The organism is Streptomyces sp. NPDC002588, from assembly GCF_040295925.1.
GTDB lineage: Bacteria > Actinomycetota > Actinomycetes > Streptomycetales > Streptomycetaceae > Streptomyces.
This window is the reverse complement of sequence record NZ_JBEOWF010000001.1, coordinates 454,693-512,363: the sequence shown is the minus strand read 5'-3', so window position 1 is coordinate 512,363 and position 57,671 is coordinate 454,693. Positions and strand designations below refer to the sequence as shown.

Annotated in this window: 46 protein-coding genes (2 of these 46 only partly in view); 30 read left to right on the top strand and 16 right to left on the bottom strand. The window is 71.9% G+C overall.

Features of this window, described 5'->3' with window-relative positions; all coding sequences use genetic code 11:
• A protein-coding gene (locus tag ABT057_RS02315) for a cation:dicarboxylate symporter family transporter (protein WP_352340500.1) crosses the window boundary here: on the top strand, positions 1-971 show its 3' portion. It extends 415 nt beyond the left edge of the window; 971 of the gene's 1,386 nt are visible here — the last part of the coding sequence; its start codon lies off the left edge, out of view; it ends in the stop codon at positions 969-971.
• Between the two features lie 103 nt (positions 972-1,074).
• Here the strand turns inward: ABT057_RS02315 and ABT057_RS02310 are convergent, their stop codons facing one another.
• Positions 1,075-1,542: a MarR family winged helix-turn-helix transcriptional regulator gene (locus ABT057_RS02310; protein WP_352340499.1), complete on the bottom strand. Its 468-nt coding sequence runs from the start codon at positions 1,540-1,542 to the stop codon at positions 1,075-1,077.
• Between the two features lie 94 nt (positions 1,543-1,636).
• On the opposite strand from ABT057_RS02310, the gene ABT057_RS02305 reads away from it, so the two are divergent.
• Together ABT057_RS02305 and mltG are read left to right on the top strand one after the other, a co-directional pair.
• Positions 1,637-3,442: an ABC transporter ATP-binding protein gene (locus ABT057_RS02305; protein WP_352340498.1), complete on the top strand. Its 1,806-nt coding sequence runs from the start codon at positions 1,637-1,639 to the stop codon at positions 3,440-3,442.
• A 53-nt stretch (positions 3,443-3,495) separates the two neighbouring features.
• Positions 3,496-4,365, top strand: a complete 870-nt coding sequence (mltG, locus tag ABT057_RS02300; protein WP_352340497.1) for an endolytic transglycosylase MltG — start codon at positions 3,496-3,498, stop codon at positions 4,363-4,365.
• A gap of 18 nt (positions 4,366-4,383) precedes the next feature.
• Here the strand turns inward: mltG and ABT057_RS02295 are convergent, their stop codons facing one another.
• The 5 genes from ABT057_RS02295 to ABT057_RS02275 form a co-directional block, all read right to left on the bottom strand.
• Positions 4,384-5,472 (bottom strand): NAD(P)-binding domain-containing protein, encoded by a 1,089-nt coding sequence (locus ABT057_RS02295; protein ID WP_352340496.1) that lies wholly within the window; start codon positions 5,470-5,472, stop codon positions 4,384-4,386.
• Between the two features lie 42 nt (positions 5,473-5,514).
• Entirely contained in the window at positions 5,515-6,540 is a 1,026-nt protein-coding gene (locus ABT057_RS02290) for an ABC transporter substrate-binding protein (RefSeq protein ID WP_352340495.1), read from the bottom strand.
• Between the two features lie 42 nt (positions 6,541-6,582).
• Entirely contained in the window at positions 6,583-7,308 is a 726-nt protein-coding gene (locus tag ABT057_RS02285) for an ABC transporter ATP-binding protein (RefSeq protein WP_352340494.1), read from the bottom strand.
• Complete coding sequence (locus ABT057_RS02280) at positions 7,281-8,153, bottom strand: ABC transporter permease (RefSeq protein ID WP_352340493.1); 873 nt, start codon at positions 8,151-8,153, stop codon at positions 7,281-7,283. Before ABT057_RS02280 ends, ABT057_RS02285 begins: the two co-directional genes overlap by 28 nt.
• A 152-nt stretch (positions 8,154-8,305) precedes the next feature.
• Positions 8,306-8,389 (bottom strand): putative leader peptide, encoded by an 84-nt coding sequence (locus ABT057_RS02275; RefSeq protein ID WP_352340592.1) that lies wholly within the window; start codon positions 8,387-8,389, stop codon positions 8,306-8,308.
• A gap of 122 nt (positions 8,390-8,511) precedes the next feature.
• Between ABT057_RS02275 and ABT057_RS02270 the strand changes: the two genes are divergently transcribed.
• The 5 genes from ABT057_RS02270 (at position 8,512) to ABT057_RS02250 (ending at position 16,090) form a co-directional block, all read left to right on the top strand.
• Entirely contained in the window at positions 8,512-8,934 is a 423-nt protein-coding gene (locus tag ABT057_RS02270) for a secondary thiamine-phosphate synthase enzyme YjbQ (RefSeq protein ID WP_352340492.1), read from the top strand.
• Between the two features lie 263 nt (positions 8,935-9,197).
• Complete coding sequence (locus ABT057_RS02265; RefSeq protein WP_352340491.1) at positions 9,198-12,053, top strand: SpoIIE family protein phosphatase; 2,856 nt, start codon at positions 9,198-9,200, stop codon at positions 12,051-12,053.
• 143 nt (positions 12,054-12,196) lie between these two features.
• On the top strand, positions 12,197-13,744 hold the full coding sequence (locus tag ABT057_RS02260) for a sugar ABC transporter ATP-binding protein (RefSeq protein WP_502973752.1): 1,548 nt from the start codon (positions 12,197-12,199) through the stop codon (positions 13,742-13,744).
• Positions 13,741-14,850: an ABC transporter permease gene (locus ABT057_RS02255; protein ID WP_352340489.1), complete on the top strand. Its 1,110-nt coding sequence runs from the start codon at positions 13,741-13,743 to the stop codon at positions 14,848-14,850. The genes ABT057_RS02260 and ABT057_RS02255 overlap by 4 nt, the downstream gene beginning before the upstream one ends.
• A 70-nt stretch (positions 14,851-14,920) precedes the next feature.
• Positions 14,921-16,090 (top strand): substrate-binding domain-containing protein, encoded by a 1,170-nt coding sequence (locus ABT057_RS02250; RefSeq protein WP_352340488.1) that lies wholly within the window; start codon positions 14,921-14,923, stop codon positions 16,088-16,090.
• A 161-nt stretch (positions 16,091-16,251) separates the two neighbouring features.
• Here the strand turns inward: ABT057_RS02250 and ABT057_RS02245 are convergent, their stop codons facing one another.
• Positions 16,252-18,888: an alpha-L-rhamnosidase-related protein gene (locus ABT057_RS02245; RefSeq protein WP_352340487.1), complete on the bottom strand. Its 2,637-nt coding sequence runs from the start codon at positions 18,886-18,888 to the stop codon at positions 16,252-16,254.
• A 270-nt stretch (positions 18,889-19,158) separates the two neighbouring features.
• On the bottom strand, positions 19,159-21,501 hold the full coding sequence (locus ABT057_RS02240; protein WP_352340486.1) for a GH92 family glycosyl hydrolase: 2,343 nt from the start codon (positions 21,499-21,501) through the stop codon (positions 19,159-19,161).
• Between the two features lie 367 nt (positions 21,502-21,868).
• On the opposite strand from ABT057_RS02240, the gene ABT057_RS02235 reads away from it, so the two are divergent.
• Positions 21,869-22,642, top strand: a complete 774-nt coding sequence (locus tag ABT057_RS02235; protein WP_352340485.1) for an AfsR/SARP family transcriptional regulator — start codon at positions 21,869-21,871, stop codon at positions 22,640-22,642.
• An 84-nt stretch (positions 22,643-22,726) separates the two neighbouring features.
• On the opposite strand, the gene ABT057_RS02230 is transcribed toward ABT057_RS02235, so the two are convergent.
• From ABT057_RS02230 to ABT057_RS02220, 3 genes are all read right to left on the bottom strand, one after another.
• Positions 22,727-22,966, bottom strand: a complete 240-nt coding sequence (locus ABT057_RS02230; RefSeq protein ID WP_352340484.1) for a hypothetical protein — start codon at positions 22,964-22,966, stop codon at positions 22,727-22,729.
• Between the two features lie 17 nt (positions 22,967-22,983).
• A complete protein-coding gene (locus tag ABT057_RS02225) occupies positions 22,984-23,961 on the bottom strand; it encodes a glycoside hydrolase family 25 protein (RefSeq protein ID WP_352340483.1) in 978 nt (325 codons plus the stop codon).
• Between the two features lie 118 nt (positions 23,962-24,079).
• Entirely contained in the window at positions 24,080-27,268 is a 3,189-nt protein-coding gene (locus tag ABT057_RS02220; RefSeq protein ID WP_352340482.1) for a hypothetical protein, read from the bottom strand.
• A 178-nt stretch (positions 27,269-27,446) separates the two neighbouring features.
• Here ABT057_RS02220 and ABT057_RS02215 point away from each other — a divergent pair, with 178 nt between their 5' ends.
• From ABT057_RS02215 to ABT057_RS02125, 19 genes are read left to right on the top strand one after another with little or no spacing between them, the layout of a single operon-like run.
• Entirely contained in the window at positions 27,447-28,025 is a 579-nt protein-coding gene (locus tag ABT057_RS02215) for a Pvc16 family protein (protein ID WP_352340481.1), read from the top strand.
• Complete coding sequence (locus ABT057_RS02210; protein ID WP_352340480.1) at positions 28,022-28,834, top strand: hypothetical protein; 813 nt, start codon at positions 28,022-28,024, stop codon at positions 28,832-28,834. The genes ABT057_RS02215 and ABT057_RS02210 overlap by 4 nt, the downstream gene beginning before the upstream one ends.
• A 55-nt stretch (positions 28,835-28,889) precedes the next feature.
• Positions 28,890-30,776, top strand: a complete 1,887-nt coding sequence (locus ABT057_RS02205; protein ID WP_352340479.1) for a phage tail sheath subtilisin-like domain-containing protein — start codon at positions 28,890-28,892, stop codon at positions 30,774-30,776.
• 27 nt (positions 30,777-30,803) lie between these two features.
• Positions 30,804-31,259 (top strand): phage tail protein, encoded by a 456-nt coding sequence (locus ABT057_RS02200; protein ID WP_352340478.1) that lies wholly within the window; start codon positions 30,804-30,806, stop codon positions 31,257-31,259.
• A 6-nt stretch (positions 31,260-31,265) separates the two neighbouring features.
• On the top strand, positions 31,266-33,389 hold the full coding sequence (locus ABT057_RS02195; RefSeq protein WP_352340477.1) for a phage tail sheath C-terminal domain-containing protein: 2,124 nt from the start codon (positions 31,266-31,268) through the stop codon (positions 33,387-33,389).
• A 2-nt stretch (positions 33,390-33,391) separates the two neighbouring features.
• Positions 33,392-33,925, top strand: a complete 534-nt coding sequence (locus ABT057_RS02190) for a phage tail protein (protein WP_352340476.1) — start codon at positions 33,392-33,394, stop codon at positions 33,923-33,925.
• On the top strand, positions 33,922-34,665 hold the full coding sequence (locus ABT057_RS02185) for a CIS tube protein (RefSeq protein ID WP_352340475.1): 744 nt from the start codon (positions 33,922-33,924) through the stop codon (positions 34,663-34,665). The genes ABT057_RS02190 and ABT057_RS02185 overlap by 4 nt, the downstream gene beginning before the upstream one ends.
• 22 nt (positions 34,666-34,687) lie before the next feature.
• Positions 34,688-34,873, top strand: a complete 186-nt coding sequence (locus ABT057_RS02180) for a hypothetical protein (RefSeq protein ID WP_352340474.1) — start codon at positions 34,688-34,690, stop codon at positions 34,871-34,873.
• Between the two features lie 3 nt (positions 34,874-34,876).
• A complete protein-coding gene (locus tag ABT057_RS02175) occupies positions 34,877-35,959 on the top strand; it encodes a phage late control D family protein (RefSeq protein ID WP_352340473.1) in 1,083 nt (360 codons plus the stop codon).
• On the top strand, positions 35,956-36,636 hold the full coding sequence (locus ABT057_RS02170; RefSeq protein ID WP_352340472.1) for a phage baseplate assembly protein V: 681 nt from the start codon (positions 35,956-35,958) through the stop codon (positions 36,634-36,636). Before ABT057_RS02175 ends, ABT057_RS02170 begins: the two co-directional genes overlap by 4 nt.
• Complete coding sequence (locus ABT057_RS02165; protein ID WP_352340471.1) at positions 36,633-37,403, top strand: hypothetical protein; 771 nt, start codon at positions 36,633-36,635, stop codon at positions 37,401-37,403. The genes ABT057_RS02170 and ABT057_RS02165 overlap by 4 nt, the downstream gene beginning before the upstream one ends.
• Complete coding sequence (locus ABT057_RS02160; RefSeq protein WP_352340470.1) at positions 37,400-37,807, top strand: GPW/gp25 family protein; 408 nt, start codon at positions 37,400-37,402, stop codon at positions 37,805-37,807. The genes ABT057_RS02165 and ABT057_RS02160 overlap by 4 nt, the downstream gene beginning before the upstream one ends.
• Positions 37,804-40,188: a putative baseplate assembly protein gene (locus tag ABT057_RS02155; protein WP_352340469.1), complete on the top strand. Its 2,385-nt coding sequence runs from the start codon at positions 37,804-37,806 to the stop codon at positions 40,186-40,188. Before ABT057_RS02160 ends, ABT057_RS02155 begins: the two co-directional genes overlap by 4 nt.
• Positions 40,189-40,202: 14 nt before the next feature.
• Complete coding sequence (locus ABT057_RS02150; protein WP_352340468.1) at positions 40,203-42,557, top strand: phage tail protein; 2,355 nt, start codon at positions 40,203-40,205, stop codon at positions 42,555-42,557.
• Positions 42,558-42,610: 53 nt separating this feature from the next.
• Entirely contained in the window at positions 42,611-44,521 is a 1,911-nt protein-coding gene (locus tag ABT057_RS02145; protein ID WP_352340467.1) for a hypothetical protein, read from the top strand.
• Positions 44,518-45,813, top strand: a complete 1,296-nt coding sequence (locus ABT057_RS02140) for a hypothetical protein (protein ID WP_352340466.1) — start codon at positions 44,518-44,520, stop codon at positions 45,811-45,813. Before ABT057_RS02145 ends, ABT057_RS02140 begins: the two co-directional genes overlap by 4 nt.
• The gene (locus ABT057_RS02135) at positions 45,810-47,381 is read left to right on the top strand and encodes a hypothetical protein (protein WP_352340465.1); all 1,572 of its coding nucleotides are present in this window, start codon (positions 45,810-45,812) and stop codon (positions 47,379-47,381) included. Before ABT057_RS02140 ends, ABT057_RS02135 begins: the two co-directional genes overlap by 4 nt.
• A gap of 1 nt (position 47,382) precedes the next feature.
• A complete protein-coding gene (locus tag ABT057_RS02130; protein WP_352340464.1) occupies positions 47,383-49,338 on the top strand; it encodes an ATP-binding protein in 1,956 nt (651 codons plus the stop codon).
• 29 nt (positions 49,339-49,367) lie between these two features.
• Entirely contained in the window at positions 49,368-50,063 is a 696-nt protein-coding gene (locus ABT057_RS02125; RefSeq protein ID WP_352340463.1) for a glycosyltransferase family 2 protein, read from the top strand.
• On the opposite strand, the gene ABT057_RS02120 is transcribed toward ABT057_RS02125, so the two are convergent.
• The gene (locus tag ABT057_RS02120) at positions 50,038-50,823 is read right to left on the bottom strand and encodes an IclR family transcriptional regulator (RefSeq protein ID WP_352340462.1); all 786 of its coding nucleotides are present in this window, start codon (positions 50,821-50,823) and stop codon (positions 50,038-50,040) included. The two genes, ABT057_RS02125 and ABT057_RS02120, sit on opposite strands and share 26 nt — an antisense overlap.
• 188 nt (positions 50,824-51,011) lie before the next feature.
• The gene (locus tag ABT057_RS02115; RefSeq protein WP_352340461.1) at positions 51,012-52,028 is read right to left on the bottom strand and encodes an NAD(P)H-dependent flavin oxidoreductase; all 1,017 of its coding nucleotides are present in this window, start codon (positions 52,026-52,028) and stop codon (positions 51,012-51,014) included.
• Between the two features lie 9 nt (positions 52,029-52,037).
• Here ABT057_RS02115 and ABT057_RS02110 point away from each other — a divergent pair, with 9 nt between their 5' ends.
• The gene (locus ABT057_RS02110; RefSeq protein ID WP_352340460.1) at positions 52,038-53,105 is read left to right on the top strand and encodes an AraC-like ligand-binding domain-containing protein; all 1,068 of its coding nucleotides are present in this window, start codon (positions 52,038-52,040) and stop codon (positions 53,103-53,105) included.
• 117 nt (positions 53,106-53,222) lie between these two features.
• Here ABT057_RS02110 and ABT057_RS02105 read toward each other — a convergent pair whose 3' ends face one another.
• Entirely contained in the window at positions 53,223-53,438 is a 216-nt protein-coding gene (locus tag ABT057_RS02105; protein ID WP_352340459.1) for a DUF4177 domain-containing protein, read from the bottom strand.
• Positions 53,439-53,537: 99 nt separating this feature from the next.
• Positions 53,538-54,185 carry a helix-turn-helix transcriptional regulator gene (locus ABT057_RS02100; RefSeq protein WP_352340458.1) on the bottom strand — a complete coding sequence of 216 codons (648 nt, stop codon included), beginning with the start codon at positions 54,183-54,185 and terminating at the stop codon, positions 53,538-53,540.
• 436 nt (positions 54,186-54,621) lie between these two features.
• Between ABT057_RS02100 and ABT057_RS02095 the strand changes: the two genes are divergently transcribed.
• Positions 54,622-55,569, top strand: a complete 948-nt coding sequence (locus ABT057_RS02095; RefSeq protein ID WP_352340457.1) for a hypothetical protein — start codon at positions 54,622-54,624, stop codon at positions 55,567-55,569.
• Positions 55,570-55,603: 34 nt separating this feature from the next.
• Here ABT057_RS02095 and ABT057_RS02090 read toward each other — a convergent pair whose 3' ends face one another.
• Positions 55,604-57,671: the 3' portion of a helix-turn-helix transcriptional regulator gene (locus tag ABT057_RS02090; protein WP_352340456.1), read on the bottom strand. It continues 890 nt past the right edge of the window; only the last 2,068 of its 2,958 coding nucleotides appear in the window; its start codon lies off the right edge, out of view; the stop codon is at positions 55,604-55,606.

Below are 57,671 nucleotides of genomic sequence, written 5' to 3'. Positions count from 1 at the left end.
CGACGACCGAGTTCGTCCTGAACGCGCTGCCCACCAGTTTCATCGGCGCCTTCGCCGAGAACTCCCTGCTCCAGGTGCTCATCCTGGCCTGCCTGGTGGGCGCCGCGCTGCTGCACCTCGGCCGCACCAGGGTGCCGCAGGTCCTGCCCGCGATCGAGCAGGCCCAGGAGATCATCTTCGCGATCGTCGGCTTCGTCATGCGCCTCGCCCCGATCGCGGTGTTCGGCGCGATGGCCGTCCTCATCGGCAACTACGGGCTCGGGGTCATCAAGACCTACGCCAAGCTGATCATCCTGTGCTACGTGGCCGCCGCCCTCTTCGTCGCGCTCCTCGCCGTCGCCCTGCGCCTGGTCACCGGGCTCAGCCTGTGGAAGTTCCTGCGCTACATCCGCGAGGAGATGCTGCTGGCGCTCGGCACCGCCTCCACCGAGGCCGTCATGCCGCGCGTGATGCAGAAGCTGCGCAAGGCCGGTGCGCGTGACGACGCCGTGGGCCTGGTGCTGCCCACGGGCTACTCCTTCAATCTCGACGGCGCCTCGCTGTACCTGTCCATCGGCACGCTGTTCATCGCTCAGGCGGTGGGTGTGGACCTCAGCCTGAGTCAGCAGGTCACCGTGATCCTGGTGCTGATGCTGACCAGCAAGGGCATGGCGGGCATCCCCGGTTCGGCTTTCCTCGCCCTGTCCGCGACCGCGTCCTCCCTGGGAGCCATCCCGGCCGGCGCCGTCGCCCTGCTGCTCGGTGTCGACCGCATCATGGACTCGATGCGCGTCGTCACCAACCTCCTCGGCAACTGTGTCGCGGTCTTCGCGGTCTCCCGGTGGGAGGGTGCGCTGGATCTGGACCGGGCGAAGATGGCGCTGGACGGCGACCCCGAGCCGGTGACGGCGGAGCCGGGCGGGACGGCGGCCGACGTGATGGTCGCGGTGCCCGCGCGGACGACCAAGGAGACCGCCCCCGAGGCCGGCTGACGTCTCCTCGGTATTGGGCCGCGGCCGCCACTCCGGCAGGTACGGAGCGGCGGCCGCGGCCCGTTTCCGGGTGCTCTGGCGCAAGACCGGCCGCAAGCACGCTTCAGCAGCCGTGTCCGCGCTTCGGTGCCGCCTCCAGCCCGCCCTCCACCAGCGTGTCCAGGAGTCCGCCGAGCACCTGGCGCTGTGCGTCCGTCAGCGGTGCGAGGATCTCCTCCGCGGCGGATCTGCGCGCCCCGCGCAGTTCGCCCAGAGCCTTCCGGCCGTCGTCCGTGAGCTCGATCCGGATCACCCGGCGGTTCGTCGGATCGGGGACCCGGCGCACCTTGCCGCTGGCCTCCAGCCCGTCGACCAGCGTCGTCACCGCCCGGGGGACCACCTCCAGGCGCTCGGCGAGATCGGCCATGCGCGGCGGCGAGTTGTAGCACGTCAGCGTACGCAGCAGACGGGACTGGGCCGGGGTGACGCCGAGCCCGCACTGCTCGATGTGCCGCTTCTGGATCCGGTGCACCCGGCGGGTGAACCGGAGCAGCTGCTCGGCGAGCACGCTGTCGGAATCGGGGGTGGTCATGCGGGAACAATATCAGGATGCCGTTCATTGTGAGTATAGGTAACAATGAGCTATGCTCCGCCAGTCTTCACCCTCTCACCTCCCGTAGGAGCCCATGCACCCCGACAAACCAGATTCCTGGACCCCGTCCGCCGAAGCCGAGGGAGAGCAGCCGCGGCAGGTGCGCCGCATCGTCAGGCTGTTCAAGCCCTACCGCAGCCGCCTCGCGGTCGTCGGCCTGCTCGTGGCCGCCTCCTCCCTGGTCTCGGTCGCCACGCCCTTCCTGCTGAAGGAAACGCTCGACGTCGCCATCCCGGAGGGCCGCACCGGCCTGCTGAGCCTGCTCGCCCTCGGCATGATCCTCAGCGCGGTGCTCAGCAGCGTCTTCGGCGTCCTGCAGACCCTGATCTCCACGACGGTCGGCCAGCGCGTCATGCACGACCTGCGCACCGCCGTCTACGGCCGTCTGCAGAGCATGTCGCTCGCGTTCTTCACGCGCACGCGCACCGGCGAGGTGCAGTCCCGCATCGCCAACGACATCGGCGGAATGCAGGCCACCGTCACCTCCACGGCCACCTCCCTGGTCTCCAACTTCACCAGCGTGGTCGCGACCATCATCGCGATGATCGCCCTCGACTGGCGCCTGACGGTCGTGTCCCTGCTCCTCCTGCCGGTCTTCGTCTGGATCAGCCGCCGCGTCGGCAACGAACGCAAGAAGATCACCACCCAGCGCCAGAAGCAGATGGCCGCCATGGCCGCCACGGTCACCGAGTCGCTCTCGGTCAGCGGCATCCTGCTCGGCCGCACCATGGGCCGCGCCGACTCGCTCACCCGGGCCTTCGCCGAGGAGTCCGAGAGCCTGGTCGGCCTGGAGGTGAAGTCGAACATGGCCGGCCGCTGGCGCATGGCCGTGATCACCATCGTGATGGCCGCGATGCCGGCGGTCATCTACTGGACGGCGGGCATGGCCCTCCAGCTCGGCGGCCCGGAGGTCTCGCTCGGTACGATCGTCGCCTTCGTCTCGCTCCAGCAGGGACTGTTCCGGCCCGCGGTCAGCCTGCTGGCGACAGGGGTGCAGATCCAGACCTCGCTGGCGCTCTTCCAGCGCATCTTCGAGTACCTCGACCTGCCGATCGACATCACCGAGCGCACCGACCCGGTCCACCTCGACGAGGTCAAGGGCGAGGTCCGCTTCGAGGGCGTCACCTTCGGCTACGACGACAAGGGCGGACCCGTCCTCGACGGGATCGACGTCACGGTCCCGGCCGGCGGCTCTCTCGCGATCGTCGGCCCGACCGGCGCCGGCAAGTCCACGCTGGGCTACCTGGTCCCGCGGCTGTACGACGTCACCGGCGGCCGTGTCACCCTCGACGGCGTCGATGTCCGCGACCTCGACTTCGACACCCTCGCGCGCGCGGTCGGCGTCGTCTCGCAGGAGACGTATCTCTTCCATGCGACGGTCGCCGAAAACCTGCGCTTCGCCAAGCCGGACGCCACCGACGAGGAACTGCGCGCGGCCGCGCGGGCGGCGCAGATCCACGACCACATCGCGGGCCTGCCCGACGGCTACGACACGGTCGTCGGCGAGCGCGGCCACCGCTTCTCCGGTGGCGAGAAGCAGCGCCTGGCGATCGCCCGCACCATCCTGCGCGACCCGCCGGTGCTGATCCTCGACGAGGCGACCAGCGCTCTGGACACCCGCACCGAGCACGCCGTGCAGGAGGCCATCGACGCGCTCTCGGCCAACCGCACCACCCTCACCATCGCCCACCGGCTGTCCACCATTCGCAGTGCGGACCAGATCGTGGTCCTGGAGGCGGGCCGGCTGGCCGAACGGGGGACGCACGAGGAGCTGTTGGAGCAGGGCGGGCGGTACGCGGCCCTGGTGCGGAGGGACGCCAGTCTGGCGCCGACAAGATGACAGTATGCCGAGCGATGCCGGTTTTATGACGATATGAGGGTTACCGTGCCCGCATGCAGATGAACACTCCGCCACGGAGCACGATTCGACTGACGCGCCGGGGCCGTCTCGCCCTCATCGCGACCGGAGCCGTCGTGGCCGGTACCGCCGTGGCGGTGCCGCTGCTGAGCCAGGAGCCTCAGAAGGAGGAACCGAAGAAACCGACCGCTCTGGTCATCCCGGAGGGCCGGCGCGCGAGCCAGATCTACGAGGCCGTCGACAAGGCGCTCGCCCTGCCCCCGGGCACCACCGGAAAGGCGCTACCCAAGGCCGGCCTGAAGCTGCCCCCTGACGCCGAGGGCAACCCGGAGGGGTACCTCTTCCCGGCGACGTATCCGCTGGACAGGAAGTGGACGCCGGAGGCGCTGCTGTCGTACATGGTCGACACGGCGAACAAGAAGTTCAGCGGGGCGCCGATCGCGGCGGGCGCCCAGCGCAACGCGATGAACGTCTATCAGGCGGTCACCATCGCCAGTCTCGTCCAGGCCGAGGCCGCCACCAAGGCGGACATGGGGAAGGTGGCCAGGGTCGTGTACAACCGGCTGGAGCGCGGTATGCCGCTCCAGATGGACTCCACCATCAACTACGCCCTGAACCGCCACACCGTGCTGACCACGGAGAAAGACACCCGCATCGCGAGCCCCTACAACTCCTACCAGCGCATGGGGCTGCCCCCGACACCGATCGGCAATCCCGGCGAGGAGGCGATGCGCGCGGCCGTCGGTCCCGCCCCGGGCGACTGGCTGTACTTCGTCACGGTCAAGCCGGGAGACACCCGCTTCACCGCGAGTTTCGCGGAGCACCAGCGCAACGTGGCCGAGTTCAACCGGAACCAGCGGCGGGCCCCTGGGGGGAGGACCGCGGGGAGGACCGCGGTCCGGTGAGGTGACGGGGACCGTCCGTCAGACGGCGAGACGCTCCGCGGCGGGCTCTTCGTCCAGCAGCCGCCTGATGTCCCGGACGGCCGCCCGGCCCGCCCGGTTGGCGCCGATGGTGCTGGCCGACGGCCCGTAGCCGGACAGATGGATCCGCGGATCGGCGACCGCGCGGGTGCCCTCCACCCGGATCCCGCCGCCCGGCTCGCGCAGCCGCAGCGGGGCGAGATGGTCGATGGCGGCCCGGAAACCGGTCGCCCAGAGGATGACATCGGCGGCGGCCCGCCGCCCGTCGTCCCACTCCACGCCCTCCGGAACGATCCGGTCGAACATCGGCAGCCGGTCGAGGACGCCGTCCGCGAGCCCCTGCCGGATCGCGTCGTTGAGCGGCAGCCCGGTCACGGACACCACGCTCTTCGGCGGCAGCCCCTGCCGTACCCGTTCCTCCACCAGCGCGACCGCCCCGCGGCCCGCCTCCTCGTCGAAGGGGCCCTCGCGGAACACGGGCGGCCGCCGGGTCACCCAGGTCGTGGCGGCGGCGTACGGCGCGAGCTCCAGCAGATGCTGCGTACCGGACGCACCGCCGCCCACCACGACCACCCGCTGCCCGGCGAACGTCTCGGGCCCGGGGTACTGCGCGGTGTGCAACTGCCGTCCGCGGAAGGTTTCCTGGCCGGGATAGCGGGGCCAGAAGGGCCGGTCCCAGGTACCGGTCGCGTTGATCAGCGCGCGCGTGGACCACGTACCGTCGGAGGTCTCGACGAGCAGCCGCCCGTCCGGCCCCTCGCGCACGGCGCGCACGTCCACCGGCCGCCGTACCCGCAGACCGAAGGCGCGCTCATAGGCGTCGAAGTACTCGGAGATCACCTCCGAGGAGGGCCGCTCCGGATCGGCCCCCGTGAGTTCCATGCCCGGCAGCGCGTGCATCGCGTGCACCTTGCCGTACGTCAGTGAGGGCCACCGGAACTGCCAGGCGCCGCCCGGACCCGGGGCGTGGTCCAGCACCACGAAGTCCCGTTCCGGCTCGAAACCGGAACGGCGCAGGTGATAGGCGCCGGCCAGTCCTGCCTGACCGGCGCCTATGACGACCACCTCGACCTCACGCAATTCGTTCACGCCTCTGCCAACAGCGAGGGCCGAGCGGATCTTCCCGCACCCCTACGACGTGCGCGGGGCAGTCGTCGAGGCGGGCAGGTCGCCGTTGTAGCGCGGATCCACGAAGCCGGCGAAGTCGACCTTGCGCGGGATCAGCTTCAGCCCGGTGAACGTGTCGGCGATCTGCTGCTCCGAGGCGATCAGCGGCTTGTCGACCGCGACCGAGACCCGGGAGGCGTTCGACCGCCTCACCGACGCAAGCGCCACCTCGTACGGGAGCCCGGTCTCCTTCGACCACACCCTGGCCCAGTCCTCCTGGTGGCCGTACACCCAGGCGGTGGCGCGCCGCAGCCGCCCCAGGTAGTCCTTGATCGCGGCCGCCTTCTTCGTGTCCTTCAGCGCGGCGGGGGCGGCCACCTGGAAGGTGAGACCGTTGGTGATGCCCTCCCCGGTGGTCAGCACCCGCCCCTGCTTCGCCTGGAGCACCTGGGAGGTGTACGGGTCCCACACCGCCCATGCGTCGACCTTGCCGGAGGTGAACGCGGCGAGCGCGTCGGCCGGCTGGAGGTACTTCACCTTGACGTCGCTCAGGCTCAGCCCGGCCGCCTCGAGAGAGGCCACCAGCTGGTAGTGCGCCGAGGAGCCCTGCGCCACGGCGACCGACCTGCCCTTGAGCTGCGCGGGCTTCGTCAGCTTCGAGCCGTTCGGTACGAGGACGGCGTCGCCCCTGGAGGTGCCGTGGAAGGCGGCCACCACCGTGATCTTCGAACCCGCGCCGGCCGCGAAGACGGGCGGGGTGTTGCCGACGCCGCCGATGTCGACGGCCTTGGCATTGACGGCCTCCAGCAGTGGGGGACCGGAGGTGAAGGTGGACCACTTGATCTTGTAGTCCAGGTTCTTCAGCTCTCCTGCGGCGCGCAGGATGGCCTCGGAACCACCCTTCTGGTCACCGACGTTCAGAGTGAGAGAACCCTTGCCGTCGGTGTCGTCGCCGCCGAGGCCCGTGCCGGCGGAGGCGTTTTGGCTGCAGGCGGTGAGCAGGAGGGCGAGGGGGAGGAGGAGAGCGGCGGGGGCGAGACGTCGTCGCATGGGAGATCCGTTTCGGGGTGGCGGTCGTGGGATGGCGGTGGGTCAGGCGGCTTCGACGCCGAGACGGTGGAGCAGTCCGGCGCGGAGTTCGGCGAAGCGGGGGTCGGCGATGTCCCGTGGGCGGTCGAGGCCGATGTGCTGCTCGTGGGCGATGACCCCGTCGTCCATGACGAGGACCCGGTCGGCGAGCAGTACGGACTCCTCGACGTCGTGCGTGACGAGCAGGACGGCACAGCCGCGCCGCTGCCACAACTCGCCGACCAGCCGCTGGGCTTTGATCCGGGTCAGCGCGTCGAGCGCGCCGAACGGCTCGTCGAGCAGCAGCAGATCGGGCTCGCGGACCAGGGCGCGGGCCAGCGAGGCGCGCTGGGCCTCGCCGCCGGAGAGGGTCTTGGGCCAGGCGTCGGAGCGGTGGCCGAGGCCGACCTCCTCCAGCGCGTCGTCGGCGACGGCGCGCCCCGGCTTGCCCGGCAGGCCGAGCAGGACGTTGCGCCACACCTTCTTCCACGGCATCAGCCGCGGCGCCTGGAAGGCGACGGCCTTGCGGCGCGGCACCAGCACGGTGCCCTGGATGTCCCGGTCGAGGCCCGCCAGGATGCGCAGCAGAGTGGACTTCCCGCAGCCGCTGCGGCCGAGCAGGGCGACGAACTCGCCCGGACGGACGTCCAGTCGGAGGTTCTCGATGACGGCGCGCCCGTCGAAGGAGCGGGTGAGCCCTACCACGTGCACCGCCTGCCGGGTCACCGGCCGGTGAACGTCGGTCGCCATTGCAGCAGCAGCCTTTCGAGGGAGCGGACGATGAAATCGGCGAGGAGGCCGAGGAAGGCGTAGACGATGAGGCAGACCACGATCACGTCGGTGCGCAGGAAGTCCCGCGCCTGCACCATCAGGAAGCCGATACCGGAGTCGGCGTTGATCTGCTCGGCGAAGACCAGCGCCAGCCAGGCGATACCGAGCGAGTAGCGCAGCCCCGTCAGCGCCCCGGGCAGCGCGCCCGGCAGTACGACGTGTCGCACGAGCCCCCGCCTGGACAGCCCGAGGGACTCCCCGGCCTCGATCAGCTGGGCGTCGACGCCCCGGATGCCGGCGTAGACATTGAGGTACAGGGGGAAGGTCACGCCGAGCGTGATGATGGCGATCTTCGGGGCCTCGCCGATGCCGAACCAGATGATGAACAGCGGGATGAGACCGACGAACGGCACGGTCCGCAACATCTGCACGGGAGCGTCGACCAGGTCCTCGCCGATCCGGAACAGCCCGGACACCAGGGCGAGTCCGGTGCCGAGGACGGTTCCGAGGAGCAGCCCGAGGGCCACCCGCCGGAGCGAGGTGGCCATCGCCGAGGGCAGGGAACCGTCGGCGACCAGGTCCGTGGCGACCTGCGCGATCCGGCCCGGGGCGGCGAGCACGTCTGCGGTCAGCACGCCTGTGCTGCTGAGGAGTTGCCACAGCAGGAGGAGCAGGACCGGTCCGGTGGTGCGGCGCAGCCAGCGGGGGACACGGGTGCGGCGCGTGGAGCGGGGGACGAGGGCCTCGAGGCCGGGTCCTGCGGTGGCGGATATAGGTGAAATATCGGGTGTCGGAGAGTCGGGTGGGGCGTGGCTGATGCTCATGCGGAACTCCACGGAGGGGGCGGCGGCCGGTGAGGACGGTCGAGGCACACCTCGGTCCCCCGCGCGTGTCAGGGCGTGTTCAGCTCACACCGCACGCGCGGACAGGGGAAGGGAGGGCCGAGGTGGAGAGGGGGAGAGAGCGTGAAAAGGCGTCAGCGGCCGCGGCGACACGCGGCGGAGGCCACCCGCAGCAGGTCGATGTGACCGCGCGTGGTGAGCAGGACTGAACGCAACATGGGGTGAACGTAGCCAGGCGGCATGCGCATGGTCAACGGTCGTCTCGCGGTTCGGACCGGCCGTATCAGGCGCCGGGCGGCCGGTCGCGTGTGGGACCAGGCGTATGGGTCAGGATGGGGGTATGTCAGTTGCGTTCACCACCCGAGTTCTGCACATCGCTTCCGGTTCCCGGGAGCGGATCGTCGACCTCACCCAGGACTGCGAGGCCTTCCTGCGGGAAACCGCGTCCGGCGGTGACGGCCTGCTGAACGTGTTCGTGCCGCATGCGACGGCCGGCATCGCCTTGATCGAGACGGGGGCCGGAAGCGACGACGACCTGCTCGCCGCTCTGCACACCCTGCTCCCTGCCGACGACCGCTGGCAGCACCGTCACGGCAGTCCCGGCCACGGCCGCGACCACGTCCTGCCGGCCTTCGTCCCGCCGCACGCGACCCTGCCGGTTGTGGGCGGGAGGCTGGAACTCGGGACGTGGCAGTCCGTGTGCCTGGTGGACACCAACAAGGACAATGCCAACCGTCAGGTCCGGCTGAGCTTCCTCGGGTGACGCGTCTGGCGAAACCCTGCCCGCGCGGAGTGCCGGCCGCCCTCGACTAGGGCGTGTTTCGAAAGTCCCGCCCGCTGTTCCGGGCGCGGCCGTACGACTGCGGTCGCCGGGCCGGGCAATCTCCACCCGGACGCCCTCTCCGCCGCGATCGCCGAGGCCGGGCGGTACATGCAAATCGTGACTAGCACCCTTGATGCCCGTATCCTCGAAAATATCGGGTTTGTCGGAAAAGTGGACTATCTCTGGTGGGAGTGAGGCGAAGCGTGGTTCGGTCCGGCGCGGAGCCGATGTCAACGGGGCGTGAGACAGGTGGCACCGGGCCCGCGCGTTTCCGTGAGCGGTTCCTGCAGGGTGAGCCGGTACAGGGGGGCGTACGATCGCCCATCCTGGACTCATGGCAACGCTGTCGATCCCTGGGCCTCTCGCCGGACCAGTCCGACCTTCCCTTCCGGGACGACTTCGATCCGGAAGGCCGGCTCGTCCGCGCGGCCGTGCCGGTGCTCGACCGGCTGCAGTCCACGTTCTCCGGCAGCGAGATCAACATTTCCGTCGCCGACTCGAGCGGGACGGTCGTCCTGCGCCGTTTCGGCGAGGCGTCGCTGGCCAGAAGTCTCCCGGACATCCAGAGAGTCCCGGGTTTCATGTTCACCGAGCGGTTCGCCGGTACCAACGGCATCGGTCTCGCCCTGGCGGAGCGGCGACTCATCAAGGTCTACGGTGCCGAGCACTTCGCGGAGCGCTCCCAGGGAAACGCCTGTGTGGCGCTCCCCGTCCGCGACCCGCTCAGCGGGCGCATCGAGGGCGTCCTGTGCTTCGGCTATCCGCGCAGCTTCGAGACCCCGGCGCTGGCCGCCGTGATACGCAGAGCGGCGCAGGCCATGGAGCGGCGGCTGCTGGGGCAGACGTCCACACGCGAGCGCGCTCTGCTCCAGGCGTACCTGGCCACCAGAGCGGAAACCGCCGGCGGCCTTCGTCACGGCATGGCGCTGGACGAACTGGCCGACGGGCTGAGCCCCCTCGACCGGGGGATCCTCAGGGAGAAGGCCGCCGAGCTGATCTCCCACGGGCAACCGGCTGCCGTCGACGTGCCCCTCTCCGACGGCCGGCGGGTCACACTCGTGAGCCGTCCGGTGACGAGTGCCTCCGGGGTGGAGGGCATCGCCATCGAGGCCGCCCTTCCCGTCCCCTCACCAGGAAATTCCCTGATCATCCCGAGCCAGGTCGACGAGCTGCCGGGATTCGCCGTCGAGCCCGCCGTCGTCCCTGCCGACGCACTGCCCGCGCGACTCTCCGGCACCCCGCCGTCCAGGCACCTTCCCGAGGCCGCGCCCGGTCGGATCGCCACCGGCGAGGGCGCCACGGTCGATGGCACCGTCGGCGCCACGGACGATCACCCCGCGCCGCCGCCCTCGGCCCGAGGGCTCGTACTGGTGGGGGAGCCGCATGTCGGGGCGTACGCCCTGGCCGCCCGACGCCGCCTGGAGATGCTGTCCGAGGCCAGCGCCCGCATAGGGACCACCCTGGACGTGCGCCGTACCGCCGAAGAGCTCGCCGAGACGGCGGTCCCGCGACTGGCCGACTTCGTCACCGTCGATCTGCCCGGGGCCGTGCTGCGTGGCGAGGAGTCCGCCCACCCCCACAGCGACCTGCACCGCACGGTGGTCCACGGCATCCGTGACGACCTCCCCTTCACCCCGGTCGGCAAGCGGACCGACTTCGGCCCGACCACACCCCAGCTGCGGTGTCTGACCAGCGGACAGGCAGTGCTGGAACCGGACCTGAAGGCCGCCACGGGCTGGCTCGCCCAGGACCCCGAGTACGCCGGACGGCTGCTGACACAAGTCCACTCCCTCATCGCCGTACCCCTTGTCGCCCGAGGTGTGGTCCTGGGCATCGCCAGCTTCTACCGAGCCGAGGATCCCGCCCCCTACGGCGACGACGACCGCTCGCTGGCCCAGGAACTCGCCACCCGTGCCGCCCTGTCCATCGACAACGCCCGGCGCTACACGCACGAACGCACCAGGGTCCTGGCCCTGCAGCGCAGGCTGCTCCCGCACGGTCTGCCCGATCAGGAGGCCGTCGAGGTCGCCCATCGCTACCTGCCCGCCGAATCCGACGTGGGTGGAGACTGGTATGACGTCATCCCCCTCTCCGGCACCCGCGTCGGCCTCATGGTGGGCGACGTCGTCGGCCACGGCATGCTCTCCGCCGCCACCATGGGCCGGCTGCGCACCGCCGCACGCAGCTACGCCGAACTCGACCTCCCCCCGGACGAGGTCCTCACCCACCTCGACAACCTCGTGGCGCGCCTGGACCGGGAGGACCCCGAGGGCGAGGGCGCCGGCATCATCGGCGCGACCTGCCTGTACGCCGTCTACGACCCGACCTCGCAGCGGTGCGTCATGGCCCGCGCCGGCCACCCTCCGCCCGCGCTGGTCCGCCCCGACGGCACCGTGTCGTATCCCGACCTGCCGGCCGGACCCCCTCTCGGCCTCGGGGGGCTGCCCTTCGATGCCGTCGAGGTCGGCCTCCCCGAGGGCAGTCAGCTGGTGCTCTACACCGACGGGCTCATCGAGGACCGGCACCGCGACGTCGACGTGGTCCTCGACGAGCTGCGCGGAACGCTCACCCACGCGGGGCGCACCCCCGAGGAGACCTGCCAGGCGATCCTGGACGCCGTGGCGCCCGCGCACCCGTGCGACGACATCGCCCTGCTCGTCGCCCGTACCCATGCCCTGGACCCCCACCGGATCGCCACCTGGGAGCTGCCCGCCGACCCGGCCCTCGTCGGCGAAGTCCGTGCGTCCGCCATCCGGCGACTGTCCGACTGGGGGCTCGACGAGGCCGCGTTCGCCGCGGAACTGATACTGAGCGAGCTGGTCACCAACGCCGTCCGCCACGGCGCCGGGCCCATCAGGGTGCGGCTGCTGCACGACCGCACCCTGATCTGCGAGGTGTCCGACACCAGCAACACCGCCCCGCATCTGCGTCGGGCGGCCTCCACGGACGAAGGCGGACGCGGCCTGTTCCTCGTCGCGCAGCTGTCGCGGACCTGGGGTACGCGCTACCTCCCGGAGGGCAAGGTCATCTGGGCCGAATGCGGGCTCGACGGCGTGTGAGAGAAGGCCGGCGCTGCGGGAGCGGGCCCGCTGACCCGTTGGAGTCACAGTGAACGGAATTGTCTGAAATGCTGTAATTTGCTCGGCTAGTATCCCCGTGAACGTCGGGAAGAAATCGCCAGGCCGACCCCCCGGAGATGTCCGTGCACGACGCTCCCGACACATCCACCACGGCGGCCGCACCCGTCGAGGCGGAACCCCTGGTCCGCGTCCGTGGGCTCGGCAAGCGGTTCGGGGGAACCCTTGCGCTGGCCGGGGTCGACCTCGACGTCCACGCCGGCAGCGTCCTCGCCCTCCTCGGGCCCAACGGGGCCGGAAAGTCCACACTCATCAAGGTGCTCGCCGGCGTCCACCACGCCGACACGGGACAGATCACGGTGGACGGCCACCCGCTCGGGAGTCAGGCCGCCTCCCGCAGCATGTCCTTCATCCACCAGGACCTCGGTCTCGTGGAGTGGATGACGGTCGCCGAGAACATCGCCCTGAGCAGCGGGTATCCGCGCCGCGCCGGACTGATCTCCTGGCGGCGGACCCGCGAGCGCTGCACCGACGCCCTGCGGATCGTCGCCGGACATCTCGACCCCGATGAGCCGATCGCCCGACTCGCCCCGGCCGAGCGTTCGCTGGTCGCGATCGCCAGGGCCCTGGCGGCACGCGCCAAGCTCATCGTCCTCGACGAGCCGACCGCCCGCCTTCCCGCCGCGGACTGCGCCCGGCTGTTCCGCGTCCTGCACGCCCTGCGCGACCGGGGGCACGGCATCCTCTACGTCAGCCACCGCCTGGACGAGGTGTACGAGGTCGCCGACACCTTCGCCGTACTGCGCGACGGCCGTCTGGTCAGCCACGGCCCGCTGGCGGGCCACAGCCCCGTCCGTCTGGTGCACGACATCGTCGGCGAGGCACTGACGGAGCACCGCCCCTCCAAGGCTCCCGCCGACGGGCCGGCCGTCCTGACCCTCGACGGCGCACGGACCGCCGGCACGGGACCGGTCAGCCTGGAACTGAGGGCCGGGGAAGCCCTGGGCCTGGTCGGTCTCTCCGGCGCCGGGCACATGGATCTGGGCCGGGCCCTCGCGGGCTCCGGGCCCCTTCTCGGCGGACGGGCCCTTCTCGGCGGCCGGCCGTACGGGCCCCGCACGGTCACCGACGCCGTCCGGCTCGGAGTCGGCTTCGTGCCCGGCGACAGACTGCGCGAGAGCTGCCTCGCCGAGCTGACCGTACGGGAGAACCTCCTGGCCAACCCCCGAGCGGGCGGCCTGCCGGCGCTGCACTGGATCAGTCCTCGGCGCGAACGCGCCGTCGCCGTCGCCCTGATCGAACGGTTCTCGGTGCGCCCCCGTGACAGCGAGGCCTCCATCGTCACCCTGTCGGGCGGAAACCAGCAGAAAGTCATGATCGGCCGGTGGCTCCGGGTGAGCCTGCGCCTGCTGATCCTCGAGGAGCCGACCGCGAGCGTGGACGTCGGCGCCAAGGCCGCGATCCACCGCCTGCTCGACGAGGCGCTGGCCGCAGGCCTCGCGGTCCTGCTCATCTCGACCGACTTCGAAGAGGTCGCGGGCTTGTGCCGGCGCACCCTGGTCTTCGTCCGCGGATCCGTGACGGCCGAGCTGAGCGGTGCCGCCCTCACGGTCGCCGGGCTCACCCGGGCGGCTTCGGCCATGCCCCCTTCCGGGACCGGGACGAACCCATGACCGCCCCGTCCTCCCCCTCTTCGCCCGGGCCACGACCGCGCCGACCGGGGCGACTGCGCGGCCCCGGGCACCTCATCGGCGCTTACGGCCTCCTGGCCCTCACCGCGCTGCTCGTCCTGATCTTCTCCCTCGCCCTGCCGCGCACCTTCCCCACGCGGGACACCGTCGACTCGGTCCTGTCCAACCAGTCGATCCCGGCCGTCCTCGCGCTCGCCGCCATGGTCCCCATCGTGACCGGCGCGTTCGACCTCTCCATCGGCTACGCCCTCGGCCTGGCACACGTCATGGTGATGCAGCTCGTCGCCAACGACGAGTGGCCCTGGCCGCTCGCATGCCTCGCGGTGATCGTCGGAGGGGCGGCCGTGGGCGTCCTCAACGGTGTCATCGTCGTGTTCGGCCGGATCGACTCCTTCATCGCCACCCTCGGGACCGGCAGCATGATGTACGCGGTGACAGGCTGGATCACCGACGGCGGCCGGATCGTCCCCGGCCCGCAAGGACTCCCGGCCGCCTTCACCGACCTCTACGACTCAACCTTCCTCGGCCTTCCGGTCCCCGCCTTCTACGTGCTCGCCCTCACGCTCGTTCTCTGGCTGGTGCTGGAGCGGCTGCCGCTCGGCCGGTACCTGTACGTCGTCGGCTCGAACCCGCGCGCGGCCGACCTCGTCGGCATCGCGACCCGCAAGTACACCGTCTACGCGTTCGCCGCATCGGGGCTGATCGTCGGCTTCGCCGGTGTGCTGCTCGCGGCCCAGCAGCAGATCGGCAATCCGAGCGTCGGCCTCGACTACCTGCTGCCCGCGTTCGTCGGCGCCCTCCTCGGCTCCACCGCGATCAAACCCGGCCGCCCCAACGCCCTGGGCACCCTGGTCGCCGTCGCCGTCCTCGCCGTCGGCCTCACCGGCATCGGCCAGTTGGGCGCCGACTTCTGGACGGTCCCGCTGTTCTACGGGGGCACCCTGCTCATCGCCGTCGGCCTGGCCGGTTACGCAGCCCGCCGCCGGATGCGCACCGGCGCAGCCCCGGCCCGCGCCTCGCCCTCGGCGCCGCCTCGGCCGCCGTCCGCCTCGACGCAGGACGGCGGCACAGCGGGCGACACTCCTTGACCCCGTCGCGGGCACCACCTCCGTGCCCCCGGCCGCATCCTCCCGATCGTTTCCCACGTGAGGAAGTCTCGTGCACGGCAGCCGCAACGCCACCCCCGGCGCCTTCCGGGCTCGGCCCGCCGCCCGCGCCCTGCTGGCCACGGCAACCCTTCTTGCCGTCGTCGGCTGCGAACGCGGCTCGGGGGGCGCCCCGGGGGAGTCCGCCACGGGGCCGAGCGGCTGCCCCGCCGTCCAGTCCAGGGCCAAGGCAGCCGTCGCACGGGCGCAGGAAACCGACGTCCCCTGGGACGGACCGACCAGCGGCCCCGCGGCGGTGTCCGGCAAGACCATCGTCTACGTCGCCCAGACCATGACCAATCCAGGCGTCGCAGGCGTCGCCAAGGGAATCAGGGAAGCCGCGCGGGTCATCGGATGGAACGTCCGGGTGATCGACGGCGGGGGCACCCCCGCCGGCATCCAGGCGGCCATGAGCGAGGCCGTGGCCCTCAAACCCTCGGGCATCGTCATCGGCGGGTTCGACCCCGGCTCGACGTCGAGGCAGGTCTCGCGGGCCAACGCCGAGCGCATCCCGCTCATCGGCTGGCACGCGGTCGCCGCTCCCGGCCCCAGCCGGCGGCCCGAGCTCTTCACCAACGTCACCACCCGGGTCGAGGAGGTGGGTGGAATCAGCGCGCAGTGGATCATCTCGAACGCCAACGGCCACGCCGGGGTCGTGCTCATCACCGACGCCTCGATCCCCTTCGCCAGGAACAAGTCCGAGCTGATCAGGAAGGAGCTTGCCACCTGTTCGGGAGTGAAGCTGCTTGCGTACGAGAACATCCCGATCCCGGACGCGAGCAGCCGCACCCCGCGGGAGATCTCCTCCCTCCTCTCCCGGTTCGGGAGCAGTTGGACCCACTCCGTCGCCATCAACGACCTGTACTTCGCCGATGCCGCCCCCGCCTTCCGCGCGGCGGGCCGGAAAGGCTCCGGCCCGCCCTTCAACATCGGCGCCGGTGACGGCGACCCCTCCGCCTTCCAGCGCATCAACAGCAGGCAGTACCAGGCCGCCACCGTGCCCGAGCCGCTGACCCAGCAGGGCTGGCAGATCGTCGACGAATTCAACCGCGCCTTCTCCGGCCGTCCCGCCAGCGGGTATGCGGCCCCCGTCCACATCGCCACGGCCGACAACACCGGCGGTGCCACGAGCTGGGACCCGTCGGGCTACCGGGAGGCGTACCGGAAGATCTGGGACAGGTGACAGTGGTACCGGCGACCTGCCCGGCCTGATCCGCCCGTCCGTCGGCCTGCACGGCCCCTCCGCGGTGCCCGGGCGTACCCGGTGAGCAGGAGGGGGGCCACGAGGCCGCGGCCCTCAGGTGCGTCTGCTGGGTCCTGATGAGCCTCGCACCGGGGAGCACGTCAGGACGTGACACTCAGCCGATGGATCCCGGGACCCAGGCCCCTGACCGTCACGCCCTCGGCGTCCACCGAGACGTCGCGGCTCGTCGGACGACGGCCGTCCCAGATCACCCGCTCGCCGTCACGGACCACCACGCGGGAACCGCGCACCGGAAGGACCGCCACGCCGCTGGTCCCGTCGGGTACGTGCAGTGTCAGCGCGAAGGACCGTGCGGCATTCACCCACTCCACCCGCAACGGCCCGTGGGGCGTGGGAAGCTGACCTTGAGCCCAGGCCACGCTGCCGACGTGGGGGCGCACCTCCCAGGTGCCGTAGCCGGGCGATGTCGGCCTGGCTCCCAGGAGTTGATGCGTCAGCGCCGGCAGCACCCCTGTGGACCACCCGTGCGCCATGCTCGTATAGGCCCCTTCGTACAGAGATCCATCGGGGCCGATGCCCTCCCAATGGGTGATGCCGGGGTCGTGCGTGTCCATCCAGCCGTAGGTGCGCCTGATCTGGTCGAGTGCGGAGTCCGCTCCGCCGGTTTCGAACCTGGCCACGATCTCGGGGTAGGAAGTGAAGGCGTAGACCCGTTGGGAGGCGTCCGCGAAGAGGGTGTCGTTGTCCATGAACGCGTTTCCGTACGGCCGTTGCGTGGTGGCGGCGAGGTGGTCGAGCGCTGAAGCCGCGCGGTCGGCTCCTGCGACACCGGCGGTGATGGCGAGAGCGTTGCCGTCCTGGGCATGCCGGACCGGGCCGGTGGCCGAGTCGAGGTAGGCGCCCGCGGAGCCGTCCCACAGGTGCGTGTTGATGGCGCGGGCCGTCTCCCGGGCCCGGGCCTCCCACCGCTCGGCGTCGGCCTTGTGCCCCAGCCAGCGGGCGATGGCGGCGCCGTCGTTGAGCCCCTGGACGTAGAGGGCGTTGTAGTAGGTGATGCGGCCCGTCCGGCCGAGGAAGGCGTAGTCGCCGTATCCGCCTGTGCCGTTGAGGCCCTTGCTGAGCAGCCCGGCATCGTCGGTGACGCTCGGGTACCAGGTGTCCAGCACCTTCAGCAGGTGGGGGTAGTAGCGGGCGGCGTAGCTCCGGTCACCGGTGTACAGGACGTAGTCCCAGCTGCATGTCACCCACCACAGCGGATAGTCGAACAGGGGCAGTGTGTAGTTGGCGATGGAGGCGGGAGGGATCCATCCGTCGGCCCGCTGGTGGTCGGCGAGGTCGGCCAGGACGTTGCGAACGGCCGCCGCCGTGTCGTCGTGGGTGAGATACAGCGTGCGGGCGGAGACGGCGAGGTCGCCGACGTAGGGGTCGCGGTCGCGCTTGGCTCCGTCGTGCAGCACCAGCCGGCCTTCGAGGGACGCGCTCCAGGCGTCGCGGGGATCGACATCGTCCTGCCGGAAGGTGTCGGTGACGAGCTCGTTGGTGTACGAGGCGCCGTACCAGTACCGGTTGAGGTCGTCGTCGGAGCACAGGAACCATCCGCGGTAGGTGCCGGGTGTCCCCACGTAGCCGGTGAAGTCCAGGTCGACGGAGTCGATCTCGACGCGCCCCCACGGCTGGGCGACCGGGGCGTCCGACGCCAGCGCATCGAGGGTGATCTTCAGATAGCGGAATCCGTGCAGGCCGTCGGCGTAGACCTTGCCGTCCTGGAGGAAGCCCTTGTGGTCCTGCCAGGTGATGCCGCCCGCCGGAACGGCGAACTGGTCTGTGCCCTGGCCCGTCCCGCCGGCCTGGTCGGAGCGGGTGAAGTCGGAGCGGTCGGAGAGGCACTCTTTGGTCTCGGAGAAGGCGAGCCGTACGCCGGGGGAGTTGTCCGACGCGGAGGCGAACCGGATACGGGGGTATCCGACGACGACCTTGCCGAAGTCGACCGTGACGCTGGGGACGACGACCGGTGCCACGGGCGCGGGCCACACTTCGTTGATCCGGGTGAACGCCCCGCGCGGTGTGTCCTGCACGCCCGTGAGGGTGATGCGGATCCCGGTGGTGGAAACCGGCTGCGCGAACGGTACCGCCCGCTGGATGGCATCGTTGTCAGAGACCGTGGCGACGGTGTGCCAGGCGTCGTTCTGCCAGACCTCGACCGCGAAGTCCGTCGGCACGCCGTCGCTGTTGGAGACCACGGTGATGCCGGACAGCTGCTCGGCCGCGGGGACGGTGATCGTCAGCGTGTCCGGGAACACCCCCAGGGTGTCGTCGTTCCAGAACGTGTCGGGGTCCCCGTCGACGGCATTGCCGGCATCGTACGTGCGCGGCTTGCCGTCGTTGCCGTTGTTGCCCGCGTGCGTCGAGGAGGCCTGAGCCGTGGTTCCCTGCGGCCACCGGGGCGCGGGGACGGGCTCCGGCCGGCGCAGAACCGTGGTGGAACCGCCGGGCCTGAGCAGGGCTTCGGGTGAGCGGACGTCGCCCGTGGACGCCGTGACGGCCACCGGCCGGACGGTTCGGCTGGAGGGTCCCTGCACATAGCGGTGCCAGGAGGTTCTGCTGCGGGGCGCCGAGTGCGCGCCGCCGCCGGAGGGAGCCGCCGCGGCGGGCGAGGCCGCGGAGAGGGGCAGCCCTGCGGCGGAGAGCGCCGCCACGCCGGCTCCCGCCGCTATGACGGTGCGGCGTGCGGGGGTGGGCTGGGGCTCGGGCTGGGGGATGCTTCGGCGCGACGACATGACACCTCGCAGTCAATCGGATTGATTGAATTGAATCGATTCAAACAGGTCGTGCGGGGCGACGTTATCCCAGGGGCTCCTCCGTCGTACAGGCATCGGTCGACAGCAGTGCGAACCGGCGGGCCGGACAGTCGCAGGGGCGCAACAGGGCCTTCCGGCGCGCGACATGGCGGTCACCGCCGATCTGCCGGAAGGCCCTGTCCTCACGGTCGGCATGAGGCGTGAACACGCGACCCGGGGGACCCCTGCCCAAGTCCGGGAGGACGAGCCCTACCGGCCCGCCTGCCGGTTCAGCGCGGGCGGCGCGGCCTGGTCCGAGGTGCCCCAGTCCGACGGCTCGGTACCGACCGTGAAGGAGAGCGAGCGAGCGGTCCTCAGCCGGCTCGTCGTCAGATACGTCCGTCCGTACGGGGAGCCGTCGACACGGGCCGACTGGATGTAGCGGCGCTCGTCCGAGGTGCCGGGTGCCGTCACCGTGAGCGAACCATGCGGGTAGTAGCGCCGGTCCAGCGTGAGGTCGACCCGGTCGAAGACCGGTGTGGACAGACCCCAGGTGTCATAACCGGGCTGCACCGGGAAGATGCCGATGGACGACAGCACGTTCCAGGCGGACATGGTCCCCAGGTCGTCGTTGCCGGTCATGCCCGTCGGTGTGTCCGTGAAGAGGGTCAGCGCGGCGTGCACCACGTCGGTGGTCTTCCACGGCTGTCCGGTCGACAGGTACGTGTACGGGGCGATCAGGTCGGGCTCGTTCTGCGGGTTGTACTTGTCGGCGTTGTAGTAGGCGTACGGCCCGTTCACCCACACCTCGCGGGCGGTCTTCGCCGGGTCCTTCAGGAGTTGGTCGTAGGCGAAGAAGGAGTCCAGCCGGTCGTTGCTCGCCTGCTTGCCGCCGATGAGGCCGACCATGCCCGGGAGGTCCTGCGGCACCAGCCACTGGTACTGCCAGGCTGTGCCCTCGTGGAACCCGACGCCTTCGGCGGGGTCGGCCGGGCCGACGAACGCGCCGGAGGCGTCGCGCGCGCGGAAGAAGCCCGTCGAGGCATCGAAGATCTTGCGGTAGTTCTGAGCCCGGGCCGCGTAGCGTGCCGCGTCGGCGCCATGGCCGAGACCGCGTGCCATCTCGGCGAGCATCGCGTCCGACAGGGCGTACTCCAGGGTCGCCGAGGCGCCGTGGTCGTAGTCCGAGTCGCCCGGCTTCGCGTGCGGCCGGCCCTCGACGTAGGGCGCGAAGCCGCCTGCGATGTACTCCTCGTCGGCCTCGCGGCCCACGGCCGGAGAATCGGCGGGCGGCACCCCGTCGGCGTTCTTCTTCAGGGCGCGGTAGGCCCGCTCCTCGTAACCCCCCAGCAGGCCCTGCTGGTAGGCGTTGGTGAGGAACGGCGTGACCGGGTCGCCGGTCATGATGTTCGTCTCGACCGTGCCGTAGCCCCACTTGGGCAGCCAGCCGCTCTCCTCGTCGATGTGGATGACGGAGATCGCCATGTCGCGGGCCTCGCGCGGCGCGAGGAGCGACAGGAGTTGGGACTGCGTGCGGTAGGTGTCCCACAGGGACCAGTTCTGGTAGTACGTGAAGCCCCGCGCGCGGTGCACCTTCTGGTCCCAGCCGGTGTAACGACCGTCCGCGTCGCTGCCGATGTTGGGCGCGAGGAAGGAGCGGTACAGGGCCGAGTAGAAGGTGCGGCGCAAGGTGTCGCTCCCGCCCTGCGTCCGGACGTCGTCGAGCCGGTCCTCCCAGGCCCGCTGCGCCGCGTCGCGCACCTTCTGGAACGAACGCCCGCCCTCGGCCCGGAGGTTGGCGGCCGCGCCGTGGGCGTCGACGTACGACAGGGCGGTGGTCGCCTCGACGGTGCGGTCCCTCGTGGTGTCGAAGCGGACGTACGCGCCGCCCTGCCCGGTCTTCGCGCCGTCCGTCACCGCGCCGCCGGTCCAGGTGCCGTAGGCGGTGAACGGGCGGTTGAAGCGGGTGATCGTGTAGACGGTGTACGGCTTGGTGTCCTGGCAGAAACCGCTGCCGGTGATCTCGGTGCGCACGGTGCGGTTGTCGAGGACCTCGACCTTGGAGGAGACCGTCCGGTGCAGCGACTGGGCCGCGTTGAGCAACACGTTGGCCTTGTCGGTGGCCGGGAAGGTGTAACGCTGCACGCCTGTGCGGGCCGTCGTGGTCAGTTCGGCCCCGATCCCGGAAGTGAGACCGACCTTGTAGTAGCCGGGGCTCGCCGTCTCGGTGTCATGGCTGAACTCGGCCTGGTACTTGGCGTCATCCGTCTCCGTGACGTCGCCGACGGTCGGCAGTACGGGCAGATCACCGCCGAGGCCGCAGCCGACGCCGGAAAGATGGACGAGGGAGAAGCCCCGGATGTGGTTCTGCGAGTAGTCGTATCCGGTGTTGTGCCCGGTGTCGGGTGAGAGCTGCACCATGCCGAAGGGGATGGCGGCGCCGGGGTAGGTGTTGCCCTCGTTCTCGGTTCCGATGAACGGGTTGACGAGATCGGTGAGCCGGTCGTCCTGGGAGGCGGCCGCGTGGGCCGTGGGCGCCGCCAGGGCTGCGCCGAGGAGTGCGACCGCTGCGACGATCTTGCTTGTTGCCTGTATGCGCTGGATCCATCTCATAGGCGGGTCAGCCCTCCGCGTCGAGACAACGTTGTCAAGTGGCAAGGCGCCATTCTTCGTGTTGCCCGTGGACTCGTCAAGAACCTTTGCAAGCAAGCCAGTTCGGGTTGATGCCGGGCGCCGAGGCGGCGATTCCGGTCCGCTGAGCGGAACGGGGCGTGACGGGCGGCTTCGGCCGGTTTCACGCTGTCCATCCGCCGGTCGGACCGTCCGGCGCACGCTCGGCACGATGCGGACCGATCTTGCATCCCGCGCGGGGAACCGAGGCATCACAGGGGGGGTTCTCCACGCCGGCCGTGGCGAAAACGTTGTCTCATCAGGGGGGACCGCGAAAGGCGGTCGCCGTACGGGGGAAGGGTGCACGACCATGGCTCAGCACGAGGCGACCACAGAGGACCGGGCGAAAGGCCCGGCGGGAACGGGGCACGCCCATTCCCGGTTATGTCTGCTCGGCACGTTCCAGCTGGAGGGCACTGACGGACCACTCACCGTCTCGGCGAACGAACAGCGCCTGCTGGCCTTCCTCGGCCTGCGGAAGCGCGCCACCCGTACCGTCACCGCGGGCACCTTGTGGCCCGATGTCACAGAGGAACACGCGCACGGCAGCCTGCGTACGGCACTGTGGCGGCTCCGCCGCGCGAGACAGCCCGTCATCGGGACCCGCGGGGACACCCTCTGTCTGGCGGACGGCGTCGGCGTCGACGTCGACGCCTTCACCGAGGCGGCCCTGACCATGGCGAACTCCGACCACGCTCCCGGTGACGAGCTGCCCCTCCCCGTGGTCCTGGACGGCGGGGAACTGCTTCCCGGATGGGACGAGGAATGGGTCCTGTACGAGCGGGAGCGGCTGCGTCAGCTTCGCCTGCACGCGCTCGAATCGCTGAGCGCGCTCCTGACCGGGCACGGACGGTACGCGCTCGCCCTGGAGGCGGCCTTGATGTGCGTCACCATCGAGCCCCTTCGCGAGAGCGCGCACCGTGCGGTGGCCGCCGTTCATCTCGCCGAGAACAACATGGTGGAAGTCGTCCGGCGCTACGAGGCGTTCCGGATGCTGATCCACGAGGAACTGGGGCTGGAACCCTCGGCACGGTTCACCGCGATGCTCCCGCGCAGGGCGAACACGGTCTCCCCGCGGACCTGACGACCGGAGGACATGACGACGCTCCCCACGCCGGGCTTCCTGGCCCGGCGGGGGGAGCACTGGCGTCCGGTCCCCGGGACGGCGTCAGCCTGTCACGGGCGGGGTGCCCGTGGTGTCGGTACGCAGCCGGCCGGGGAGCAGCAGCCGTACACCCGGCAGCGCCATGACCCTGGCGGCACCGCCGGCGACGGCGAGAGCCCCGGCCACCCAGGGCAGCGCGGCCGGGATGCCCGAGGCGTCGACGATCGCGGGGAGGACCGCGGCGAAGCCGAGCGCGGTCTGCAGGAGGGTACGGACGGTGACCTTCGTGGACTGTTCGGCCATTGCGGCGATGTCCGTTCCTATTTACCGGTGAGGTGGATCGTGATGTCCGCGACGGCCGCGTTGATGGCGGCCTTGACCTGGGACACCAGGCCCGGCACATCGATGGCGGAATCGACCCTGCCGAGCGCCGTCGCCAGCGCGGTGATCGCCGCGGTCTGGGCGGTCTCGGTCACTTGCAGGGCGCGGACCCGGGCGTTGGTGTCCTTGGTGTAGGAGTCCAGGCGCCAGTACTTGTTGGTCGCGGCGTCCGACGCGGTGGGCGGCGCCGCGATGCCGTCGGTCTGCACGACCCCCGTGAACGAGGCGTTCTTGATCAGGGCTTCGAGCTTCTTCCACTCGGCGTCGGTGAGCGGCATGTCGGTGTCCTCCTCGTTGGCCCAGGCGCGCAGCCCGGATTCGGTCAGATAGCAGATGGAACGGTCGACGGGGGTGGAGGTGAACTGCCAGAACAGGGGGGCCCGGCCGGACGGGTCGGGGCGTGCGGCGGCCTCGGCCTTGGCGTACGCGGCCGCGCCCGTCCAGGGATAGGCCGGGTACCACAGCGGGACCCCGGGAGGTGCATGCCCGGCGGCGAGGTCGGAACCGGACGTGTAGATGCCCACACGCTGTCCCGGGAAGGCCGCGGCGACGGTGGCGATCCACTTGGTGGCGTACGCCCGGATCTGCGACGCCGTTCTGCCCTTGTAGTTCGCGCCGTCGCTGCGGCGCTCCAGGTCGAGCCAGTGCAGAAACCCCTTGCGGGCGTGCGGCCGCACAGCGGCGATGTAGTTGGCCGCCTCGGCCTCGGCGTCCTGGTTCGGCCAGCCGAAGTGATAGGCGCCGGGCACCAGACCGGCGTTGATGATTCCGGTGATGTGGGAGGCGAAGTGTGCGTCGTGCGTGTGCTCTCCCTCGCTGGCCTTGGCGAAAGCGAACACCACTCCCTCGGCCTTGCGGGCGGCCCAGTTCTGGGCGGACTGGTAGACGGAGACGTCGATTCCCCGGCAGGTCGCCACGTCAGGCCCCCTCGGGTGTCCGCCGGGCGCCGGACCGGGCAGTACGGATGGTCATGGAGAATCCCTTCATGATTCTTCGTGGTGCTTTCGTGATTCCGTTCGGAATGTCCTCTCGGTGTCAGCGACCCCGGACCGTGTCGAGAATCCAGTCCTGGATCGCCTTCGTCAGCCTGGCGTCCTCGCCGGTCCACCTCTCGATGACGTCGGCGCCGTAGTAGGTGGAGGACTGCCCCCATGCCGCCCAACTGCGCTCGCCCTTGGACGAGTTCGCGGACGCGTCCATGAGCACGAGGTTGTCCCGGCGGACGGCGAGGGCGTCGCGTTCGATGGCCTTGAGCTTGTCGAAGCCCTTCATCCGCGACATGCGCCTGATCGAGACGATGTGGTCCACCGCAAGGCCCTGGGCGCCGGTCCGCAGCGGTCCGACCTGATCGACCGAGGCCGCCGAGCGGACCCCGACCCGCTCCCTCGAGGCGTTGAAGACGGCTCGCATGCGTGTGGTCGGGTCGGTCCGGGCCGCTTCCGCGGCCAGCATGGCGCTCTCGAGTCGGCGCTCGGCAAGCCTGATCTCTCCTTCCGAGCCGGCCTTCGAGCCGGTCAGGGGGGCATTGTCGAACTCGCCGATCTCCTCGCGGATCGCCTTGATCCGCTCGAGGTCCGGCGCCCCGGACGGAGTCTTCAGGCCGGACCTGAGTGAGGCCGCCAACTCCGCCCGCCGATGGCGGAACGATGCGAGCTGTTCGCTCGCCGCCGCCAGCTCCGTCTCGGCCCGGACCTGCTCCTGCGTCGGGCGGCGCCAGGCCCCCATCTCGGCCAGGAGTTCCCGGTACACGTCGTCACCGGCCGACCGCTCGGCGGCGAGTTCGTCGACGTACCGCAGGACGGTGGCCTCGTCCATCTCGCGCCGCCCACCGAGGTTGACGATCTCTTTCACGCGCTCGAAGGCGACTTCGAGCGCTTCGCTCTCCGCCCGGCTCATGCCCGTCACATCGCCCATGATCGCGAGCATCCGAGCGTTCTTGCGGAGCTGGGTGAGCTTCCTCGTACCTGCCTTGACCGCGTAGTACAGGCCCTCGAACAGGGCCGTCGGGCCCATCACCACCGAGGCCCGGCCGGCCACCCGATGGAGGCCGAGCATGGCCGCCGCGTGCGCCCTGACCGCCTCCTTGACCTCCGGTAACAGCCCGTCGACCGCGTCGATCTTCGCGCTGAGCGCCTCGAAACGGGCCGCGGCCGACTCGGCGTCCGCGGCGGCGGCGAACTGGCGCAGTGGTCCTTCGAGCGAGGTGAGGCCCTTCGCCGACGACTTCAGCAGCTGGGCCGTCGTCGTCCCGAGGTCGAGTGCCGCCGCAGCGACGGCGATGCCCACCCAGACGAGCGACGGCTCTTCCCGGAGGAACGACAGCCGGTACTCGGCGGCCTGCCTGTGGTGCTCGTTGATCGCCTCCACGGCCTGGTAGGTGCTCAGCGCGGTGTTCGTGAGCAGGGCGGCCGCGGCGAGCCACCCCCCGCCGGGCACGAGTGCCGCGAGGACGAGGGCGATGAGGCCGACGACGAGGGAGGAGAAGAGGTGCGCGGAACGCTCGTCGGCGATGTGGTCGCGGATGATCCACCCGTAGATCGTGTCGTCGTCCACCTCCTGGCTCTTCTTCGTCGCCTCGACGAGGTCCGGCTGGCTGAAGACGCGCTCGGGATCGTGCTCGAACTCGGAGCGGACCGTCGCCGCGTCCCTCAACCGGTCCTGGACGACGCCGAGCAGATAGCCCTGGGCGCCGGGCGCGTCGAGCCCCGCGAGCTTCTCGCGGTCGGTGCCCCGGCCGAGCACGTCCGGGTCCACGAGCGGGTCGCCGCCGGAGCCGGTCACCACCGCCTTCTCGGCCGAGGCCCGTGCGGAGCCGGCTTGCGCCCGGTAACGGGTCACAGCCGCACCGGCCTGGAATCGTTCCGAACGGGACTCCGGATCGTGCCCCGCGTGAGTGAGCCCGGCGAGCGTCTCCTTCTCGGCGGCCACCGCGTAGTCGCGGCGCGCGGTGGTGTCCGCGATGCCGGCGACCATCGTCCGGACGTAGCCGATGTCCTGGAGCTTGAGCCGCTCCTCGTGGAGGAGGTGCTCGTAGTGCGCGAGGATGTCGAGCCCGACCGAGGCGGCCTCGGCCCTGAACCGGATCCGGTAGGTCTCCATCGCCTCGGTGAACGCCCGCTCGTTCTTGAAGCCGTGGCGGGCCAGTGCCGCGTCGAACTGGGCTTCGGCCGACGCCAGTTCGCTCAGGGACTCCGCGGAAGGCACCACGTCGTCCCCGGGCTGGGCGCTCCGTCTCAGCTCGTTCCTGCGGGCGCGGAGCAGATACAGGTCCTCGCAACCGAAGATCGTGCCCGCGGCCTCCTCGGTCCGCTCCGTCTCGGATTCGCGGATCCGCTCGGCGAGCAGATACCGCTCGACCGAGGCGTCCAGCTCGGCCCAACTCGTCGTCGTCGAGCCGACCTTGCCCAGATAGTCCGCGCGCTGGGCCCCGGTCAGGTCGCTCAGCTTCCGCCCGAGGCGCAGGACGTTCTCGTAGTCCGCCGGGGCGAGCGGCCGGCCGCCCGCGAAAAGTATCCTCTTGACGGCGTCGGGCAGGGCGGCGATGTCCCGGCGGAGGTTGTGCTCGTGCAGGACGTCGGCCCGTGCCCCGAGCCAGCGGCCGCGCAGGACGGCATCCTCCGGGCCGGTGCCCAGCCTGGTACCGGGCGTGAGCGCGTTCTCCCGCTGGAGCCGGGCGTCCGCCTCCGCGTTGATCTCGGCCTGTTCGGCCGCTGACAGCCGGTCCATCGCGGTCTGCGTGACGTCGGTGACGGGCAGCGTCATGAACCGGCCGACGTCCGCGGCGGTCGCCGACCGGCCGCGCGGATTCCGCCAGTGCCACAGGGGGAGCCACCGGTCGACCTGCTGCTCGTCGGTGGCCTGGTAGTACTGCCGGACGAACTCGCGCAGCAGCTCCGGCGGCGACATCTCGCGGTCCACCCACAGCCTGAACATCCGAGGCCCCCGCCGCCGCGCCGACGGGCCCTGACGCTTCGCTGGCGCCGCACCACGGCCTTCGGGGAGCGCAGCCGCCACCGGACGGACCGGGTCGGCGGCCCAGCGCGGGATGCCCTCCTGGCCGTCGGCCGTCCCGTCCGCCTGCGGCCGGCTTCCGCCCGCCCATACGGGCAGCCGGTCGGCCGGGCCGGAGAAGGCAGGGCCGGCCGTTTCGGCCTGAGCCCCCGTGTCCTCGGCCGTCGTCTTGTGCAGCTGCTCATGTGGCGACAGGCGTTCGCTCGTCGTCATCAGCGCCTCCCAGAATCCGGTCCGCCCAGATTTCCAAGGGCGCGTCACCGGCCCGTCACGGCAGGGGCGCGTCCGCGGGGCCTTCCCGGGCCCGGACCGTCCGGTGATGCGCTCGTGACGGCTCGATCACGGACGGCCTGTCACCTTCCCTGTGACGACAGAACGGAGGAACCAAGCGGTGGCGAACTACCAGTCCGTCGGATCAGTGGCGCAGGCCGTCTCCCGGCTGCTTCAGCAGTCGTGGCAGCCGGCGCTGCTCAGCGGGATCGAGCCCCAATTCGCGGTGTATCAGGGCAAGGACTTCTCCACCCCGATGGCCCAAGGCGTCTCGGTCTTCGTCTTCCAGGTGAACGTCGACCAGGTGCAGCGCACGCTGCCCGCGGCCGAACCCGGCCGTCCGCGTCCGCTGCCGGTCCGGATCTCGTTCCTGCTGACGGCCTGGGCTCAGGACGCGTCGACGGAGCACGATCTGCTCGGTTGGGCGATGCGGACGGTCGCCGACCATCCGGTGCTGTCCTCCGGCTTTCTCAACGCCGCCGTGCCGGGCGTCTTCCGGCCCACGGAGACGGTCGAACTGGTGCCCATGGAGCTGACCAACAACGACGTGTTCCTGCTCTGGCAGGTGCTGCCGGGCAGTCTGCAGCTCTCGGTGCCGTACATCGCCCGCGTCGTGCGGGTCGAGTCGGATCTCACGGAGCCGCAGGGCGCCCCGGTCCGGGTGCGTGAGCTGTCCGTCGAAACGGCGGCCGGCCGATGAGCGCCCCCGTCCCCGGCCCAGGTGAACGGGAGCGGACCGGGTACCGTGCCGCGCTGGCGGTGCGCTGCGTCGACGCGGCCGGTGCGGTCCTGGGCGGCGGTGGTCTGAGCGCCGTCGCGTGGCGGCGAAGCGATCCGGCGACGACGTTCCGCGCGGTCCCGTCGCCCGTGTCGAACCTGCTGGGGTTCGGCAGCCTGCCCGGGCAGCGCGCGTACCAGCGGGCTCGCTCGACCGGCGGGCGGCCGCTGGACTGGCCGGTCCCGGCCGGCCCCGAGCCGTACGTCGTACGGGTGACCGACCGGTACCGCCGGTACCTGCCGGTCACCGTCGAGGTCGTGGTGCCGGTGGACGCGCCCGTCGAGATCCCCATGTACTCGGCCCCCGGCCGGCTCGCGCCGTCCGGCTGGGCAACGGTCCGGGGGGAGCTGCACACCGCGGACGGGGGCGGTCCGGTCGCCTGGGGGGTGGTCGAGGTGTCGGCCGACGCCGCCATGTACACCGCCGTCAGCGACGACAGCGGGCGGTTCCTGCTCCACCTGCCCTACCCGGAGGCCCTCCCGGCGCTGCCCGGCGCGGCGGCGGCACCGGGTCCCGGTCCGACCGCCATCTCCTGGCCGGTCACCATCGGGGTTCGCTGCGGGTCCGGCGCGCTGCCCGGGCCCGCGGCCCCCGATCCGCCGTACCTGGACTCCATCCTCGGGCAGCCGCCCGGCGGGATCGATTCCGGCGGCGGACCACAGCAGACCGTCACCGAGACGCTCGTGTTCGGTGCCGCCCTGGTGCTGCCGCTCACGGTGGTGCCCGCATGAATCCCGTTCCAGCCGAACCAGCCCCAGTCGAACCAGCCGCGGAGGCGAGCCGACGATGCCCCAATACCTAGCGCCCGGTGTCTACGTCGAAGAGATCCCGGGCCCCCGGACGATCCAGGGAGTCAGCACCAGCACGGCGGCCTTCATCGGCCCCACCCGATCCGGGCCGACCAGCGGCCGGCCCGAACTGCTCACCTCCTACGCGGACTTCGTCCGTATCTATGGTGACGCGGCCGACCTCGCCTTCACCGACAAGGGCCGGTTCCCCAACTACCTCGCGCTCGGCGTCAAGGGCTTCTTCGACGAGGGCGGCAGCAGCCTGTACGTGGTGCGGACGTTCGTCGGCGCCGACGCAGCGGGGACCGCTCACGGCGCCGGGACCGTTCCCCGGGACACCGCGGCGGTCCAGCTGGGCCTGAGAGCCCGCTTCCCCGGGGCGGCCGGGAACCTGCGCGTCATCCTCACCCTGCGCTCCGGCAACAACGCGCTCACCGGGACGGGCGACCAGAAGAGCCTGACCCGGGTGCGCGAGTTCGACACCGTGTGGGCGGTGGCCGGCTCCGGGGACCACGGGGTGTACACGGTGCGCCGCGACCCCACGACCGCCGCCTGGACCCTCACCGGCGGCCTCAATCCGCTGCCGCTGTCGGAGGCGAGCGCGGTGTACCCCATCACCGCCCTGGTCGAGGTCCAGCATCCGACCGTCGACCCGCAGGGGTTGCCGGCCTTCGGCGCGCCTCAGACGGTCGGCGAGTTCGGGTTCGACCCGCGCGCGGTCGGCACGGGCATCACCACCGTCCTGACCGCCAATCCGCCGACCCGCCGCGCCGCCCTCGGCGTGCCGATCGCCATCGAAGGGCTGGACGGGCTGGGCGCGTCCGCCGACGAGCTGCCGGGGGCCATCGCACGGGCGCTCTTCGACGCCGGCATCCTGGAGACCAGCCCGGTGGCGACGACACCACTGAGGCTGCGGCAGCGCGTCGTCACCCTGACCGGCGGCATCGACGGCCGGGCGCCCGGCGTCACCGCGTACGAGGGCGATCCGGCCGGCTTCGCCGACTACCAGGACAACCCCACCGACCTGCCGTTCAACGGGCTGTCGGCCCTGGAGTCGATCGACGACATCTCCATCGTCGCCGCCCCCGGCGCCGCCACCGGCTGGACCGGCGGGGCGGGCGACCACGACGTGGCACAGGCGATCAACAACTCGGTGATCAGCCACTGCGAACGGATGGTCTACCGGGTGGCCGCGCTGGACACCCCGCCGCAGTTCCTGCCCGACGAGGCGCTGGACTTCCGCAACAAGCGGTCCTCCACGCACGCGGCGCTGTACTACCCGTGGATCACCGTCAGCAGCCCCCTCGACGGCAGCCGGGTCGACGTGCCCCCCGCCGCGTACCTGGCCGGGGTCTGGGCGCGCAGCGACAGCACCCGGGGTGTGATCAAGGCCCCGGCGAACGAGGTGGTTCGCTCGGCCCTGGACTTCGAGACCAGGCTCAACAAGGCGCAGCAGGAACTGCTGAACCCGCAGGGTGTCAACTGCCTTCGCTTCTTCCCCGGTTCGGGCTTCCTCGTGTGGGGGGCGCGGACCGTCTCGGACGACCCGGAGTGGAAGTACCTCAGCGTACGCAGGTACTTCAACTACCTGGAGAAGTCGATCGACGAGGGCACCAGGTGGGTCGTCTTCGAGGTCAACGGACCGGCCCTGTGGGACGCGGTGCGGCACACCGTCGAGGGGTTCCTGTTCAGCCAGTGGAAGAGCGGCGCCCTGCTGGGCGCCAAGCCCGAGGAGGCGTTCTTCGTCCGCTGCGACGCCTCGACGATGACCGCCGACGACCTCGACAACGGGCGGCTGGTCTGCGTCATCGGCGTCGCGGCGGCCAAGCCCGCCGAGTTCGTCGTCTTCCGGATCAGCCAGTGGACGGCGACCCAGACATCGTGAACAGCGGTCTACCGATGAGGAGCGGCAATGGCAACCCAGCGTGACAACCCGTACGGCGGCTTCAACTTCCTGGTCGATTTCGCGACCGGTGACGCGAGCACCGTACGCGGCGGCTTCCAGGAAGTCACCGGAATGAACATCGAACTCACCACGGCGGACTACCGCGCGGGAAACTCGCCGGTCAACCACCCGGCCAAGGTGAACGGCGTGTACAAGGTCGGCGACGTGACCTTCAAGCGGGGTCTGATCGGCGCACTCGACCTCTACCAGTGGATCGACGCGATCCGCACCGGGGATCACAGCCTGCTGCGCACCGTGCATGTCTCGCTCCAGGACGAGGCGCACAACGGCCCGGTGATGACCTGGACGCTGCTCAACGCACGGCCGCTGCGCTACACCGCGCCGACGCTCAACGCGCGGGGCGGCTCCGAGGTCGCCGTCGAGGAACTCGTCCTGTCCGTCGAAGACCTGAGCGTGGAGTAGGTAACCGTGCCCGCCTCGATACTCGCCTTTCAAGGACGCCTGCCGGGTGTGGGCCTCGGCCCCGCGCCGCCCGCCGCCGACAGCCCGCTCGGGCTCGACGTGGCGGCGTTCGTGGGGTTCGCGCAGCAGGGTCCGGTGGACCTGCCGGTCGCGGTCGAGGACCACAACCAGTTCACCGCGCTCTTCGGCGGCGAACTGGTGCTGGCCACCGATTCCGGGCAGCTGGTCTACGCGCATCTGTCCAGCACCGTCCGGGCGTTCTTCGACAACGGCGGTCGGCGCTGCTACGTGGTGCGGGTCGCCGGACCCGACGCCCGTCCGGCCCGGTTCCCGGTGCCGGGGGTGCGGATCTGGCAGCCGGACGGCGGCGTCACCGGGGCGTTCGTCGAGGCGGCCTGGCCCGGGGCCTGGTCCGACGGCATTCGGATCGGAACCCAGTCGCTGACCCGGCCGCTGGCGCCGGCCGGCGTGTACCGGCGGGCGACTCCCACCACCCCCGGGAGACTGGTGCTGCGGGCCGCGCCGGTGGCTCCGGTCCAGCCCGGTGACCTGATCCGGCTGGGCCTCGGCCCCGGCCTGCCGCAGGTGTACACCCGGGTGCGGGAACTGGCGCCCGCCACCTCGACCGTCATCATGGACATCGAGATGCCGTACGCCGCCGGGTCCGGTCCGGAAGCGGAGGACCAACCGCGGCCGGGCGCACTGGACGACCTGCCGGCGGAACTCGCCGTGACATCCGCCGAGTTGCTGCGGATGGACCTGGTGGTACGTCAACTGGAGCCGGACGGCTCGCGGTTGCTGGACCGGCAGAGCGACCTCGCGTTCAACTCCGCCGGATCTCCTTCCCCCGGGGCGGTGACGCGGACCCGCCGCCCGGTCTGGACGCAGGTGCTGCAGCCGGCCGGCGACCCGGTACCGGACAGCGCCCGTCCGCTGGTGCTGCGTGAGGACTCCGGCTCCGCCTCGGCCGCCGCGACCGGGCTGGTGGTGCCGGTCGGCATGGACCCGCCCGGCGTCATCACCGATGCCACCGGCCTCGGCGCCGACGATCCGGGCGATCCCGCCGCAACCGCCGGTACCGACGATCTCGGCACCTTCCCGGCAGGGGCCTTCGTCGACCCCGCGCTCGCCGGGGCGACCGTGTACGACCTGGTCGCGAACGCGGCCCAGCTCACCGTACTGTCGCGGCAGCCCCGCCGGCTCGCCGGGATCCACGCCCTGCTGGACATCGACGAGGTCGCGCTGGTCGCCGTTCCCGACGCGACCCACCCCGGCTGGTCCCCGGGGACGTCGCAGCAGCCGGATCCGGGGCCGCCGGTCCTCGACGACCCGGCCGGGTACGACGAGTCGGGGCTGGTCGACGTCCAGACCGCGCTGGTGACGATGTGCGCGGCCCGCGGCGATCTGGTGGCGCTGCTCAGCGTTCCCGCGCACTACGACGCGGGCCAGGTGCTGGGCTGGCGGCAGCGGCTGGCCACCGGCGGCCGGCTGTCCGACGCCGGTTCGTCCGGCACCTCGCCGCTGAGCTACGCGGGCTACTGGTACCCGTGGCTGCGGGTCCTGGAGACCGACCCACGTACGCCCGCACCGCTGCGCGCGATACCGCCCGACGGCATGGTGGCCGGGACCATCGCCGCCCGGGAGCTGGCGCGCGGGGCCTGGGTCGCACCGGCGAACCTGCCGCTGCGCGGCCCGTTGCAGCTCGTTCCGGCGCTGACCGCCGCCGAGACCGGCCGGCTGTTCGATGCGCACGCGAACGTGCTGCGCCGCCGGCCCGGAGCCGTCACCGCGCTCAGTGCGCACACCCTGTCCGACGATCCGGCGCTGCTCCAGCTGTCGGTGCGGCGGCTGCTGATCCTGCTGCGCAGGACCGCGCTGACGCAGGGCCGCCGGTACTCCTTCGAGACCGACAACGACCAGTTCCGCCGGCTGGTCAGGAACGGATTCGAGCGGATCCTCGCCTCGATGGCCGCCGGGGGCGCGATCCGGGCCTTCCAGGTGACCGCGGCAGACGAGGACGACGGCACGGTGGTCGTCACCCTTCGGATAGCGCCGACCGATCCGGTCGAGTTCATCACCATCAGCCTGGTCCGCTCCGGCGAGGGCCTGCTCGACGTACGGGAGGGCTGACGATGACAGCCAACGATCCGCCTTTCACCGCCTTCCGGTTCGACGTGGTCCTGGACCTCGACGAACCGAGGGACGGCCTCACAGGTCCGCTGTGCGACGCGGCCTTCGCCGAGTGCGACGGCCTGGAGATGACGATGCAGCCGAAGACCCTTGCCGTCGGCGGGCTGAACGACCGTCAGGTCCATCTCGTCGGCCCGGTCACCCATGGGCAGCTCACCCTCAAGCGCGGCATGACGACCGACCTCAGGCTCTGGCGGTGGTTCACCGAGGGCACCCGGCCCGGTTCGGTGCTCACCGCGAACGGCCGGATCACCATGCGGTCGGCCGACGGCACGCCCGCGCTGGAGTTCGCGCTGACCGGCTGTCTGCCGGTGCGGATGCGCGCCCCTGCGCTCAACGCCCGGGACGGGCTGGTCGCCGTCGAGGAACTCGCGCTCGTCTACGAGACCCTCGCCATCTCGGTGCCGGGCGAATCCGGGCCCGAAGCCCTGCCCGGTGACCGTGCCTCGGTGTCGCTCGGCGGGGGGCCGTTGTGACGGCCACCGCGACGACGGGTACCGCGTACCTCACCGAACTGGTCCCCGGGACCTCCACGCCGGTCGAAGGCGGTGTCGATCTGCGCGTCGACTTCGACCCGGCGAACCTGCGGCTGACCTACACCCCCACCGGGGTGGTCGGCGCGGAGGCGGTCACCACCTCGGGCACCCTCAGCAAAGCCGCCGCGCAGCAGACCGGCCAGTCCACCACGCTCAGTGTCGAACTCACCTTTGACACCACCGCCGAGAACACCACGGTCCAGGAGAAGACCAACCAGATCGTCAAACTGACCCAGCCGGACCGCGAAAGACCGGGCAAGCCGGTACGGCGGGGCGCACGGTTCAGCTGGGGCTCGTTCGTCTTCGACGGCGCGGTGCAGAGCCTCACCCAGAACATCGACTTCTTCTCCGACGCCGGGGTACCGCTGCGGGCCACCATACAACTGACGATGTGTCAGGTGGCGCCGGCCGGTCCGGACACCGTCCGCCCGGCTGCCCCCGAACCGGCCGGTTTCGGCGCGGGCGCGGGGGCCGCCGCCCCCTCGGCGGCCGCCGACACCGCCTCCCCGGTCGGGACGACGCCGCTGACGCTGAGCAGGTCCGGGGACAGCGTGCAGTCCATCGCGGCCCGGTCCGGCGTCGGCGTGTCGTGGAAGACCGTCGCCGCCGCGAACGGCATCGACAACCCGCGGCTGCTGCCGCCGGGAACCGTCCTCGACCTCACCCTCCGTACCCCGTGACACCGGGAAGGACCGACCATCCGTGCGTATCGACATCAACGAGCTGGAGATCCTGGCACCCGACACCCCGGCGGAACCGGACCGGGGCACGGACTCCCCTGCGACGGACGGGAGTTCACCGGCCCGGCCGGCGGCGGACCTCGGTGAGCAGTTGCGCCGCTGGCACCGCGAGACCCGTGCCCGCGAACTCCGGCTGACGGCGGACTGAGCCATGGGCCCACTGAGCACGGCCTACGTGGCCACTCCCGCCATCGTCCTGGACGGGCAGGTCGACACCGGTGCCGTCGGCGACCTGATGGCGCTGGTGGTCGAGGAGACCACCACCGGCATGTCCTGGTGCGAAGCCACCTTCGGCAACTGGGGGATGCGCGACTCGGTGCCCGGCTACCGCTATCTGAGCGGCGACCCGATCGATTTCGGCACGGCCCTGGCGGTGTCCTTCTGCACGGACGGCACGGACCGCCGGGTCTTCGACGGCAAGGTCAGCGCGGTGCAGGCGGACTACCCCGCCGACCGGCCGGTCCGGGTGCGGGTCTTCGCCGAGGACCGGCTGCAGGATCTGCGGCTCACCCGGCGCACCCGTACCTTCGACGAGTCCAGCACGGCGGACATCGTCGGCCGCGTCGCCCAGGAGCACGGCCTCACCGCCGACGCGGACCTCGACGGACCGGTCCGCAAGGTCACCGCCCAGCTCAACCAGAGCGACCTCGCTTTCCTGCGCGCTCTGGCCCGGTCGGACGACGCCGAACTCTGGCTCGACGACACCACACTCCGGCTGCGCCGCCGCCCCGACCGGGACGCCCCCACCGTACGGCTCGACTACGGCGGCGACCTGCTCTCGTTCTCGGTCCGCGCCGACCTCGCGCACCAGGTCACCGAAGTCGCGGTCACCGGCTGGTCGGTCGCGGACAAGGCCGCCGTCCACGAGAGCGCCGACGCCCTCGACCTGGCCGCCGAGCTGGGACCCGGCGAGCGAAGCGGCTCGGCGCTGCTGGCCTCGGCGTTCGCCGAGCGCAGCGAACGAATCGTACGGTCCGTCCCGCTGGCCGCCGACGACGCCCGGGCGCTGGCCCGGGCCGCCTACCTGGAACGAGCCCGCCGCTTCGTCTGCGGGACGGGCACCACGGCGGGCGACCCCGCCCTGCGGGTCGGCGTACGCGTGGCCCTCAGCGGCCTGGGCGGCCTCTTCGACGGAGAGTACGCCGTCTGCCGGGTCCGTCACGAATACGGCCTCGCGCAGGGCTACCGCACCGAGTTCGACGTCGAACGTGCCGGACTGGAGACCCCGCGATGACCATGGACAGCAGCGAACCGGCGCGTGCGCGGTACTTCGGCGTGTATCCGGCGGTGGTCGGTGACAACCAGGACCCGGACCAGCAGGGCCGCATCGAGGTACGGCTGCCCTGGTCACCGGATACCGGGAGCGGGGAGTACGCGGTCTGGGCCCGGCTGGCGACCACGATGGCCGGCGGCGGCAGGGGCACCTGGCTGGTGCCGGAGACCGGGGACGAGGTACTGGTCAGCTTCGGCGGCGGTGACCCCAACTGGCCTTACGTCGTAGGTGCGTTGTGGAACGGGCAGGACCAGCCGCCGGAGTCGATGGACCCCGGGAACAACATCAAGTCGATCGTTTCCCGGACCGGGATCCGGATCTCGCTGGACGACACCGACGGTGCCGTGACGCTGTCGCTGGAGACACCGGGCGGCCAGAAGGTGACCCTGGAGGACGGCGGCAGCACCATCCGGCTCGCCGACTCCGGCGGCAACTCGCTGGAGCTGGCCCCGGCCGGGGTCACGCTCACCGCCGCGAGCAAGCTGTCCATCAGCGCCGCGAGCATCCAGATCGACGCCGGTTCGGCGAACGTCAGCGCCGCCATGTGGGCCCACTCCGGAGTGATCAAGTGCGACACGGCCATCGCCAGTGCGGTGGTCGGTTCCAGCTACACCCCCGGCGCCGGGAACGCCACATGAGCGGGCGGGAGGAGCCGCGCTGGCTGGCGCCCGCCCCGCTCTGGTCGGACGGCACCGTCGGCACCGGCAGCGACCTCGCCCTCAGCCCGTGGATCACCGAACTGGAGAACGAGTCGTTCTTCGACGAGTTCCTGGCGATACTCGGCGGCACCGGCGGACGGTCGCCCGCCGACCTCGCCGGCACCGGACCGAAGCTGTCCGGGGAGGACGGCAGCTTCCGGCTGTTCACACCGACCAGCCACTTCTACAACCTCGTGACGGCTTCGCTCGTCTGCCACCGGCCGGGGATCCCCGACCACACCCCGCGACCGCGCCTCGGCGAACGGGCGTTCTTCGTCATCAGGCTGATCGGGGACGGCGCCGAAAGCGCCTTCGTCCCCGGTCCCCCCGGCGCCGGGTCCTGGGTGCCCGCCACGGCCGGCGTACTGACGCCCGGCGAACGCGAACTGCCGCTGCACCCCGTGCCGGTCGCGTCGTTCGCGCCGTCCGGAACCGCGGCGGCCACCCTCGGCATGGCGGCCGGCCGGCCCTCGACCCGCACCGTCCTCTACGGGTACATCCCGGTGCCCTTCAGGGACGCGGACAGCGGTGACGGCCCGGCCCACGTCATCCACGCCGTCCTCGCCCGCGACCCCTGCCCGCCGGTGTTCAGCGCGCCCAGCCACCCGTTCAGACTCGCGGGCCAGTACCCCCCGGTCATCCCGACCGTGCGGACCGGCCCCCGGCCCGCGGACCCACCGGACCCACCGGAAGGACCGACACCATGACAACGCCGGCAGCGCTCTACGGACAGGGCATCTCGTTCCCGCCCCGGGTCGGCCCCGACGGGGGCATGGTCCGGTCGGCGGGGGAGAGCAACGTGCGCGAATCCATCTGCACGATCCTGCGCACCCGCCCCGGCGAAAGGGTCGAGCGCCCGGCGTTCGGGTGCGGCCTCGACCGGTACCTGTTCGAGCCGAACACGGTGGCCACCCTCCGCCTGATCGTCGAGGACGTCCGGCGCTCACTGACCCGATGGGAGCCGCGTATCCGGCTGGACGACGTCAACGCCCAGGTCAACGCCATCGACCCGCGCGACGTGGACCTCACCATCACCTACACCCTGATCGCCGCCGGGGCACGCGAGCGGCTGCAGATGACCCTCAGCGCGGAAGGCCAGGCCCAGTCGTGACGATTCGGATCCCGGTTCTCGACGACCGTACCTTCGACCAGCTCGTCCAGGAGACCCTGGCCCGGGTACCGGTGCACACACCGGAGTGGACCAATCTCAACGAGAGCGACCCCGGCGTCACCCTCCTCGAACTGTTCGCGTTCCTCACCGACAACCTGCTGTACCGGGGCAACCGGATTCCCGAGGCGAACCGGCTCAAGTTCCTCACCATGCTGGGGATCGCCCTGCAACCGCCGAGCCCCGGCACCGGACTCATCACGATCAGCAACGACAAGGGGCCGCTCGCACCGCCGTTGGCGGTACCGGCCGGCACCGAGGTCAGGGCCGGGCAGGTCCCCTTCACCACCAGCACCGACCTGGCCGTGCTCCCGGTCACCTCGGCGGTGTACTACAAACAGCCGCAGACCGCCCTGGACGCCGCCACCCAGAACCGCTACCGGCTCATCTACCAGACGTTCCTGGAGTCCGACACGGACTTCCTCAGCTTCTACAAGCCGGTGTCGCTCGACCCTCCGGCCACCGGCAAGCCGGACCCGGTCGTCGATCTGAGCGACCCGGTCGACGGGGCCGTCGACCGCTCGCTGTGGGTCGCGCTGCTGGCGCCGAAGAACGCCGACCTGGACGCCGTACGGCGGGCCGTCGCCGGTCAGACGCTGTCCATCGGCGTCTACCCGGCGACCCGGGTTCCCGGCCAGGTCCTGCCGCCGAGCCACACCGGCACCACCGCCGTCGATCCGGGGCTGGTCTTCGAGATAGCCGCGCCGGAACCCGACACGTCCGGCCTGTCGGCCCCTGGCTTCGGCATCGGACCCGCCCGCTACGCGCGGCTGCCGGTGACCTATGCCGAACCGGTGCTCGACCGTCCCGGACTGGTACAGGTGACCCTGCCGCCGTACGAGCAACTGCTGCTGTGGGCCTTCGACCCCGAGGAGGAGGGCACCGGCGACTTCCCGCCCCGCGTCGACGACGCCGCCGTGTCGGCCCGCCTGGTGAGCTGGATCCGGCTCCGCCACCAGCCCACCACCGACACACAGACCGGCACCGGAAGCGGTGGCTGCGACTGCGGCTGTTCGGGCGGCGGCGCGGGCGACGGTCTCGGCTCGCCCGTCACCTCGGCGTCGCTGTCCGCCGTGAGCCACGGTGCCACCGGCCGGATCACCTGGGCCGGCGTCAACGCCACCCGAGCCGTGCAGTCCGTGACGGTCGCGTCCGAGAACGTCGGCACCGGCACCGGCACACCGTTCCAGACCTTCACGCTGGCCAGGACACCGGTGCTCGGCGACGGCGCACCCGGCGGACTGACCGTCGAGGTGCAGGACGTCGACGGAACCTGGCACACCTGGAGCGAGATCGACGACATCTACGCCGCGGGCCCCGCCGACACCGTCTTCACCCTGGAACGCGCCACCGGAACTCTCGCCTTCGGCAACGGGCTGTCCGGGCTGCGGCCCCCGCGAGGCGCCGGGATCCGCGCCTCGTACGCCTCCGGCGGCGGGCTGCAGGGCCGGGTGGCGATCGGCGGGATCAGCCGGAGCACCGCACTGCCCGGCGGCTTCACCGTCACCAACCCGGTGCCCACGTGGGGCGCGGCCGACGGGGAGTCCGCCGCCGACGGCGAGAGCGCGGTGACCCGCTGGCTGCGCCACCGCGACCGGCTCGTCACCGCCGACGACTTCCGTGACCTCACCCGGCGCACCCCCGGCGTCGACCTCGGCCGGGTCGAGGTGCTGCCGCTGTTCAACCCCGACCAGGACGACGACCAGCCGCAGAACTGGCCGGGCATGGTGACCGTACTGGTCATCCCCCGCTCGGACCCGCTGAGGCCGCAGGCCCCTTCGCCCGACCGGCAGTTCCTGGGCGCGGTCTGCGGCTGGCTGGACCCGCGCCGGCTGGTCACCACCGAAGTGCATGTGCGCGGACCGGTGTACCGGCCGATCCACGTCTCGGTGGGGATCGTCACCCTCCCCGGCCAGGTGCCGTCGATCGTCGAACAGGCCGTCACCCAGGCGGTCCGGACCTTCCTGTCCCCGCTGACCGGCGGGCTGCCGCCGACCGCCGCCGAGGACGACGGCCTGATCGCGCCCGCGGCGGCCGGAACCGGCTGGCCGCTGGGCGTCGACGTACGGGCGCAGGACATCGAGGCGATCGCGACCCGCGTCGCGGGGGTGCGGTACGTCGACTCCGTCCTCATCGCGATGACCGACGACGACGGGTCCGTGGTCTCGCCGGTCGACTCGGTGCCCATCACCGGACTGCACCTGCCGGCCGCGACGGTGACCGTCACCTCGGGTGCCGCGCTGGACCCGGCGGGCCTGAGCGGCGGCAGCCAGCCGGTGCCGGCCACCCAGGTGCCCGTCCCGGTCGTGCCCGACACCTGCTGACGAATGGAGTAACGATGGACGTCCAGGGTTCCCAGTACCACATCGTCAACGGGGTGGACGACTGGGGCCGTTGCACCGACACGGCCTCCGGCCACGCCCTGTCGCGGGCCTGGGCGGACACCGCGCCTTCGGTGACCGGCACCGCCTGGGAGTACGACCCGGATCCCGGGGTGCTCCGGCTGCGCCGGGACACACCGCTGTTCCGCCGGGCGGGCCGGACCACGCCGATCGACCCGGACACCCGGCGCGGCACCGGCCGGGACGGCTTCGGCAACTGGTACTGGATCGACACCGACCGCCGCACCGTACGCCGCCTGGGCGGATCGGCGCGCTCCGCCACGACCTGGTGGTCCGTCGACGACCTGGCGGACAGCTGTGCCTGCCGGACCGCGGCCCCCGGCACCTTCACCCACACCGGGGGCTGCCCGCCGGTCCGGATCCTGCTCCAGGGACTGGCCGTCACCACCCACCAGTACCTGCTGATCGGCTACCGCGGCCAGGACACACCGGCCGAGGCCGGGCTGCTCGTGTTCGACCTGCGCGGCGGCGGCGCACCGCTGCGCATGGTGTGGCCGGACAGCGAGGAGTTCGCCCCCTTCGACCTCGCCGACACCCCCGACGGCGGCGCCCTGGTTCTCGACGCCGAGCACGCGCACTACTGGCGTCTCGACGAACACCTGCGGCTGTGCGGCGGATGGCCGCTCACCGCCGCCGACGGACCGCCGCCGGGCGCCGTCGCCATCGAACCCGGGCCCGACGGCAGTGCGCTGGTGCTGGCCACCGAGCCCGGCTGCGGCTTCTCCACGCTGTACCGCTTCGACGAGGGGCAGCCGCGCTGGGCGACGCCACTGCGGGACGTCGTCGAAGTCGCCGACCCCGCCGACCCGACGGGCACCCCGGCCCTGTACTCGCTGCTCGGCCATGACTTCTGCTACCTTCCCGGGCCGCCCGCGACCGGCCCGCTGCCCCCGCCCATGCTCTACGTCGGCGACGCCGAGGGCCGACAGGTGATCGCGTTCACCCTGGACCCCGGCACCGGAGAGGTGCGGGCGCAGGACGACTTCCTGCCGATGCGCCGCTGGGCCGGGCGTGCGCTGGTCCGCTCCGGGCCGGGCGCCTGGTACGACTTCGGGGAGCGCTGGATCTCGCTGGAGGTGTTCAACGAGTGCCGGTTCGCCACGACGGCGACCCTGGTGACCCCGGTCGACCCGGCCGGGGCGGTCGCGGGCGAGAGCTTCGACAGCCGGCGCCCGGGGTGCGTATGGCACCGGCTCCTCCTCGACGCCCAGGTCCCGACCGGCACCGGCGTGACGATCCGGGCGCGCGGCGGCGACGATCCCGCCCTGCTGTCGCTGGAGCCCTGGCTCGACCAGCCGACACCGTACCTGCGCTCCGGCGGCCCGGAACTGCCGTGGCTCGACGTGTGGGCCGACCGGCGGCAGTCCGACGGCACACTGCCCGACTCCACCGGCACCTGGGAACTGCTCTTCCAGGGGGTCACCGGCCGCTACCTGCAACTGGAGGTCACCCTCACCGGCAACGGGCGCTCGTCGCCCCTGCTCCGCTCGCTGCGCGCGTGGTTCCCCCGGTTCTCCTACCCCGAGCACTACCTGCCCGCGGTCTACACCGAGAACGACGGGCCGGACCGTTTCCTGGAGCGGTTCCTCGCCAACCCCGAGGGCCTGTACACCGCGATCGAGGAACGCATCGAGCACTCGCATCTGCTCCTCGACGCCCGTACCGCGCCCACCGAGGACCTGCCGTGGCTGGCCGCCTGGTTCGGGCTCGCCCTCGACCCGCTGTGGGACACCGGACGGCGGCGCTTCCTGATCCGGCACGTCGACAGGTTCTACCGGCGCAGAGGCACCGTCCTGGGCCTTGTGGCGACGCTGCGGGTGTACCTGGACCCGGTCGTGGACGAACGGGTCTTCGACCCGGTCGGGACCGCGCCGGGGACCGGATCGGGCGTACGGGTGGTGGAGCGGTTCCTGACCCGTGACGCGGCAGGCCCGGCGCAGGGAGAGTCCGCCCAGGACCCGCGAACCCGGGTCCGCCGCTTTGCCCACCGGTTCGAGGTGCAGGTGCCCGCGGATCTCACGACGGATGCCGTCGCCATGGTGACCCGCATCGTGGCGGCGGCCAAGCCGGCCCACACCGGGTTCGAGATCCGCCGCTACCACGAGCGGTTCGTGATCGGCCAGGCCCGCCTCGGCATCGACACCGAGATCGTGCACGGCCCGTCGTTCGTGCCGATGGTGACCGGCAGCGGCGTGCTCGCCACCGGCTACCTCGGCTACGGCCACCCCTTCGACATCACCGACCGGGTCGTGAGCGATCGCGACCGGCTCGGCGCCCTTCCCGCGCTGTAGACGCCCCAGACGCGCCCAGACGCGCACAAGCATCAGATCAGGAGAGGTCCGCGATGACTGACACCGAGCCCTGCGTATCCCTGACCACCGGAACGCTGAGCCCCGACCTGCGGGTCAACTATTCCTACGGGATGGTGCTCGGCCTGGACGAGTTCCTCCAGGAACAGCTGTACCGGCAGGAGAAGGACTACCGGCACCGCCGTCTGCTGCACGGCTACGGCACCAGCTACGGCCTGCAACTGACCACCAAACCGACCACCGACGGCACCCAGGACTACTCCATCGACGTCAGCCCCGGCGCGGGCATCGACCAGTGGGGACGGGAGTTCACCGTCCCCGACACCCAGTGCGTCCGGCTGGGCTCCTGGCTGGTGGCCCAGGAGCAGGCGTTCCCCGGAATCGTGCAGGCGCACGGCAACGGCTCCGGCGACACCCTCGTCTACGTCGTCGCGAGTTACGCCAGCTGCCTGGACAACCTTGTGCCGGTGCCCGGCCAGTCGTGCGGCACCGGCGAACAGTCGCAGGTGGCGTCCCGGATCCGCGACTCCTGGACCGTCGAACTGCGCTGGGATCCACCGCCGATGCCCCGCTGGGACAGCGACCGCCGGCTCGGCCGGCTCCTCAGGTCGGTCGGGGTCGTCCCGCAGCCCGATCAGTCCCTGCCGGGCGAGGACGCGCTGCTCGCCGCCGTACGCGCGCTGGCCGACCAGGCGGAGAACGGGCCGGGGGACCTGGACCAGTTCGGCCCGCCGCCCTTGGCGTACGAGATCGCCGAATGGCGGGCGGCGCGGCTGTGGGACGAGATCTTCGCCATCTGGGTCAGCGAGGTCAGGCCGAGGCTCGAACCGGACCTGCTCACGCCGTCGCCGTCGTCGGACCCCTCGATCCTGCTCGGGGGCGTCCAGTTCAGCACCGGTATCTGGCCCCCGTTCGACCCCGCCGACCCCAGGGTCACCCACGCCGAGATCTTCGACCCGGGCCGGCCGAGCGTACTCAGCACCCAGCTGATCCAGGAACTGCCTCCGCCCGACCGGGTCGACCTCGAACCGATCGAGCTGGTGACTCTGGTGCCCAACCTGACCGGGAGTGTCTTCACCATCGACGCCTGGTTCCATGTGGGCGCCCCGGTCACGCTGACCGCGCCGGTCCAGGTCGTCACGGAGTCCGGTACGACCGTGGCGTTCACGGCGGTGCACAAGCCCATGGCGGGGGACTCGTTCAATCTGGGCTCCGTATGGACGCTGACCCCGCCCAACGGTGCGAAGTTCACCGCCGGACAGCAGCTGGGCGCCCGGTTCGAGTCCGACGCGGTCCTCGTCTACGGCAGTTCGACCTTGCAGCAGTGGCGCGAAAACGTGGGCGGGCGATTCCTCAACACGACCGCGACCGGAGCCGTGACGGCCTACACGACGGCCCTCGCACCGGCCAGCACGCTGACCCTGACCGAGGAATCGGTGGCAGATGCGGCGGCGGTCGGCACGCCGATCGCCAACGCCGAATTCGTGACCATCACCGACACGGGCACGACGGACCGGCAGCTCGGCTTCGAGCTGTGGTTCCACCCCGAACCACGCGGCGCCCGGGGCGGCCTGACCGTGCTGACCCCGCAGGTGCGGGCATACGACGAGACCACCGGGGACCCGCTGACCGTCACCGCCCTCAGCCAGGACCCGGCGTACGGGAACGCCTGGACCGTGACGACCGAAGTGCCGGGCGGCGCACGCCCGTTCCCGGCCTACGTCCGTTTCGTCTTCCCGGCGGAGGGGTTCGTGCTCACCGGTCCGGAGTCCGGCGAGAGCGGGCTGGCCGACCTGGTCGACGGGGGCGGCGTCCAGTTCACCGGCTGGGACCGGGACACGGCGGGCATCGTGGCCTTCCACCGGGTCGGGTCGCCCGAAGGCGGAGGGGCCGAGCCTGCGCCCGCCGCCCGGAAGACCACCACGGGGCGGAGCCAGAAGCGATGACCAGCCAGACGATCGGATCCGACTTCACCGGCGGCGCGCTGCTGCCGAACTACGTCAACGGACGGCTGCTGGCCGCCGAGGACCTGGCGACCGGCCAGGCGAGCCTGCTCGACCGGGACGCCCGCATCGGCCGGGCGGCGGGCGCCGGGATCGTCGACGGACTGTGGGTCACCTCGGCCGCCACCACCCTCACGGTGACGGCGGGCACCGCCATCAGCCCGTCCGGGCAGCCGGTCGTCGCACCACGGACGATCACGCTGGCGTTGACCCTGCCGACGAGCACCACGACCGGCGCCGGTTCCGCGGTGTTCCGCCGCTGTTCGGGATCGGGCGCGAGCTCCGGGGTCACCCCGGGCGGGTATCTGCTGACGGCCCGCCAGGTCCAGCAGCCGCAGGGGCAGTCACCGCTGGCGCCGCCGCCGGACAGCACCATGTCCCCGGGGTGCGCGGCCCGTTGGACGGCCGAGGGAGTGGAGATCCGGGCCATCGCCCTGCCCGACCTCACCACGGTCTCCGGGATCACCGCCACAACGGACAACCTCCGTAATCTGACCGCCCATTGGTGTTACGGCACCGATCAGCTGACGAGCCTGCCGTACTCCCCGTTCGCCTTCGACCCGGCGTACTCCGGGTTCGACCGCCTCGCCCCGGCGGACCTCACCGACCGGGACGTACCGCTGGCGGTCTTCCGCTGGAACGGCCAGAGCGTCGTCGACCTCGACATCTGGTCGGCCCGGCGCAGGATCGTCTCGCCCGACCCGGTCGCCTCGGCCTGGTCGGGGCTGGTCGCCGACCGGCGCGACGCCGACGGCCAGGCCCGGTTCCTGCAGTTCCAGGAGCAGATCGACCATCTCGCAGGCATCGGGACGACCCGCTTTCTGCACTGCTCGACGAACTTCGGGCTGCTGCCGCCTGTGGGATTCCTGCCCACCGTCTTCCAGAGCCACGAGATCGTCCCGGCCACCGTCGCGGCCACGAAGCCCTCGGCCACCTTCGCGGAGTCCGCGTTCGACCCCTGGTACTTCTTCAACGGTGTGGCGGCGTACGGCGGCGTCATCGACTGGGCGGTCGCCGACTTCGCGCTGCGCCAGTCCTGGCAACTGCCGCCGGAGCCGACCTCTTTCAACTCCGACGAACGGGGCACACGACTGACGTTCTTCTTCGTCCGGGAGAACCTCGACGGCCCCAGCGGGCCCGCGTATGTGGTGTTCATGACGCTTCTGCCCTGGCAGGGAGCCGGCACCGGCACGATCACCAAGCCGGCGGACACGTCGAAGGACACCACCGGGTGAGCGGCGTCCGGATCGACAGGATGCGCCTGCACCGGGTCCGTGACGAGCTGCCCGACGGGTACGCCGCCGTCCGCGCGCTCGATCTCGGCTCATCGGCCCCGGACCACGCGGTCCTGGTGATCCGGCGGCTGAGCGTGCCCGCCGGTGACCGCCGGGCGGCGCGCGAGCGCATCGCCGCGCTGCGCGAGAGCGCGGCTCGGCCCGCACTCGGCCCTACGGCACCGGGCTGCGCGGCGGTGCTGTTCAGCGACGAGGTCGAGGCACTGTCCTGTCTGACGGCCGACATCGTCGCGGGTCGCGCGGCCGACCGGTGGTACTGGCCGACGGCGATCCGCACGGGATCCGGACCGGGCGCGGGCGGTGCCGGGGAGACACTGGCCCGGCTCTGGCTCGACCGGCCGCACTGGGTCCCCGCGGTGCTGGCCCAGCTCGCCCGGCGCTCGCAGGCGGACGCCGTACGCGCGGTCGGCCTGCTGTCCGGCCCCCAGGCACGCGTCGTCCTCGACGCGGTCCTGGCGGCCTTCCGCGGCCCGGCCGTACCGGCACCGCCGACGGCGCCCGCGGTGGCGGCCGGGCCGCAGCCGTCGCCCGCCGCCGCGCCGGACCGGACGGAACCCGGCGCCGCTCTCCGGCCCGAGGGACGGGCCCTGCTGACGGTCGGACTGGCCCTCGCCGCCACACCGGCGTCCGCCTACGGCAGCCTGCTCGGGCGCGCGGCCGACGGCCTTCCGCAGTCCGCCGCCACTCCGCCGCGACCGGCCGACGCCGCCGCCCGGCCCACCGCGCCCGCGATCACGACCGCGCCGGACCCGGCCGCACCCCGCCGTCCGACAAACAGCGCCGCGCCCGGGCCGACGGAGGCCCCGGCCGGCACCTGGTGGCCCGCCGACGCCGCCCTGCCGCCTGCCGGGCCGGCTGTCGACGCCCCGGCCGGCACCCGGTGGCCGGACGGTGCCGGTCCGCCGCCCGTCGACCCGCCGTCCGGCATCCAGAGGCCGGACGGCGCCGCCCTGCCGCCCGTCCACTCCCCGGCCGGCACCCCGGCCGACACCCCGGCGTCCGTCACCGGACACGCGGGCACCGGGGCCACGCGGCAGTGGCATCCCCTCTGGGGCACCGCCACCGAGAGCCGGTTCGCCAGTGTCTTCTACGCGGTCAACCTGATGGCCTGGCTGGAGCTGCCACGCGTCGACGCTCCGGTGGCCGAGTCCGGTTGGGCGACCCTCGAAGCGCTCGGCAGGTCACTGCTGCCCGTCGACCGCACCGCCGAACAGGATCCGGTCTGGCGGGTCCTGGCCGAACTCGACGGCCGCGACCCCACCGTGCCCTCACCCGTCCGGCTCGGCGCGCTCACCCACCGGCTGCGGGACCTCCTGGACCGGTACCGGCTCACACCGGACGTGTTCGCCCGGCCAGGAACCGTGTTCGCCGGCCGGACCCACATCGACGTGACGCTGAACCTGCAACAGGTCGATCTCGCCGCCCGGATGAGCGGGCTGGACCAGGACCCCGGCTGGGTCCCCGCGCTCGGCCGGATCATCGCCTTCCACTTCGACGACGGTAGTTGACATGCTGACCATCGACCCGGTCACCGCCCCCTCCCTGCCACCCGTCCGCGACCTGGTCGACCGGATACGGCGACGGCTGGCCGAGGCTCCGCACACGGCGTCGGATCCCCGGGCGAACCCCGGATGGCTCGACGAGTACCGCACAGGACGGGGCGCCGACGACGGCCCCACGACACTGCCACCCTGGCACCGGCTCGACGCCGCGGACACGCTTGTCCTCACCGCGGCCGGACTGATAGAGCTGGACGTCCGGTTCGGTGCGCTCTTCGCCCACCTCCAGGACCCCCTCCCGTCACGGCGGCCCTGCGTCGGCCTGCTCGGCTGGCTGCTCGCCGACGCCTCCCACACGGTTCACGATCTCACCGACCGCGTGCAGAGCCTGGCCGCCCGCGGACTGCTGCGGGTCGACAATCCCGCCGACCCGCGCTCGGAGTGGGTGGTACGCGTCCCGGTGCCGGTGTGGGACCTGCTGTGCACCGGCAGGGTCGGGCCCGACGCGCTCCCGGCCGGACTGACCTTCCGCGCGCGCGACGGCTTTCCGGCGCCGGAGGCAATGGTGCTCGCCGCCGACGCCGCCACCGTCGTCCCGCGGCTGCCGACCCTGATGCGCGACGGATCCGTGGCCGCCGTGGTGGTACGCGGCATGACGGGGTCCGGCCGGACCACCCTGCTCGGTTCGCTGGCCGCCTCGCAGGGCCTGGACCTGCTGGTGTACGACGGTCAGCCAGGCGACGACGGCTGGCGGACGTTCGGCGCCCTCGCCGCGATCGGCGACGTACTCCCGGTCGTCCGCTGCGCCCCCGGCCCCGGCGAGAACGTCACGCTGCCCCGGCTGCCCGGCCTCGACCGGCCGCTCGGAGTGGTGATCGGACGCACCGGTGGCGTGACCGGCGAGGCGGTGGACCCGGCGGTGACCGTGGTCCTGGGCGCGTGCGCGGCGGCGGACCGCCGCCGGCTCTGGGGCACCCTCGCGGCGACGGCCGACAACGCCGAACTCGACGTCATCGCGGACCGGTTCCTGCTGACGCCGGGCAGCATCCACCGGGCGGCTCCGGTCGCCGCGGCCGCGGCCCGGGCGGCCGGACGCACCGCGGTCACAGCCGCCGACGTGGCCTCCGCGACCCGCACCCTCAACCGGCAGAGCCTGGAGACCCTCGCCCGCCCGCTTGCCCCGCTGCCCCCCGCGAACCCGCCGGTGCTCACCGCGTCGGCGGAGGCCGAACTGCACGTCCTGGCCATGCGGTGCCGGCACCGGGAACGCCTGACGGCGGTCACCCGGGGCAGTCACAGCGGCCTGAACCGGGGCGTGCGGGCCGTGTTCAGCGGTCCGAGCGGCACCGGCAAGACACTGGTGGCACGGCATCTCGCCGCGACGCTCGGCCTGGACGTGTTCCGGGTGGACCTGGCAGCCGTCGTCAACAAGTACATCGGTGAGACCGAACGCAACCTCGACCGGCTGCTCGGCCGAGCCGAGGAGCTGGACGTCCTGCTGCTGCTCGACGAGGGGGACGCGCTGATGGCCCGCCGCACGGATGTGGGCAACGCCAACGACCGGTACGCCAACCTGGAGACCAACTTCCTGTTGCAGCGGCTGGAGACCTTCGAGGGCATCGTCGTGGTCACCACCAACGCGGGCAACCGGATCGACCCGGCGTTCCTGCGCCGGATGGACGTCACCGTCGACTTCGTACCGCCCGACGCCGAGCTGCGCCGCCGGCTGTGGTCGGCCCACCTGCCCGGCGACCACCGGGTCGACCCGGCCGTACTGTCCGAGACGGCACGCCGGTGCGATCTGACCGGCGGTCAGATCCGCAACGCGGCGCTGCACGCCGTCCTGCGCTCCCTCGCCCGGGGCGCCGCCGTCGGCGACGAGGACGTCACCGAGGCGGTGCGCCGCGAGTACCGCCGCCTCGGCGCCTCCTGCCCGCTGCCGAACCCCATCCGGACCGGAGCGTGACGATGTCGCCGCCGCTCGTGAGCTGCATCATGCCGACCCGCAACCGCCGGCCCTTCGTGCCGCTGGCCATCGACTACTTCCTGCGCCAGGACTATCCGCTCAAGGAACTGGTGATCGTCGACGACGGCACGGACAGCGTCGAGGATCTGGTGCCCCCGCTGCCGTCCGTCCGGTACCACCGGGTCGTCCGGCGCACCAGGGTGGGCGCGGCACGCAACCTCGCGTGCGAGATGGCGTCCGGCAGCGTGATCGCGCACTGGGACGACGACGACTGGCAGGCCCCCGACCGGCTGAGCCGCCAGTTGCGGCAACTGGAGTCGGGGCGGGTCGACCTGTGCGGCATGACGAGCCTGCTCTACTACGCCCCGGGCGACGGCCGGGCCTGGCGTTTCGACTGGCCGCCCCGGCTGCCCCGCTGGCTCGCCGGCCAGAGCCTCTGCTTCCGCCGGGACCTCTGGGTCCGCTCACCCTTCCCCGACCTCCCCAACGCGGAGGACGCGGTCTTCGTCCGCCGTCTGGCCGACCGGCCCATCGCCGTCACGCCGGGCGACAGCCTCGTCGCCCTGGTCCACCCGGGCAACACCGTCGCCAAGACCAGTCTCGGCGTCCACTGCACACCCTCGTCCATGACCGAGGTGCGAGCCCTGCTCGGCCCGGACCTGGACCTCTACCGGAGCCTTCCACCGGAGCCACGGCGGTCTACCGTCCGCGCAGCCCTGCGCTGATCGCCCTGCCGGTCAACTGGGCGATGCCGCCCAGCCGTTCCAGGTGGTGCGAGGGACCGCCGATGACGGACAGCGAGGCCACCGGGGCACCGTCGTCCTTGTACAACGGCACGGCCACGCAGCACACGCCCGCCATCACTTCCTCCCGGTCGAACGCGACGCCACGTTCCCGGATGGCCGCCGCCTCCCGCGGCCAGGACGCGGGGAGTTGGTCCAGCGGCAGACCCGGACGTGCCCCGGCCACCAGCACCTTGCCCGCCGCTGTGAACCAGGGCCAGGTCAGGCTGTTCTGCGGCGGAGTGAGCAGCCCGGCCTCGCCCGGCACCGAGGCGACCACCAGGGTCTGCCCGTCGCGAAGCACATTGATCGCCACCGACGCGCCCGTGGCACCCACCAGTCGACGGACCGGTTCCCGCGCGGCGGACCACAGCCCGCGATGCGGCTGCCATCCCTGCCCGAGCTGGAACATCCGCGGACCCATGCGGTAACCGGCACCGCACCGCTCCACCGCACCGAGTTCGACCAGTTGCTCCAGCAGCCGGTACGTGGTCGTCTTGGGCAGCCCGCTCTCCGAGGCCAGCGTGGTGAGCCCCGCTTCGCCCGCCCGCTGCACCGCCGCCAACAGCCCGAAAGCGCCATCGAGCACACCCCGCCTGCCGGCACCCGGCACCGCACCGGAGTCGGGCCAGGACAGCCGATCCACCCCGCCCGCGGACAACTCCCCGCTCCTCGGTGCTGTCGCTCCTAATCCCTCGCTCAACTCCGCTCCTCGATACGTACCGATACGCCATCAACAAGCGGACGGCTCCCGTCACCTTGTCAGGAACGGGATGCGCGGCCGCCTAAGTCCTACCGCCGTCGCCGTCCGGGCGGGAAACCGCCTCGCCGGGCGTCGGACGCCGGATCCCGCTCCGTCGGTCCCGCCCACCGGAACCCGGGAGGCGGGACTCACACACGGCCGGTGTACCGGCCCATCGCCGCGGTGGCGTCGGCGGTCATACGGACGATCACCGCACCCGCCGGTTCCACGGTGTCGATGAGTCCGACCCCCTGCCCGGCGAGCAGTGCCATCTCCTCCAAGTCGCCCGTGGTCATGTCCCGCATGGGCACCAGGTTCGTGAACCGACGCATTTCAAGCTGTTCACCCAGGAGGGTCGTATGTCCGATGACCGGCTCCGCGGAGATGTCGGAGGGGACCTCGTCCGGCCGGCCGGACCACTCCCGGACGACCCGGTTGCGCAGCACCCGCATCGGATTGAACCGGGGATTGTCCGGGCCGAAGATCGCGGTGCGGGTGGTGTCCGTGGCGGACGCGGCGATCAACCGGTCCTTGTACCCGTCGTGCGCGGCTGATTCGGCGGTGGTCACCAGGCGGGTTCCGATCCAGGCGCCGTCCGCGCCGAGCATCAGCGCCGCCGCGAGTCCCCGCCCGTCGGCGATCCCGCCCGAGGCAAGCACCAGAGCCGGGGCGACCGCGTCCACCACGATCGGCACCAGCGCGAATGTCGGCAGCGTGGAACGGTTGTGGCCGCCGGCCTCGCAGCCCTGCGCCACCACGACATCGACGCCGTCGTCGACCGCCCGCCGGGCCTCGTCCACCGAACCGACCTGTTCGAAAACCTGCGTTCCAGCCGCGTGCAGCAGATCGATCCAGGCGCGTGGCGGGTGCCCCCAGTGGAAGGAGGCCGCCGCGACCCCGGCGGCGGCGACCACGTCGATGCTCTCCTGCCCGGTGAGGCCCGTGATGAAGTTGACGTGGAACGGCCGGTCCGTGCCCTCCTGCACCGACCTGATGACGCCGGCCAGCTCGCGGGCAGGCATCAGCCCGGCGCCCAGACTGCCCAGGCCGCCCGCTTCGCTCACCGCGACGGCGAGTTCGGGGGCGGAGCCGACGAAGGCCATACCCGCCTGCGCGATGGGCGTGGTGAGCGCGAAACGCTCGGTGAAACGCGTCGTGAGGTTCATCCCTCAACGGTGTACGATCCGCCCATCGCAGGTGTTGCCCTGGGTGCGCCGTTGACTTGCCTTGAGTGCACGGGACCGGGTGCAACCCCGTCAAGCCGGAGTTCGGGGGGACTCGTGGTGCAGCGTTGGTCGACGTCGGAATCACCTCAAGCAGCGCAGTTCGCACACTGGCGGGAACTCATCTGCGAGGCATTCCTCGCGTTGACCCCGGAGTCGGATCTGCGCGACGGCTTTGCCGGGACGGTCAGCCAATGGCCGCTCGCCGACATGAACATCGCCCGGATCGACTCGCAGCGGCAACAGGTGAAGCGCACCGCCCGCGACATCGCCCACACTCCGCAGCAGGGCTACTACGCCAACTTCCAACTGCGGGGAACCAGTCGGATGACACAGCACGGTCGGTCGACCGTGCTGCGCCCGGGCGACATCGGCGTCGTCGACACTGCCGAACCGTTCGCCTTCGACTTCCCCGAGGAGTTCCGACAGCTCTCGCTGTTCCTGCCCAAGTCCTTACTGGAAAGGCAAGTGAGTGCACCGGTGCGGACGGCGACCCGCGTGGACACGGCCACCGGGGTCGGCGCGGCGGTCCGTCACGCCCTGGGCGCGCTGACCCGGGACGACCTCGCGGAGGACACCGCGGCGAGGCTGGCCGCACACGCATGCGGGATCCTCGCCGTCGCCCTGGAACAGCCGGCCGCCACCTCGTCCACGCCGGTGCGGCACAGTCGGCTCCGCGCCGCCGCACTGGCCGACATCGAGGAGCATCTCACCGACGACGACCTGTCCCCGCCCGTCACCGCCCGCCGGCTGGGCGTGTCCGTACGCCTGTTGTACGCGGTCTTCGCCGACCAACAGCGCAGCTTCGCCGCCGAGGTACGCCGTCGTCGGCTGGACTACGCCTGGCGTGAGCTTCAGGACCCGGCACGCGCACATCTGCGCGTCATAGATGTGGCGGTCAGGGCGGGCTTCGCCGACGTCACCAGCTTCCATCGCGCCTTCCGCCGTGAGTACGGCCGCACCCCTGCTCAGATACGTCAGGAGACCACAGGGGCGGCCCGGTCGGCTGTCGATCGGTGAGCGGACGACGCGGGAGTGACCTGGTGTCCCTCCCGTACCGGCGGCCGGTGCCTGCCCGGTGACCCGGCCGAGCGTCCCGGAGCCGCCGGTCACCGGGCCGGGCGGGACCCGTGGCCGTCAGCGGCGCTGACGCTCCAGGGTGAGGAGCAGGCCCTCGACCGCACCGGGCCCGATACGGCCCTTGACGTCGGCGGACGTGATCGCCTTGAGAGCCCAGCCGTCCTCGGCATGCTTGTTCAGAACCTTCTCCAGCTTGTCGCTGTCCAGCGCGTCTCCGATCAGTGACTCCCGGAAGGTGACGACCTTGTACTCGAGCGCGTAGGGGTTGCTCATGGCTGCACGGCCTTCCCGTGGACGGACTGGTTGACGGAACCAGGGACAGCCAACCACCGGTCGCCGTCGCCGCGCACGGTGGGGTCCCGCCACGGCCGTTCAGATCAGTCCGGCCCGTATGGCGTAGGAGACGGCGTGGGCGCGGTTGCGGGTCCGCATGCGCTTCATCGCGCCGTACAGGATGTAACGCACCGTGCGTTCGGAGTAGGACAGCTCTTTCGCGATCTCGGCGCAGTGCATTCCCTCGGCGATCAGGCGCAGCACGTCCAGTTCGCGAGGACTGAGTTCGAGCACGGCCCGTTCCCGGGACGGGGCGACGCCGTGTTCCGTCCGCCCCGAGTGCCGTGACTGACGCGCGGGCGCGGGCGGGGGAGAGGAGACGCCCTCGTCGCCGCCCGCCACCGCGCGCACGGCGCGGGAGAAGACGTCCGGGCTGCAGAAGTCCCACCAGACGACGGCGCGGACGCCCAGCCGCCGCGCCGCCGACACGTCGGCCCGCCACCGCTTGCCCACCACCACCAGGAACCGTGCGCCGGGTGCGTCGCTCAGACTCCGCAGCAGGCCCAGGGCGGCCTCGTCCGCCACGTCCACGGCCACCACGATCGCGTCGGCCTCCCGGATCCTGTCGGGCGGCAGTTCGTGCAGGCGCGGGTCCAGTGCGACGAAGCCGGACAGTCCGGCGCGGATCAACGCGGAGGGCGCGTGGACCGCCACGCGCACGGTCTCGACGAGTACTTCCTGAGGCACGCGCCCCCCAACTCACAACTGAGGTCGTCCAGGTGGTTCGGGGACCGATGCTGCCATCCGGAGCGAGCGGACACTCGTGCCACCGCTCCGCCGTCCCTCACCCGAGGGAAATCTGCCGCGAGGAGCGCCGCACGCTCTCCTTGTACAGAGCGGCAAGGTTTGTCGTTTCGGGTTTCACCGGACGCACAGGGCCCAGCACCATGTCTCCACGGGTTCTCCTGACTACGCGGCGTAGCCGGTCGGTTGCGGCATCCGGTGTGCGGACGAGCGGGCTCCGGCCGGGCGGTGCGCGGGCATCGGCCGTCCGTCGGCCGGCGAACGGGAGATCCCACGGGTGGCACCGGGCCCGTGACGGTTCGTCCGCGGCGTACCGCGGTCCGCGTCCCCGCTCCGCCGGTGAACGTTTCTGGCAACTTCTAGCAACAAGGGTGGCCGCATGAACGCGTCCATTGTCCTGTCCGTCGTGCTCGGCCTGGGGCTGCTCGGGGTCGTCGCCGTGCTCACCCGGCGCACACCCCGGCTCTCCCCCGGACGGGTCCCCGCCGCAGGGCGGAGGGCCGACCGGAAGGCACTCGAGACGGTCGCCCTGGGCCTGCGGGCCGTGGCGGAGGGGCGCGAGCACGGCACGCGCCCGCTGCCCGATGTGCACGCCGTACTCCACTCGGAGCGGCGGATGACGTTACTGCTCGCCGGTGCCGACGCGCCCGCGCCCGCGCCATGGGCCGCGGACGTCTCCGGGAAGGAGTGGTGGGTGGACCCGGCGAACCTGCGCCGGGCCGGCAACGGGAGCGCCGGTCCCACGCATCCGTACTCCCTGACCGTGACGCTCGGCCACCACGGGGGCGACAGGGTGCTGGTCGACCTCTCGCGGCTGCCCGGGGCGATCGCCCTGACCGGGGACGACAACGATGTCCTGCAGCTGGCCCAAGCGCTCATCAACGAAATCGTCTCGGGACCGGTCGGCGTCCTCGCGGTGGTCGTCCTGGTGGGTTCGGCGGCCGGGCCCTCGGTGACCGACGGCCTGGACACACGGTCGGCCCGTCTGCACACCGCGCCCACCCGGGGCGAGGCCCTGACCCGCGGGGACAGCGCGCGGCCGGGAGCCGATACCGGAGCGTCGGCTCACCGGACCCTGCACTTCAGGACGGGCGGGGGCGGCGGCGCGGCCTCCACGGGGACGCACGCCCGCCGGCTCTTCGTGGTGACCGCCGCCCAGTTCCGCGACGAGCGATGGTCGGACACTCCGCTGCGGGAGTCCGACGCGCTCCTGGTGCTCGGGTACGTCCCGGACGCGGACTGGCGCTTCGAGGTGAACGCCGACGGTTCCCTGGACACCGGCCGACTCGGTCTGCCCGTCGACAGGCACACCGCTGGCTCCGCCTGACCGGCTGGACCGGCGGTCACGGCAGGGAACCACCTCACCGCCGGCCCGGCGGCGTCTCCCGGTCGGCGGCGGGGAAGGAACCCCCGGCCGGGTCGGGCGCACCGTCCGGCCCACTGTCGGCCACCAGGGCGCGCCGGGCGAGGCTGCCGTCCCACCAGGCCGCGGCCAGCTCCACCCGGGAGCGGCACCCGGTGCGCTGGAACAGCTGTGTCAGCCGCCGCTCCACGGTCTTCTCGCTCCACGCGAGCCGCGCCGCGATCTGCCGGTTGGTCGCCCCGTCGCTGACCAGCACGGTCAGCCTGACGTCCGCCTCGCTCAACGCGTCCTTGTCCGGCCGCGGCCTGCGAAGTACGACGCTTTGCCGGCGCGCCATGTGGCCGAGCGTCGTACGCGTGGCGCGCCCGATGCCCAGCGCCTGCGCGATGCGTGAGGCCTCGGCCAGTCGCCCTTCGGAGTCGTGGCCGAGCTCCACCAGACACAGGTGGCAGAGCAGGCCGAGGTACACGTCGCCGCGTCGTTGCACCGACCGGAGGGCGGCCAGGGCACTGTCCGTACAGCCGTGCACCAGGCCACGGCCGAAGAGCACCGCCTCGTACGTCATGGGGGAGCCCACTTCCTCGTGCAGCGCCTCCAGTTCGTCCATCGCCTCCCGCATGACCTGGGGCAGGTCCTCCAGCACGGCGTAGGCCAGGCACCGCAGCAGCACCCTCTCGAGACCCGAGAGCAGTCCGCGGCGGCGAGCCCGTCGTACATCCGCACGTGCTCTCTCCCGCGCCTCCGCCACCCCGCCCGACCAGTACCCCACGCCGAGCCTCACCCAGGCGACGAGCGGGTGGGGCACGGTGTCGGGAATCAGCCCCAGCCATGCCCGGGCGCGCCCCAACTCCCCGCGTGCGCAGTGGATCTCGGCCGCGAGCGCCCGGGCCGGCTGCGCGGCGGCGGCCTCCGTGCCGACGGTGCGGCTTCGCGCCTCGATCCGGCGGGCGTGTGCCAGGGCCCGGTCCCAGTCCCCGCTCAGGTAGTCGCGCACCATGGCGTGGTGGTGCGCGGCGGTGCTGTCCCCCGCCCCCGCGTACCGGTCACCGAGTACGGCGGTCAGGGCGCCGGCCAGGTCCGCGTGGGCGGCTGCGTCGCGCAGCCGGTCCAGGGTCCGCGAGGTGTCGGCCTCGGGCGGCAGGGCGCCGACGAGGGCCCCGAGCAGACCGGCGCGGCTGCCCGAGGCGGCGGCCAGCAGCCGCACCTCGGCAGGCGACGGCAGCGGCCCCGTCCCCGGCCGCCGCGCCGCCGGCTCCGGCCCCGGGGCCTTGCCCGCCCCGACCGTCCTCACCCCGCCCGCCGCCCGTGCCTCGCCGTCCGTCGGCCCGGACTCCCCGTCCGCAGGGCGGGCCGGCTCGGGGAGGCCGTACGGTCCGGCCAGGGCGGCGAGTTCGGCCACCGTGGGGAGCCGCTCCAGGCCGTCGCGCCCGCGGGGACCGGTGGGTGCGTACGGCGACCGGTGCTCGTGCAGTCCCGCCAGGGCCCACACCCCGGCGACGAAGCGCAACCCCTCCCCGTCCCGCTCGGCCGATGAGCTGTCCAGACAGGCGAGCAACGGTTCGCCCAGCGCCAGCGCGCCGGCGTGGTCGGCGTGGTGCAGGCTCAGCTCGGCGGACTCGCGCAGCACGCGAGGGGTACGAGGGTCGTGCGGCCCCAGGCGCCGGAGCGCCGAGGCGTAGGCGCGGACCGATCGCGGCCAGTCGGACCTGGCGTCCGCACGGCCCGCCGCCAGCAGCAGATCCACCGCGAGGGTGTCGTCCAGTTCGGTCCCGGCGGCCGCCACGTGATCGGCCAGACGGGGACAGCAGCTCCCCGCCGTCTCTGCGCCCAGCCGGTCGGACAGCGACCGGACGATCAGGGCGTGCAGCGACGGCACGGCGTGGCGGGTGGGCAGTGCGCGCAGTGCCGCCGCGAGAGCCGGAACGGCGAACGCCATCCGGCCGTCCTCGTTCACGGTCAGGATCCCGTCCCTGATCAGCGGGGTCACGGTCCGGTCGACGAGACCGGCCCGCCGTGGGCCGCCCGGCTTCAGCCGGTGCAGATCCGCGAGCCTGATCTCGGTGTGC

Bases quoted from the DNA above. Each gene is read 5' to 3' on its own strand.
- ABT057_RS02310 (WP_352340499.1), bottom strand. From the start codon at position 1,542: ATGACCACCCCCGATTCCGACAGCGTGCTCGCCGAGCAGCTGCTCCGG.
- ABT057_RS02305 (WP_352340498.1), top strand. From the start codon at position 1,637: ATGCACCCCGACAAACCAGATTCCTGGACCCCGTCCGCCGAAGCCGAG.
- mltG (WP_352340497.1), top strand. From the start codon at position 3,496: ATGCAGATGAACACTCCGCCACGGAGCACGATTCGACTGACGCGCCGG.
- ABT057_RS02290 (WP_352340495.1), bottom strand. From the start codon at position 6,540: ATGCGACGACGTCTCGCCCCCGCCGCTCTCCTCCTCCCCCTCGCCCTC.
- ABT057_RS02285 (WP_352340494.1), bottom strand. From the start codon at position 7,308: ATGGCGACCGACGTTCACCGGCCGGTGACCCGGCAGGCGGTGCACGTG.
- ABT057_RS02280 (WP_352340493.1), bottom strand. From the start codon at position 8,153: ATGAGCATCAGCCACGCCCCACCCGACTCTCCGACACCCGATATTTCA.
- ABT057_RS02275 (WP_352340592.1), bottom strand. From the start codon at position 8,389: ATGTTGCGTTCAGTCCTGCTCACCACGCGCGGTCACATCGACCTGCTG.
- ABT057_RS02270 (WP_352340492.1), top strand. From the start codon at position 8,512: ATGTCAGTTGCGTTCACCACCCGAGTTCTGCACATCGCTTCCGGTTCC.
- ABT057_RS02255 (WP_352340489.1), top strand. From the start codon at position 13,741: ATGACCGCCCCGTCCTCCCCCTCTTCGCCCGGGCCACGACCGCGCCGA.
- ABT057_RS02245 (WP_352340487.1), bottom strand. From the start codon at position 18,888: ATGTCGTCGCGCCGAAGCATCCCCCAGCCCGAGCCCCAGCCCACCCCC.
- ABT057_RS02240 (WP_352340486.1), bottom strand. From the start codon at position 21,501: ATGAGATGGATCCAGCGCATACAGGCAACAAGCAAGATCGTCGCAGCG.
- ABT057_RS02235 (WP_352340485.1), top strand. From the start codon at position 21,869: ATGGCTCAGCACGAGGCGACCACAGAGGACCGGGCGAAAGGCCCGGCG.
- ABT057_RS02230 (WP_352340484.1), bottom strand. From the start codon at position 22,966: ATGGCCGAACAGTCCACGAAGGTCACCGTCCGTACCCTCCTGCAGACC.
- ABT057_RS02220 (WP_352340482.1), bottom strand. From the start codon at position 27,268: ATGACGACGAGCGAACGCCTGTCGCCACATGAGCAGCTGCACAAGACG.
- ABT057_RS02210 (WP_352340480.1), top strand. From the start codon at position 28,022: ATGAGCGCCCCCGTCCCCGGCCCAGGTGAACGGGAGCGGACCGGGTAC.
- ABT057_RS02205 (WP_352340479.1), top strand. From the start codon at position 28,890: ATGCCCCAATACCTAGCGCCCGGTGTCTACGTCGAAGAGATCCCGGGC.
- ABT057_RS02200 (WP_352340478.1), top strand. From the start codon at position 30,804: ATGGCAACCCAGCGTGACAACCCGTACGGCGGCTTCAACTTCCTGGTC.
- ABT057_RS02190 (WP_352340476.1), top strand. From the start codon at position 33,392: ATGACAGCCAACGATCCGCCTTTCACCGCCTTCCGGTTCGACGTGGTC.
- ABT057_RS02175 (WP_352340473.1), top strand. From the start codon at position 34,877: ATGGGCCCACTGAGCACGGCCTACGTGGCCACTCCCGCCATCGTCCTG.
- ABT057_RS02170 (WP_352340472.1), top strand. From the start codon at position 35,956: ATGACCATGGACAGCAGCGAACCGGCGCGTGCGCGGTACTTCGGCGTG.
- ABT057_RS02165 (WP_352340471.1), top strand. From the start codon at position 36,633: ATGAGCGGGCGGGAGGAGCCGCGCTGGCTGGCGCCCGCCCCGCTCTGG.
- ABT057_RS02160 (WP_352340470.1), top strand. From the start codon at position 37,400: ATGACAACGCCGGCAGCGCTCTACGGACAGGGCATCTCGTTCCCGCCC.
- ABT057_RS02150 (WP_352340468.1), top strand. From the start codon at position 40,203: ATGGACGTCCAGGGTTCCCAGTACCACATCGTCAACGGGGTGGACGAC.
- ABT057_RS02145 (WP_352340467.1), top strand. From the start codon at position 42,611: ATGACTGACACCGAGCCCTGCGTATCCCTGACCACCGGAACGCTGAGC.
- ABT057_RS02140 (WP_352340466.1), top strand. From the start codon at position 44,518: ATGACCAGCCAGACGATCGGATCCGACTTCACCGGCGGCGCGCTGCTG.
- ABT057_RS02130 (WP_352340464.1), top strand. From the start codon at position 47,383: ATGCTGACCATCGACCCGGTCACCGCCCCCTCCCTGCCACCCGTCCGC.
- ABT057_RS02125 (WP_352340463.1), top strand. From the start codon at position 49,368: ATGCCGACCCGCAACCGCCGGCCCTTCGTGCCGCTGGCCATCGACTAC.
- ABT057_RS02115 (WP_352340461.1), bottom strand. From the start codon at position 52,028: ATGAACCTCACGACGCGTTTCACCGAGCGTTTCGCGCTCACCACGCCC.
- ABT057_RS02105 (WP_352340459.1), bottom strand. From the start codon at position 53,438: ATGAGCAACCCCTACGCGCTCGAGTACAAGGTCGTCACCTTCCGGGAG.
- ABT057_RS02095 (WP_352340457.1), top strand. From the start codon at position 54,622: ATGAACGCGTCCATTGTCCTGTCCGTCGTGCTCGGCCTGGGGCTGCTC.